Annotated in this window: 51 protein-coding genes, 1 other RNA gene and 1 pseudogene (2 of these 53 cut by a window edge); 7 read left to right on the forward strand and 46 right to left on the reverse strand. The window is 40.6% G+C overall.

Going from position 1 to position 57671, the window contains the following annotated elements:
- From BZG42_RS09045 to BZG42_RS09100, 12 genes and pseudogenes are all read right to left on the reverse strand, one after another.
- Positions 1-391: the beginning of an ATP-binding protein gene (locus BZG42_RS09045; protein ID WP_155996133.1), read on the reverse strand. 1604 nt of this gene lie to the left of the window's left edge; the window shows 391 of its 1995 coding nt (coding positions 1-391); it begins with the start codon at positions 389-391; the stop codon falls past the left edge of the window.
- Entirely contained in the window at positions 392-1441 is a 1050-nt protein-coding gene (locus tag BZG42_RS09050; RefSeq protein WP_155996136.1) for a DNA cytosine methyltransferase, read from the reverse strand.
- A gap of 124 nt (positions 1442-1565) precedes the next feature.
- A pseudogene (locus tag BZG42_RS09055) lies at positions 1566-1682 on the reverse strand (DNA mismatch repair protein MutT); the annotation flags it as partial.
- Between the two features lie 8 nt (positions 1683-1690).
- On the reverse strand, positions 1691-2053 hold the full coding sequence (locus BZG42_RS09060; protein ID WP_120172317.1) for a hypothetical protein: 363 nt from the start codon (positions 2051-2053) through the stop codon (positions 1691-1693).
- Positions 2046-2615: a ribonuclease M5 gene (gene rnmV / locus BZG42_RS09065; RefSeq protein ID WP_120172318.1), complete on the reverse strand. Its 570-nt coding sequence runs from the start codon at positions 2613-2615 to the stop codon at positions 2046-2048. The genes BZG42_RS09060 and rnmV overlap by 8 nt, the downstream gene beginning before the upstream one ends.
- Positions 2605-3381 (reverse strand): TatD family hydrolase, encoded by a 777-nt coding sequence (locus tag BZG42_RS09070; RefSeq protein ID WP_155996139.1) that lies wholly within the window; start codon positions 3379-3381, stop codon positions 2605-2607. The genes rnmV and BZG42_RS09070 overlap by 11 nt, the downstream gene beginning before the upstream one ends.
- A 107-nt stretch (positions 3382-3488) precedes the next feature.
- The gene (gene rpmH / locus BZG42_RS09075) at positions 3489-3626 is read right to left on the reverse strand and encodes a 50S ribosomal protein L34 (RefSeq protein ID WP_002939016.1); all 138 of its coding nucleotides are present in this window, start codon (positions 3624-3626) and stop codon (positions 3489-3491) included.
- A gap of 166 nt (positions 3627-3792) precedes the next feature.
- Positions 3793-4776 carry an RNA-binding cell elongation regulator Jag/EloR gene (gene jag, locus BZG42_RS09080; RefSeq protein WP_120172321.1) on the reverse strand — a complete coding sequence of 328 codons (984 nt, stop codon included), beginning with the start codon at positions 4774-4776 and terminating at the stop codon, positions 3793-3795.
- A gap of 19 nt (positions 4777-4795) precedes the next feature.
- On the reverse strand, positions 4796-5611 hold the full coding sequence (locus BZG42_RS09085; protein ID WP_024532050.1) for a YidC/Oxa1 family membrane protein insertase: 816 nt from the start codon (positions 5609-5611) through the stop codon (positions 4796-4798).
- Positions 5595-5954 (reverse strand): ribonuclease P protein component, encoded by a 360-nt coding sequence (gene rnpA / locus BZG42_RS09090; protein ID WP_024532051.1) that lies wholly within the window; start codon positions 5952-5954, stop codon positions 5595-5597. The genes BZG42_RS09085 and rnpA overlap by 17 nt, the downstream gene beginning before the upstream one ends.
- Positions 5955-6482: 528 nt before the next feature.
- A complete protein-coding gene (locus tag BZG42_RS09095; protein ID WP_024532052.1) occupies positions 6483-7028 on the reverse strand; it encodes a hypothetical protein in 546 nt (181 codons plus the stop codon).
- 80 nt (positions 7029-7108) lie between these two features.
- Positions 7109-7633: a transcription repressor NadR gene (locus BZG42_RS09100; protein WP_032537936.1), complete on the reverse strand. Its 525-nt coding sequence runs from the start codon at positions 7631-7633 to the stop codon at positions 7109-7111.
- Positions 7634-7806: 173 nt separating this feature from the next.
- On the opposite strand from BZG42_RS09100, the gene BZG42_RS09105 reads away from it, so the two are divergent.
- Complete coding sequence (locus BZG42_RS09105) at positions 7807-8301, forward strand: NUDIX hydrolase (protein ID WP_024532982.1); 495 nt, start codon at positions 7807-7809, stop codon at positions 8299-8301.
- 72 nt (positions 8302-8373) lie between these two features.
- Here BZG42_RS09105 and BZG42_RS09110 read toward each other — a convergent pair whose 3' ends face one another.
- From BZG42_RS09110 to BZG42_RS09160, 11 genes are all read right to left on the reverse strand, one after another.
- A complete protein-coding gene (locus BZG42_RS09110; protein WP_159780124.1) occupies positions 8374-10518 on the reverse strand; it encodes an ABC transporter ATP-binding protein/permease in 2145 nt (714 codons plus the stop codon).
- 211 nt (positions 10519-10729) lie between these two features.
- Entirely contained in the window at positions 10730-11053 is a 324-nt protein-coding gene (locus BZG42_RS09115) for a hypothetical protein (RefSeq protein WP_155996145.1), read from the reverse strand.
- 75 nt (positions 11054-11128) lie between these two features.
- A complete protein-coding gene (locus BZG42_RS09120) occupies positions 11129-11572 on the reverse strand; it encodes a hypothetical protein (protein ID WP_024532984.1) in 444 nt (147 codons plus the stop codon).
- A gap of 146 nt (positions 11573-11718) precedes the next feature.
- A complete protein-coding gene (gene gltX / locus BZG42_RS09125) occupies positions 11719-13173 on the reverse strand; it encodes a glutamate--tRNA ligase (protein ID WP_155996148.1) in 1455 nt (484 codons plus the stop codon).
- 155 nt (positions 13174-13328) lie between these two features.
- Positions 13329-14018: a LiaF transmembrane domain-containing protein gene (locus tag BZG42_RS09130; RefSeq protein ID WP_120172330.1), complete on the reverse strand. Its 690-nt coding sequence runs from the start codon at positions 14016-14018 to the stop codon at positions 13329-13331.
- A 5-nt stretch (positions 14019-14023) separates the two neighbouring features.
- Positions 14024-14470 carry a LytTR family DNA-binding domain-containing protein gene (locus BZG42_RS09135; RefSeq protein ID WP_120172332.1) on the reverse strand — a complete coding sequence of 149 codons (447 nt, stop codon included), beginning with the start codon at positions 14468-14470 and terminating at the stop codon, positions 14024-14026.
- Between the two features lie 406 nt (positions 14471-14876).
- Positions 14877-15596, reverse strand: coding sequence for a TIGR00266 family protein (locus BZG42_RS09140; protein ID WP_024532696.1), 720 nt, complete (start codon positions 15594-15596; stop codon positions 14877-14879).
- A 110-nt stretch (positions 15597-15706) separates the two neighbouring features.
- Positions 15707-16201 carry a beta-class carbonic anhydrase gene (locus tag BZG42_RS09145; protein ID WP_024532695.1) on the reverse strand — a complete coding sequence of 165 codons (495 nt, stop codon included), beginning with the start codon at positions 16199-16201 and terminating at the stop codon, positions 15707-15709.
- Positions 16202-16325: 124 nt separating this feature from the next.
- Positions 16326-17690, reverse strand: a complete 1365-nt coding sequence (radA, locus tag BZG42_RS09150) for a DNA repair protein RadA (RefSeq protein WP_155996151.1) — start codon at positions 17688-17690, stop codon at positions 16326-16328.
- 523 nt (positions 17691-18213) lie between these two features.
- On the reverse strand, positions 18214-18657 hold the full coding sequence (locus tag BZG42_RS09155; protein ID WP_024532693.1) for a dUTP diphosphatase: 444 nt from the start codon (positions 18655-18657) through the stop codon (positions 18214-18216).
- A 437-nt stretch (positions 18658-19094) separates the two neighbouring features.
- The gene (locus BZG42_RS09160; RefSeq protein ID WP_155996154.1) at positions 19095-19949 is read right to left on the reverse strand and encodes a helix-turn-helix domain-containing protein; all 855 of its coding nucleotides are present in this window, start codon (positions 19947-19949) and stop codon (positions 19095-19097) included.
- A gap of 340 nt (positions 19950-20289) precedes the next feature.
- Here BZG42_RS09160 and BZG42_RS10155 point away from each other — a divergent pair, with 340 nt between their 5' ends.
- Together BZG42_RS10155 and BZG42_RS09170 are read left to right on the forward strand one after the other, a co-directional pair.
- Positions 20290-20910 (forward strand): hypothetical protein, encoded by a 621-nt coding sequence (locus BZG42_RS10155; RefSeq protein WP_227985514.1) that lies wholly within the window; start codon positions 20290-20292, stop codon positions 20908-20910.
- Positions 20911-21278: 368 nt separating this feature from the next.
- Positions 21279-21572: a bacteriocin immunity protein gene (locus tag BZG42_RS09170; RefSeq protein ID WP_120172339.1), complete on the forward strand. Its 294-nt coding sequence runs from the start codon at positions 21279-21281 to the stop codon at positions 21570-21572.
- 148 nt (positions 21573-21720) lie between these two features.
- On the opposite strand, the gene BZG42_RS09175 is transcribed toward BZG42_RS09170, so the two are convergent.
- Complete coding sequence (locus BZG42_RS09175; protein WP_155996157.1) at positions 21721-23484, reverse strand: ABC transporter ATP-binding protein; 1764 nt, start codon at positions 23482-23484, stop codon at positions 21721-21723.
- Between the two features lie 136 nt (positions 23485-23620).
- Positions 23621-25330 (reverse strand): ABC transporter ATP-binding protein, encoded by a 1710-nt coding sequence (locus tag BZG42_RS09180; protein WP_155962044.1) that lies wholly within the window; start codon positions 25328-25330, stop codon positions 23621-23623.
- Positions 25331-25496: 166 nt separating this feature from the next.
- Here BZG42_RS09180 and BZG42_RS09185 point away from each other — a divergent pair, with 166 nt between their 5' ends.
- Together BZG42_RS09185 and galU are read left to right on the forward strand one after the other, a co-directional pair.
- Positions 25497-26513, forward strand: a complete 1017-nt coding sequence (locus BZG42_RS09185; protein ID WP_155969730.1) for an NAD(P)H-dependent glycerol-3-phosphate dehydrogenase — start codon at positions 25497-25499, stop codon at positions 26511-26513.
- 39 nt (positions 26514-26552) lie between these two features.
- The gene (gene galU, locus BZG42_RS09190) at positions 26553-27449 is read left to right on the forward strand and encodes a UTP--glucose-1-phosphate uridylyltransferase GalU (protein WP_155969732.1); all 897 of its coding nucleotides are present in this window, start codon (positions 26553-26555) and stop codon (positions 27447-27449) included.
- Between the two features lie 84 nt (positions 27450-27533).
- On the opposite strand, the gene BZG42_RS09195 is transcribed toward galU, so the two are convergent.
- The 10 genes from BZG42_RS09195 to tadA all read right to left on the reverse strand — a co-directional run bounded on the left by BZG42_RS09195 (position 27534) and on the right by tadA (position 36867).
- Positions 27534-28211 carry a rhomboid family intramembrane serine protease gene (locus tag BZG42_RS09195; protein WP_155996160.1) on the reverse strand — a complete coding sequence of 226 codons (678 nt, stop codon included), beginning with the start codon at positions 28209-28211 and terminating at the stop codon, positions 27534-27536.
- Positions 28195-28737 (reverse strand): 5-formyltetrahydrofolate cyclo-ligase, encoded by a 543-nt coding sequence (locus BZG42_RS09200; RefSeq protein WP_155964799.1) that lies wholly within the window; start codon positions 28735-28737, stop codon positions 28195-28197. Before BZG42_RS09200 ends, BZG42_RS09195 begins: the two co-directional genes overlap by 17 nt.
- 40 nt (positions 28738-28777) lie before the next feature.
- Positions 28778-29905, reverse strand: a complete 1128-nt coding sequence (locus tag BZG42_RS09205) for an N-acetyldiaminopimelate deacetylase (RefSeq protein WP_155962040.1) — start codon at positions 29903-29905, stop codon at positions 28778-28780.
- Between the two features lie 9 nt (positions 29906-29914).
- Positions 29915-30613 (reverse strand): 2,3,4,5-tetrahydropyridine-2,6-dicarboxylate N-acetyltransferase, encoded by a 699-nt coding sequence (gene dapD, locus BZG42_RS09210; protein ID WP_155996162.1) that lies wholly within the window; start codon positions 30611-30613, stop codon positions 29915-29917.
- Positions 30614-30723: 110 nt separating this feature from the next.
- Positions 30724-31353, reverse strand: a complete 630-nt coding sequence (locus tag BZG42_RS09215) for a DUF4352 domain-containing protein (protein WP_155996164.1) — start codon at positions 31351-31353, stop codon at positions 30724-30726.
- 97 nt (positions 31354-31450) lie between these two features.
- Positions 31451-32191: a metallophosphoesterase gene (locus BZG42_RS09220; RefSeq protein ID WP_155996167.1), complete on the reverse strand. Its 741-nt coding sequence runs from the start codon at positions 32189-32191 to the stop codon at positions 31451-31453.
- Between the two features lie 102 nt (positions 32192-32293).
- Positions 32294-33643 (reverse strand): glucose-6-phosphate isomerase, encoded by a 1350-nt coding sequence (locus BZG42_RS09225; RefSeq protein WP_120172351.1) that lies wholly within the window; start codon positions 33641-33643, stop codon positions 32294-32296.
- Positions 33644-33980: 337 nt separating this feature from the next.
- The gene (locus BZG42_RS09230; protein WP_155996171.1) at positions 33981-36035 is read right to left on the reverse strand and encodes an ABC transporter ATP-binding protein/permease; all 2055 of its coding nucleotides are present in this window, start codon (positions 36033-36035) and stop codon (positions 33981-33983) included.
- Positions 36036-36217: 182 nt separating this feature from the next.
- Positions 36218-36315: signal recognition particle sRNA small type (gene ffs / locus BZG42_RS09235), an RNA gene on the reverse strand.
- A 54-nt stretch (positions 36316-36369) separates the two neighbouring features.
- Entirely contained in the window at positions 36370-36867 is a 498-nt protein-coding gene (tadA, locus tag BZG42_RS09240; protein WP_155973287.1) for a tRNA adenosine(34) deaminase TadA, read from the reverse strand.
- Positions 36868-37051: 184 nt separating this feature from the next.
- On the opposite strand from tadA, the gene BZG42_RS09245 reads away from it, so the two are divergent.
- Complete coding sequence (locus BZG42_RS09245; RefSeq protein ID WP_155965014.1) at positions 37052-37192, forward strand: hypothetical protein; 141 nt, start codon at positions 37052-37054, stop codon at positions 37190-37192.
- Positions 37193-37415: 223 nt separating this feature from the next.
- Positions 37416-37574 carry a hypothetical protein gene (locus BZG42_RS10160; protein ID WP_227985515.1) on the forward strand — a complete coding sequence of 53 codons (159 nt, stop codon included), beginning with the start codon at positions 37416-37418 and terminating at the stop codon, positions 37572-37574.
- Positions 37575-38489: 915 nt separating this feature from the next.
- On the opposite strand, the gene tkt is transcribed toward BZG42_RS10160, so the two are convergent.
- The 11 genes from tkt to pgfM1 form a co-directional block, all read right to left on the reverse strand.
- Positions 38490-40460 carry a transketolase gene (gene tkt / locus BZG42_RS09255; RefSeq protein WP_155996174.1) on the reverse strand — a complete coding sequence of 657 codons (1971 nt, stop codon included), beginning with the start codon at positions 40458-40460 and terminating at the stop codon, positions 38490-38492.
- Positions 40461-40583: 123 nt separating this feature from the next.
- Positions 40584-41675, reverse strand: a complete 1092-nt coding sequence (gene ulaG, locus BZG42_RS09260; protein WP_155964417.1) for an L-ascorbate 6-phosphate lactonase — start codon at positions 41673-41675, stop codon at positions 40584-40586.
- A 218-nt stretch (positions 41676-41893) separates the two neighbouring features.
- A complete protein-coding gene (locus tag BZG42_RS09265; RefSeq protein WP_155965012.1) occupies positions 41894-43582 on the reverse strand; it encodes a BglG family transcription antiterminator in 1689 nt (562 codons plus the stop codon).
- 428 nt (positions 43583-44010) lie between these two features.
- A complete protein-coding gene (locus tag BZG42_RS09270) occupies positions 44011-44727 on the reverse strand; it encodes an L-ribulose-5-phosphate 4-epimerase (protein WP_155996177.1) in 717 nt (238 codons plus the stop codon).
- Complete coding sequence (locus BZG42_RS09275; RefSeq protein ID WP_120172357.1) at positions 44727-45590, reverse strand: L-ribulose-5-phosphate 3-epimerase; 864 nt, start codon at positions 45588-45590, stop codon at positions 44727-44729. Before BZG42_RS09275 ends, BZG42_RS09270 begins: the two co-directional genes overlap by 1 nt.
- Positions 45591-45592: 2 nt before the next feature.
- Positions 45593-46258 carry a 3-keto-L-gulonate-6-phosphate decarboxylase UlaD gene (locus BZG42_RS09280; protein ID WP_120172358.1) on the reverse strand — a complete coding sequence of 222 codons (666 nt, stop codon included), beginning with the start codon at positions 46256-46258 and terminating at the stop codon, positions 45593-45595.
- A gap of 300 nt (positions 46259-46558) precedes the next feature.
- Positions 46559-47044: a PTS sugar transporter subunit IIA gene (locus BZG42_RS09285; protein WP_024532668.1), complete on the reverse strand. Its 486-nt coding sequence runs from the start codon at positions 47042-47044 to the stop codon at positions 46559-46561.
- 61 nt (positions 47045-47105) lie between these two features.
- The gene (locus tag BZG42_RS09290; RefSeq protein WP_120172359.1) at positions 47106-47384 is read right to left on the reverse strand and encodes a PTS sugar transporter subunit IIB; all 279 of its coding nucleotides are present in this window, start codon (positions 47382-47384) and stop codon (positions 47106-47108) included.
- Positions 47385-47461: 77 nt separating this feature from the next.
- A complete protein-coding gene (locus tag BZG42_RS09295) occupies positions 47462-48910 on the reverse strand; it encodes a PTS ascorbate transporter subunit IIC (RefSeq protein WP_120172360.1) in 1449 nt (482 codons plus the stop codon).
- Positions 48911-49231: 321 nt separating this feature from the next.
- Entirely contained in the window at positions 49232-55297 is a 6066-nt protein-coding gene (locus BZG42_RS09300) for a pullulanase (protein ID WP_165437146.1), read from the reverse strand.
- Positions 55298-55632: 335 nt separating this feature from the next.
- Positions 55633-57671, reverse strand: the 3' portion of a protein-coding gene (gene pgfM1, locus BZG42_RS09305; RefSeq protein ID WP_155996180.1) for a glycosyltransferase PgfM1. The gene runs 949 nt beyond the window's last position; 2039 of the gene's 2988 nt are visible here — the last part of the coding sequence; its start codon lies beyond the right edge, outside the window — the gene reads right to left on this strand; it ends in the stop codon at positions 55633-55635.

Consider the following 57671-nt stretch of genomic DNA (forward strand, 5'->3'; position numbering starts at 1 on the left):
TATCATCAATACTTTTTGTATAAAGAATATAACTATTACCTAAACTAAACGCTGAAAATTTTCCAATACCTTTACGTCCCATATATGGCCTCAAAGTCATATCTTCAGGTTTTCGAACTAAATTAACATTTTTTTCAGTTCCAGAGACCGCATACCTTTTAACCAATTCCTCGTCTGTCATTCCTATGCCATTATCCAAGATTAATAATGATGTTTTTTTAGAAGTATCGGAATCTGTCTCACTATAAAAAATATCACATTTCGTACAATAGGCATCCCATGAATTTGCAATTAGCTCAGCAATAGCTGGAGGATTAGAAGTATATAAATTTCTTCCAAAATGCTTCACTGCACCGTATGCTATTTGTAAGTCAATTTTATCAATACTCATTTATATATTCTCCAAATGTTCTAAAATACTATTTCCAATAACTTCCCCTAATTTAGGCGGAACAGCATTCCCAATTTGTAGTGCAACCTGTGCAATAGGATAATTCCCTCCCAAATCCGGTTCTGTAAACAAATAATCCTTCGGAAAAGTTTGTAACATTGCACCTTCACGCAAACTCAATGCTCTATCTTGTTCTGGATGACCAAAACGACCATTCCCAATACCAGGAAACTGTGTTGTTATTGTATTAGAAGGTTTATCCCATTCTAAACGACCATAAACAGAACCAAATGATGCTCCACTCTTTTTCTTATAGGCTTCAAGTAAAAGCTCTTCATCCCAATCTTTCCAACTTCCACCTGGTTTTGATTGTTTTATCCTTCTCATATTTAATTCGGAAAGTTTGCGACTTCTATGTAGAGGGTCCTTCAAATTAGTCTCTCCCGCCTTTAGTTTTGGTAAATTTCCAATTGTCTCCCTCAGTGTTGGGTAACTATCTTTAGCAAATTGAGGAGGCAGTAATTTTATCTCTCCTAATTTTGAAGCTAAAAGTAATAGGCGTTTTCTTTTTTGTGGAACACCATACTCTGGGGCGTAAACTACTTTATAATCAATTGAATAATCATTATCTTTCAAAATTTGGATAAAGTTATCAAAGACCTTCTCTTTAACCATCTGAGGAACATTTTCCATAGAAACAATATCCGGCTGAACATATTCAATTTGTTGACCAAAGTAGTCTAAAAGATCCATTTTCTGAAGTGTATTTTCATTGTTCTTATACTTATGACTATATGTCGAAAAGGGTTGGCATGGAGCACAACCCATTAAAATTTTTATATCAGTACCATCTGGATAGAGATTACTGATTTCCTGGTCATCAATTTCTTTAACATCTTTTAATATGAATCTCGCCTTATTATTAAATTCATAAGCAAATTGACTACGAGGATCTATATCATAACCTGCAACAACGTTTATACCCGCTTGTTGAACACCACAGGTCAACCCTCCAACACCGCAAAATAAATCTACAGCATTAATTTTCATGGTAACATCCTCCACTTTAAATTATATCACTCTTTTGGATCTTTTTACAGTATTTATATTTTGTAGAACGCTCAAATCCTTGATTTATCAGCGTTTTAAGCACCTTCATTATTATGACACAATCCCCGCCAGGAAACGTAATCCCCGGCCATTTGGATGATTTTCTATCCTGCACCAAGACCTTATCACCATCGGTAATCATACACATATTGGTTAGGATAACTGATTCTTTCCGAGACATCTATCCTCCTATCTTCCCAAATCATCAAAATAATAGAGATTTAAAAATTCTTCTTCCGACACCAATCGCTCAAAAGTATAAAACCAGCGATAAACCTCCAATGCAGGTGAATCAAAATCAACCTCAGCGTCTACTTCTTGAAAACCTGCAATATAGAATAGACGATTTTGTTTCCAAACACCATCCGCATTGACATAACAATCTTCCACCACTGCTTGCAAGTGATTTGCCACTTTGGCCCTAACAATAGACTCATCTTCCGACTCCACATATGGTACCAAATAGGTGACTTCCTCATAGGATGAGTAGGACTCATAGGCAGGTTTAAACTCATTCTTTACTAAACACTTGACAGCATAAACCTTAGTCATTGTACTCTCTCATTGCCCCTTCTACTTCTGCTAGAGTCACCCCAAATAGTTCTAATCGTTTGAGGAGCTGTTTGCCATTACAATAGCCAATACGCAAGTGTTCACCCAGATACTCTCGCCGCTTACGACTTTCACTACTCAGGAGCAGACCGAGACGAATCAAATCTTTTTGACTGATGTCAAAATTGTTTTCGTCATCATAGTAACCGCGCACACAAGCCAAGGCCTTTTCCAAGTCCTCAAAACTAGCGTGCTCAATCCCCAAGGACCGCCCCTTTGTCTTGGACTTTGGTGTAGCCTCGTCCCGCTGTAAAAAAGCATGTCTGACCGTAGGAATAGCTTGCATAATGAGTTTACGGATCCGTTCTCCATTATAGTCTGGGTCTGTAAAAACGATAACCCCTCGCAGGTCATGGAGTTTCTCAATGCGCTCTAAATCATCATCTGAAATAGCCGAGCCTCGAGTTTCGTAAGTATCAACCTCATAAAATCGCTTTAGGTTGGCTGTATCATCTTTCCCCTCAACAACGAGGACTTCTTGTATCTTAATTTTATGAGTCAATTCTGAACAACCTCATTGCATTCTCGTAAGTTACAGCCGCCACTTCTTCAACCGATTGGTTACGAAGCTGAGCTAGCATATCTACCACATATCGAGTGTAGCCGGTACGATTTTCCCGTCCACGCTTGGGAACAGGTGCCAAGTAAGGTGCATCTGTTTCAACCAGAATTTTTTCCAAAGGCAATGCCTGCGCTGCGTCTTGCAGTTCAACAGCTTTTTTAAAGGTTACGACACCCGAAAAGGAGATAGACATTCCCAAGTCTATGAAGGCCTGAGCCTCCTCCAAGGTACCTGAAAAGGAATGCATGATCCCACCCCGGGGACCAACACCGACTTCCTTAATAATCTGATAGGTGTCTTTCAGCGCATCACGGGTATGGACAACAAATGGTAGATCCAATTGCTTAGACAACTCTATTTGTCGCTTGAAAACACGAGCCTGAGTCTCTTTTTCCGTTGTCATCCAGTAATAATCCAGACCAATCTCTCCCAAGGCAACCACTTTGGGATGCTGGAGAGCTTGCAGAAGAAAGCTTTCCACCTTTTCATCATAGCTCCCTGCTTCAGTTGGGTGCCAACCAAGTGTCAGATAGATTTCAGGATGCTGATCTGCCAAAATGATAGCCTTATCAATGGTTGGACGATCAAAACCGACCACATTATGGCATGTAACCCCCATTTCCTTTGCAAAATCTAGTTCTTCTTGGACTCTACCTTCAAACTGTTCAACGTTAAGGTGGGTATGCGTATCAAAAATGTTTATCATTGTTTCTTCACTTTCTTTCCTAACTATTGTAACACATTTCAAAAAATTCTTCCGCAATGAAAAAACCAGCAGACTCGAGTTTCTACTGGCTTTTCTTTTATTTTTTCTTATGCTACTGTAAGAACTTTGCGTCCCTTACGGCGACGAGCTGCTAACACGCGACGACCATTTTTAGTTGCCATACGGCTACGGAAACCATGTTTGCGTGCGCGACGGATTTTACTTGGTTGAAAAGTACGTTTCACAATGAATACCTCCTCTTAGATTCTTGTATTCGTTTAGCCGGCTAGTTTTGATCAGTTACTAAACATACCAAACTATTTTATATAAATTCCAATCATTTGTCAAGCCATTCTGACCTGTTTTCGGGAAGAATCAGAAAATCACTGAAAAAAGAGGACTAGCCTCTTTTTAATCGTGATTCCCTTCAATGTCTACAACCACATAACGATTTGGTTCGCTACCTTCTGAATAGCTAGTCAAACCATCCATTTTCGAGATAATTCGATGGATAATCTTACGCTCGCTACTTGACATCGGATCGGTATGATAAGCTTCTTGCTCCGCCAATACTCGTTCTGCCAATTTCTGCGCATAACCTTGAAGAACTTCCGCGCGGTGTTCAACATAGTCATTCACATTGATAGTAATATAGAAGTTGCGCTCATAGCGATTGTATAGGAAGTTTTGTGCCAGAAGCTGCATGGCTTTCAAAACCTTTCCATGGTAGCCGATTACTCGACCTGGCTCATTCGTATCCACTTGGATATTGATTGTACGTCGATTATGGTTCGTCTCAATGCTCGCCTCAACATCCATATCATCCAAAATTTCTTGTATATAGGCAGACACTTCTGAAACGACTTGCTCAATATCATACTGTGGTTCAAGTTTAATATCCAAGTCAGCAAAGCCATCCGTTCTTTCCGCAGAAACAGCTTCTTGCTCATTCCGTGTAGATAGGCTCGCTGTGTCAGATGCATCTTCAGACAAAATTTCCATACGACCAGTTTCTTCCAAGATTGCTGCCGCTTCTTTTTTATTTTTTAGAATCTGTTCCTTGATGCCATCATCTAACATTTGACCTGACTTTTCAAATTCCTTAACGGCCGCAACCACCTTCCCCAGATCAATAGTCGCTTCTGATACACTCTTAACCGGTTCATTGAGTTCGTTAATCTCACTTGGAACTCCACGAACCGCTTTTTGGTTGGCCTTGACGACCGTTGTTTTGTTAATGACATCAATATCTACAACAGCTGGCTTTTTACCAAAACCGAAAAAGCCTTTTTTCTCACGCGCTACTACGGTAATATGAGCTTTCTTTCGAGGAATATTCAGCTCCACCAAGCCATTCTGGATGGCTTCTTCAACAGTTGCTCCTGTAAATTTCATCTTCTCTCTCCTAGTTATCCTATTTCTTTTTCTGTGCTTTCTTTTGCGCCCGTCGAATCTTAGCCTGACGCTCTTTTTCTGCATTGATTTTAGCTTGGCGCTCTGCGATAATTTTGAAAGGATTATTGAACACCAAGGTCTGAGCTACTTGATAAGCATTCGATACCGTCCAATACAAGGACACCCCACTAGCTGCTGGAAGGGCAAAGAAAAATATCATGACAGGCATGGCATACGTCATAACAGTCATAGCCATATTTTTCTCAATAGCCGCTTTGTTGGTCAACCATGAACTGAGGAAAGTAAATCCCGCAGCAAGGATTGGTAAAATGAAGAATGCATCTGGCTCTCCGAGATTCAACCAGAGGAACTGCCCTACTTTCAAAGCCTCTACACGGGTGAGAGCTTGAAAGAGTGCCAGTAAGATTGGCATTTGAATGAAGAGCGGAATCAGGGAAGACTTCATGCTGACGCCATTCTCCTTATAGAGAGCTTGTGTCGCTTCATAAAGCTGCTGGCGACTTTCCATATCCTTCCCAGCATATTGCTCTTGCAATTTCTTGAGCTGAGGTTGGAGTTCCTGCATTTTCCGTGAGGAGTTCATCTGGATTTGGAATAATGGCAATAAAAGAGTTCGCATCAAAACCGTAAAAAGAACAATCCCAATTCCAATCTGACCGTTAATTGACAGGAATTGAATAACACTGGCAAACCAATAAATCAATCTGTCCCACGCATCTGTAGACTGACTCGTCACCGGTCCCGTTCCACCGCAGGCAGTTAAAACGAGTAAGGAGGCACAAAGCAAGCCCACCCACTTAATTTTCTTTTTCAATCACAACACCTTCCTGGTATAGTTTAGCTAGTTTCAAAACATGGATAAGGTTTTTTTTGATGTCTTGATAAGACAACTCCTCCACGCCCTTTCTGGCAATGATAACAAAGTCAGCCGCTACCAACTGATGCTGACACTCAATTAAGACATGGCGAAGTCTTCGTTTAATCCGATTTCGTATGACAGCGTTTCCTAATTTCTTACTGACAGACAATCCAACTCGGAAATGATCCTGCTTTTTAGATAAGCTATAGACCACAAACTTCCTATTTGCTATATTATTTCCTTTTGTGAAAATGTCGTTAAAATCTCGTTCACGCTTGACACGATAGCTTTTTTTCAAACTGCCACTCCATCTTTCAAAATTACTTCTATTATACCATAAAATTCAAAAAAGCCAATAAACATACCGTTTATAGACTTTTTAACCTTGATTTGTCCTTCAGCTCATTCCAACCGAATCAAGACAAATTCTAAATCAATTCTACTAAGTTCCTTTTTACAACAAACAACCAATCAAATGTTTGAACACCATAGATAGCTATAAAATGAAACTCTTTTAAAAAATGATTTCCTCTAATGTTAACTTTCCAATAATCCATGGCTTATAAACCCTAGTACAATCTAGTAATATTTATGTTGCACTAAATTCAGTGTTCTTACCACTCACTAGACAACAATAAGGAGTTCCCCCAGCCTCTACCTGTTTTCCACCTAGATCAACTCAGAATTTTACTTCTAAAATTGGACGGAAGAACCTGTTGACAAGAGATTAAGTTGGGGGAATTCACTTGCGCAAATAAAATAAATCAGATTGACCCATTTACAAAAATAAAGTGACTATGGGCATTTTATTAGTGTCTTAAAGTTACTAAGGTGTATAAATTTTTCGATTTTTTAACATTCCCCAAAAATAATAGGCCAAACCGAAATCCATCAGACCATGGAGAGCAGAACCAAACCCTACCAAAGCAAGCATAGTCAGCCAATACGAAAGATTGGTCTGCCCAGTCGCAGTCAGAGCCATGACCGCTACATACTCCCCTAGTCCATGAATAATATTGAGACCAAGTCCTAATAAAAGAAAATGGCTGGTATCCATCAAATTCGGAAATCGCTTGACTAATACGGCTCCCAAGCTAAGAAAAATAACATGGGTCAAGGCACGAAAAACAATGACGATCGGAAAACCTGCTAAAAAGAAACCTAAGGTGGATCCTAGAGCCACAAAAATGGCTGTAACAGGAGAAATAAACATCGCGATAAAAAGTGGAACGTGACTGGCAAGAGTGTAGGATGCTGGACCAATAATTACTTTAATTGGCATCATCAAGGGAATTAAAATAGCAAAAGCTGTTAAAAGAGCACTGAGGGACAGCTGCTTAACTGGACTTTTAGACTTTTTTCTTTTTGGCATAATAAAACCTCGCTTTCTATTTCCAATAAATGGATTATAAACGAAAAAACTACACGTGTCAAGACACTTGTAGTTTTTTCTTAATTTTCTAGCAAAATCCCTGCCTCTCTTAGCTCATTTAAAATATCTTGATAAGCTTGGACAGAAGGAAAGCAGACGGTGTGGGTATGCACACCATTTGTCAAATGACTCAGCAGAGCCTCCTCATGATGACTCAAAGCCTCTAAAAAACGGTCTCTATCTTTCAGACTTGTAATATTCAACTTACCAGTCAACAGACCATAAATAGGATGCTCAATTTCCACATCCAAAACCTGAGCTCCTCCCATCAGTAGAATAGTCAACTCCTTTTCAACATCTTCTGGACCATGCTGACAGGCTATCTTTCTAATATAGGTTCCCTCAGTAGCAACGAGGCAGGATTGCATTAGATAGCCCCTTGGAGTCGCTAAAATAGACTCCCCTTCTGCTCGTAATAAGGCTACATCTCCCACAATGACTTGACGGCTAACTTCAAGCCATTTTGCTAGGTAACTCGCAGAAATCGGATGACGATTTTCTTTTAAAACAGATAAAATTTTCTTTCGCCGATCAGTGGCTTTCATATACTCTTCCTTCCTTAAACTTTTTTCTATTATATCAAATTTCTGGATAATTGGTCACTGGTAAAATCTATTACTTACCCCTGCATATCCAAATAAATATACATCCTAAAAAGTTTGCCTCACTTTTTACATTTATGTTATACTGATACAGTCTATGTACAAAGGAGAAAAACATGGAAATTTGGAATGCCTACACAGCAGATGGTCGACTGACTGATCAGATTCTAACGCGTGGAAAAGCCATTCCCAAGAACATCTATCATCTGGTTGTCGAGTGTATCATCCGCCACACTGATGGTAGTATCCTCTTTATGAAACGCTCCAATCTCAAACTTTCTTATCCTGATTATTTTGAAGCAACAGCAGGAGGTTCAGCTTTAGCTGGAGAAATAGCAGAGCAGGCCATCCTGCGAGAGGTCTACGAAGAAACGGGAATTATTCTTACAATCAATCAGCTTCACCACCATACACATTTTGTTGCCCATGACGACCAGTGTCTCTTTCACTGCTATTGGGCTGAAACGGATGGGGACAAATCCACAATCCGCCTCCAAGCAGGAGAAACTAGTGATTTTGTCTGGGTCAACCAAAAAGATTTGAAAGATTTTCTAGAAAAAGAGCTTGTTATTCCTAGACAGAAAGTATATGTAGAAAAATTATTCTTATAAAGGTAAATATCCCAATACCTATACCATCATCCAGCATAGATGCAAAAAAAGTTTAATGTGATAGAGTAACTTTTATTCATTCAAGTATTTCCTAAGGTGTTCTTGCTTAACTGTTCTCAATCCCCAAAAATCAGAGATTAGCATCATTATAAATACCAAAACAAATAGAAAGGCCATATTAGAGAATGTCCATAAAGTCGTAAAATAAGAGAAATATGTCGTTTTACTCAAATAAAGCCAATGCGCTAAAAAGACCATTACAATCGCTCCAACAAAAGACAAAGAAAACAAAATCATGTTATCAAAGAAAATTATTGAGAATATATGAAACCTTTTGTATCCCAAGCTGTACAAAATAGCTAGTTCTTTCGACCTATTATTTATATGCCCCTTATTTAAAAAAGCTATTATCAACCCCATAACCAACGATATTACCGTAGAACCCATAATGAGATTTTTTACTAATTGATGGTATATATTACTTAATGACCCTGATTGAATTTCGTATTGAGAAGTAAGTTGATATTTTGGAAATATTTTTTCTAACTCTTTTGTTACTGTCTTCAAATTTCCTGATATTTTTATAACTACTCCATCCTTTCCGGTACCGACAGATTTTACATACTGCTCATAGCTACTGATAATCCCTTGGCTTGCCGCAGATGTTTCAGGGGTGAGTGACAATATTGTTTTATGATGTTCATATGATTCAGGCTTTAGAAAATGTTCGAGACTAGATTCTTCAAAATAGCTTGAGTAAATGACATATTCCGAACTCAGCGTATTTTGATATTTAGTCTGGTAAACACCACTAATTCTCATAACTTCTTTTTTTACATCATTGGAGTAAATATTTATAGTATTTAAGCTAACCTCTTTTCCAATCACGTTCTGAAAATCCTCATTGCTCATTTGTTGCAGTACAAAAGTATCCGGGACAAGGATTTCTTCAGTATTATCTTCAGGATACGAACCTGCTACTAAGACGATATTGGCATAATTATAGTCTTTCATGTAACTCTTTGGCACATTAAGTTTACGCATGCTAAACGAAACATTGGAGACTTTGTTCCATCCATAATTAAATTTTCTTAAAGTATTGGAAAAATCTTTCTCAGAGTAGGTTAAAGATAAGCTATTGAAACCTTTATTATAATTTGAGTTAACACCATGTCTATATAGAACCACATCATCAACTCCATCAATCTCTCTAATCGTTTTGATATCACTGTCTGAAAATCCTATCCTTGCCCCATCATAAGGACTTTGAATATTCTTTTTATTGTATTCTTCTATCGTCTCAGTATTAAGCTGTTGGGTTGACATTACAATTACTTTATCACTAATTCCATTAAAAATTTTTTCAAAATTAAGCGTTGAAGCAGATCTATATGCTGTGAACCCCATAATAAAAAGAAAAATGATAACCATCATAGGAATTCCAAGAAAAAGTTGTTTTTTGAGGGTTCGTAAAAATTTGCTTTTAACATACCGCATTACAAATTTAAATGGGATTCTACTTTTTTCAGTTTCCTCTTCATATTCTCCAGATATATCGCCACTGTCTTTTATTGTTTTCACAGCCTTTCCATCTAATTCATATATAACATCCGCTAAATTAGCCAGTTCTTTATCATGAGTTATATAAAAAATCAAGATACCTTTTTTACTTAATTTTTTCAAATATTCGAACACTCGGCTACTTGTTAGTCCATCCAGATTTCCAGTAGGCTCGTCTAATAGTAATATTCTCGGGTTCTTTATCGCGGCACGTGCTAACGCAACTCTTTGTTTTTGACCTCCACTCAATTCAGAAATGTAACTTGATCCGAGTTCGGAGATATCCAAATCATTCATTATGGATTCAATCTCCACTTCTTTAGCATTGCTCCCTAGCTGCAAATTTTCAAAAACTGTAAAATCCTCTAAGAGTTTGTAGTCCTGGAATACGAGACCTATTTCTGACTCTCTAAGAGTTGCCCATTCGTTTGCACTATACTCTTTTGCATTCGTGCCAAATAATATATACTCCCCTTCATAGTCTTGGTCTAATCCAAATAATATATTAAATAGAGTTGTTTTACCTGATCCACTTTCCCCGATCAAGGAAAAAATCTTATTTTTCCCCTCAATATCTAAGCTGAGGGAGTTAAAAATAGACTTATCCCTATATTTTTTACAAATATTTAAAAGTTTTATCATACTGTTTTTTCCCATTTCTAGCATCTTCTCAACAAAAATTACACTTTGGAAGACTAGCCCAAAATATGTTCAAGATTTATGTATTTACTATCTTTTTGAACCTCTAAAAAAGCTCAATAACACAAATTGAGGTACACTGGAAAATTGATGCACCTCAATTTTTTAGGTTGTAATAGTTTGGCATAGCTAATATCAATTGGAATTTTTATTCATTGTAACACGCTATTTAAGGCTTAAACCAAGGTGTGTGCCAATATCGAGAATTGATAATCACTTGCCCCTGTCTATCTCCCCAAAAGCTATTCGCAGCTGACTGATGAGGCCCCAAAGTGTGATTACTGTGCCCAATCCATTGCCCAGTAGCACGAACTACTCTCAAAGTAAAATGCCCAGTTTCACCAAAGGCGTTTGTCGTTCCTACTTCTGATACTCCATTAAAATCGAACTGAAAACTGGATGTCCAACTACCTTGTGCAACAAATATAGAGCCGCTACAAAATAAGAATACCACAGATAAAGATAGGATAGCGAGCAAACGAACTTTTTTCAACGTAACAATTATCCTCCTTTTTATAACCCAATTTTTTCTAAGTAATCAAATAAATGTCATCATTTAAAGGAATGACTACTCCGAACTAAATAACAATTTCTCCTTATCACGATTTTCGATATCAAGATAATCAGTGGAGCGAGAACTTGTTTTAACGATAATATTCTCACCGCTAATCAAATATATATTTTTTATCTTACTCCCAACATCACCAATTATGATTCTCGATAATTTCAAATCAACTGCATCGTCCTTAAAAATAGACTTGGTTTTCATAAAGTATAAGTAAACATCATTTCCTGTTTGTTTAGCTTGATAATTTGAAACTCGTTCAAAATTACTGATATTAGCTGTCCCTGAAATCGAAAAGTCTCCTTTGATCGGCGAAACAGTTATACCCTGTAGCTCTTCTAAGGGAATAATTACCCGAGTACTATCTTGGTATAGTTTCCATCCTACATAACTTCCAAATAACATTACAACCCCAAAAACGAATAAAAAAACTTTTTTTCTAGCCATGAAGCCCCCCTTTTTTCTGGTCTTTTGGAAATTATACCGCCCACATTTGTATCCGTTTACATTATAGCACTTCCCCCAAAAAAGTCAATTTCTACAGATTGTTACAGACGATAAATCCGCAGTCATTCGACAGCGGATTTTTTATACTATAAATTATTCAACATATTGTCAATATGTTGGATAGATTTTTCACGACCGAGTAGGTAAATCGTATTTGGTAATTCTGGACCGTGCATTTCACCTGAAACAGCAATACGGATTGGCATAAAGAGATTCTTTCCCTTGATACCTGTCTCTTTTTGAACGGCTTTGATTTGTGGGAAGATGTTATCTGGTTGGAACTCCTCATCTGTCATTGCCACTAATTTTTCTTTGAGTGCCTTCAGAACAGTCGGTACTGTTTCTGCTGACATCACCTCTTTTTCAGCTTCTGTCAGATTTGGAAAATCAGAGAAGAAAAGATTTGTCAAAGGAAGGATCTCATCTGCTGAGGACATCTGTGGCTTGTAGAGCTCCACCAATTTTTCTGCTTTATCCGTCAAACGATTCGCCGCTTCTAAGAATGGCTTAGTCAAACTGAAAATGGTCTCCAAGTCAGCCTTCTTCATGTACTCATTTCCCATCCAAGCTAACTTCTTCGGATCAAAGGAGGCTGGTGATTTGCTCAAGCGTTTTTCATCAAAGAGTTGAATAATCTCTTCTTTTGAGAAAATTTCTTCTTCACCACCGGGAGTCCAGCCCAAAAGTGTGATAAAGTTAAAGATGGCTTCTGGAAGGTAGCCTTTCTTGCGATAGTCTTCAATAAAAGCAAGAGTATTAGTGTCACGTTTAGACAATTTTTTACCTGTCGCAGAATTGATAATCAAGGTCATGTGTCCAAATTCTGGTGCTTCCCAGCCCAGCGCTTCATAGACCATGAGCTGTTTTGGTGTGTTGGCGATATGGTCATCCCCACGGATAACATGTGAGATTTCCATGAGATGGTCATCAACTACCACGGCAAAGTTATAAGTTGGATAACCATCGCGTTTCTGGATAACCCAATCACCACCGATGTTGCCACCTTCAAACTCAATCTCCCCTTTAACCATGTCATTCCACTTGTAGATACCAGTTTCATTGACTGCCAAACGAACAGTTGGAACAATCCCCGCTGCCTCACGCTCTGCAATGTAAGCCGCTTTCTCATCTGCTGACATACCTAAGTACTCATTAACATAGCGAGGAGTTTCACCGGCAGCTTCTTGGCGTTCGCGCTCTGCCGCTAACTCTTCTTCTGTCACATAAGACTTATAAGCTTTTCCTGAAGTCAATAGCTCATCAATGTATTGTTGGTAAATATCTAAACGCTCTGATTGACGATAGTTTTCATGCGTTTCTGGACTTTCATCCCAATCAATCCCCAACCAACGTAAATTGTCAAGCTGAGAACGCTCTCCGTCCTCTACGTGACGCTTACGGTCAGTATCTTCAATACGAATGATAAACGTACCACCATAATGACGGGCAAATAGGTAATTAAATAAGGCTGTACGGGCATTTCCTATGTGTAAAAGTCCTGTTGGACTAGGTGCGTAACGCACACGAATTGGTTTTAACATAACTTACTCCGTTATAAAAATTTTATATTGCTTCTATTATAGCACTAAATTAAAAAAAAGAAAGCCGACTATACTTTTTTAACCATAGAACGGCTATTCTTTCTGGTGGAGCTTTTTTGAAAACCAGCAGCTACAAAAATCAGGGCAGTGATAGGTCAGACATAGAAAATCTCTAACTGGCTAAAAACGTAATCCCCTGTAATGACCAAGGTTTTTTCTGCCGTATTTTCAACTGAATGATTCTTGATACTGCTGAAAACTTTATCCCCTCTAAATTCAATATTCCAGTTTTTGGGAACATATAACTTGACGTTGGAAAAAACAGCATCACCTGAGTAGGTTGCGACATCACCTAACATATTAGCATTAACAAAATAGATAGAAACTCCAGAAAAGACCGTATCACCACTGACATTGGTCAAATTACCTTCATTAATATAGCGAGTTGCATTGGTAAAGACAGTATCTGGTCCGTGATTCTGGAAAAAACATCCTTCAATAGTATTTCTCGTACTCTCACCAGATTCAAAACCATATATCTTGTGACGAGGCTTAAAGATCATGTTGAGACCAAGACCAGCTAAAACCGCTGCTATAACTATGGTTCCTGTACTAATATTGAGCCAGTTGTAATGCTTTTCCAAAAGAACAAAAGCAATGATACCGCAAACATAGGCACTGATATAGTTACGACGATAAATATTTTGAACAGTTCCATAGCCGAACCCCAAAACCAAGAGCAAGGTCCAAAGAGACATTCCCAAATCTGGCAGTAATAACCTATCCTTGAACAGAAGATAAAGAGCCAAAAGGATAAATCCTACCCCTAAAAACATTTTTCTCATGATACTTACCTCATTTCTCTGAGCTTTTCTTTTAATAATTGATAATAATGACGCGATACATGGATTTGTTTGACTGTATCATAAAAGTGAATAGTACTAGTTCCTGAAAAGGATTTTTCCAGCGAATAGATGGAACGTATATTGGCAATGCTTGATTTGGAAATTCGACAAAAATAAAACGGCAAACACTCTTCCAATTCATAGAGTTTCAACTTGACCTCGTAAGCATTGTCCCGACTATGAGCAAAAATCTTTGTCCCATCTGTTTCAAAAAAGAGGACATCCGTTAAATCGAGAAAATATTCACTCCCTCCCTTATAGAAAATCATTTTCGGGCGACTAACCTGAGCTAAAGCCTGCTGGATTTGTTCAACCTCAACAGATAAGTGACTAGCTCGAATGACAACCTCAAGATCATCCAAACCATCGTCCAACTCAATCTTAATTTTCATATCCCCTCCCTCAAGATACAAAGAGCGTAAAAATCCGTATAAAAATAGGAAACGGACAAAGTGGGCTAAGCACACTAGGACGGTTATCTTTTTTACTAGGATTTTAGCTCGTGTTCGATTAAACCAAGATACAAAGAGCGTAAAAATTCGTACAAAAATAAGAAATCAAACGCAGTATCCCAGATACAAGTGCGATTTAGCTTCCCATTCTCTGCTACGATTAGTATTAGTGTAACAAATCCTGAGAAATTGACAAGTTTTTTTCAGTAAGTGGTTCGTTTTAACCAGTAAGTGGTAAACAAAAAAACTCAAGTTGCCCTGAGTTTTCTAGCTTTTATCTCTCCACTTGGATACTAAAATCAGCACACTTATAGGAGTCCTATAGATTTCTTCTACTTCCTAGCAACTACGAACCCGAATTGGTTGAAATATGATGGCTAACAACACGCGCAAAGGTTTCAATATTCAGACTCTGTACATAGATCTCGCCATAACCAGTGAAGGTATTGACAATCCCTTCACCAGTACCGATAGAATGAAGGAAGCCATTTTCCATGTGAATATTGTAGTCTAAATCACGACTCCAAGCAACAACATGAGCATTATCAATTGTAATACTTCCACCATCCAGTGTCAGCTTTTTAATAGAACCAAATGCGTTGGCTAAAAGCGTACCACGACCTTCAGTTGTCATAACAAAGAGACCACCTTGACCACCAAAGAGGGCTTTCCCAACACTCTGGCGCTCCATTTTGTATTGAGCAGAACCATCTAGGGCAAGAAAGGCACCATCATTGAGTCTGTATTGCTCCGCACCAAGCTCCAAAGCAATTACTTGACCCGGAGTAGAGGGAGCAAGAGCAATCTTTCCATCATCACTATCAGACACAGCTTGTGTAATAAACATGGACTCACCAGATACCATAGAGCGACCAATCGCTCCCACAAGTTTACCAAAACCAGAACGTCCACGTGCATTGAGTTTCGTATTCAAGGTGACACTCGGTGTATGATAGACCATGCTTCCCTGTTGTATATAAGCTGATTCTCCAGCTTCCAAAGCAATTTCTACCAGAGGAAACTGCATATTGCTATCAATGGTATATCTCATGCGATTATCTGACATAAAAAATCTCCTTGCCTATCTGTATCATTCATTTCATACAATTGTATACTCAACGAAAAAAATTGTCAAGTATGTTTGTGTAAACAGCTATTATAAAACTCTAGAGAAAATTATTGAACCTCGGTCATGCGCCCTGTATCCACATCATAAATTGCTCCTGAAATTTCAATAGTATCTGGTATGAGAGGTGAGTTTTTCAGCAGAGCAATATCTTCTCTGACACTATCTTCAATATCTGTAAACGGGAGAAAATCTTGATTTCCCACATCCACTCCTAAGTCACGCTTGAGCTGGGCTGTAAACTCCTCATTCGTGAAGGTCTGAGCACCACAATCTGTATGGTGAAGCACTACAATTTCCCGTGTTCCTAACTGTTGTTGAGAAATAACTAGAGAACGGATCACATCCTCGGTCACTCGACCACCCGCATTCCGCAAAATATGGGCATCACCAAGAGCTAATCCCAAAGCCTGAGCAACATGGAGGCGCGAATCCATGCAAGTCACAATTGCTACCTTTGTCTTTGGTCGCAAAGGAAGATGATAAGTCCCGTGTAAATCAACATAGGCCTTATTAGCTTTCATAAAATTTTGAAAATAAGACATGGGCCCCCTAATCCTGATGAAAAAAGCTGAAATTTTCAGAAATGAAACTGACTTTAGCTTATCATATTCTCAACAATTTGTCGCAAAAAAGGGAACAACAATCTGTCACTCCCGAAAGTTTTTACTAATTAAATACTTTTTGCAAAACTTCACCAATTGTTGTCACTCCTATAGCCATAATTTCTTTAGGGACCTTGATACCTGTCAAGGAATTTTTGGGAGCATAGACTTTTGTAAATCCCAACTTAGCCGCTTCATTGATGCGCTGTTCGATCCGATTGACACGGCGTATTTCACCTGTCAGACCGATTTCCCCGATAAAACACTCCTGAGGATTGGTGGGCTTATCCTTGTAGCTGGAAGCGAGGGCAACTGCTACCGCAAGATCAATTGCCGGCTCATCTAACTTGACACCACCTGCTGATTTTAGGTAAGCATCTTGATTTTGTAAAAGTAGACCTGCCCTTTTTTCCAAAACTGCCATAATTAAGCTCGCCCGATTGAAGTCTAGTCCTGTTGTCGTCCGCTTGGCATTACCAAACATGGTCGGAGTCACCAAGGCTTGTACTTCTGCTAAGATAGGTCTGGTTCCCTCCATGGTAACAACAATGGCAGAACCTGTCGCTCCATCCAAACGTTCTTCCAAAAAGACTTCGCTAGGATTGAGAACCTCTACCAAACCCTGAGACTGCATTTCAAAAATTCCGATCTCATTGGTTGATCCAAAACGATTTTTGACCGCTCGCAAGATGCGGAAGGTATGCTGGCGCTCTCCCTCAAAATAAAGCACCGTATCTACCATGTGTTCTAGAGTACGCGGTCCTGCAAGAGTTCCTTCCTTGGTCATGTGACCGACAATAAAGGTTGCGATATTATTGGTCTTGGCAATCTGCATGAGCTCATTGGTCACTTCACGCACCTGACTGACTGATCCCTGCACGCTAGAAATATCCGGACTCATAATCGTCTGAATAGAATCAATAATCAAAAAATCCGGCTTGATTTTTTCAATCTCCTTGCGGATACTCTGCATATTGGTCTCTGCATAGAGATAAAACTCGCTGTCAATATCGCCTAAGCGCTCTGCTCGTAGCTTGATTTGTTGGGCAGACTCTTCTCCTGATACATAAAGAACAGTACCAATAGTTGATAGCTGAGTTGAAACCTGCAAGAGCAAGGTGGACTTGCCTATACCCGGATCTCCACCAATAAGAACCAAACTCCCTGGCACTACACCTCCTCCCAGAACGCGATTGAACTCTTCCATACTAGTCTTGGTGCGAGACACTTGGATAGAGGAAACTTCATTTAGCTTCATTGGTCGGGTCTTCTCGCCTGTCAAACTGACTCGCTCATTCTTAACTTCTGTAACTGCCACTTCCTCTACAAAGGACGACCAAGAACCACAGTTGGGACAGCGCCCTAGGTATTTGGGCGAGTGGTATTCGCAGGACTGACAGACAAAGGTTGTTTTTTTCTTAGCGATGATGTTTTCCTCCTATTAACTCGTATTCCAATATCTCACTGTAGGCACTCTTTTCTTTTGGTACAGACTGATATATCAGCATATCATGACAAGCTAGCGGGGGTTTGTCATGCGTTTGGTATTTTTTGAGTGCCTGTAAAATCGATTTGTCATCCCCACCATAGTTTCGTAGCAGACAGGTGAAGGCTCAGACACCCCTCTATGTTCCATAAATAATCTATGAACAAACACAACCTGTTCTTGCCTAAAGTTTTGTCCCGTTATATCCGGTCGCCATTCATGGAAAGTAGCTCTACCAGATCGGAGCAAATCAGGCTGTGAGCGAGGTAAGCGTAGTTCCTAAGACTCGGTCACACAACTTGTACTCGGACAAATACAGGATTTTCCGCCTTTTCTTGAGCCAAAAATCTCCCCAAGCAAAGACACATCCAAAACCAGCAATAGAGGCTGGGATTTTCAAGGCTAGTATAAGACACAGTGTAGTCCGGTTCAGAATGCTGGACCAAAATAATGTACATGCGCCCTTCTACTTCCCTGTAGAACCAAAACCACCCGTACGAACTCCATCTGCTTCATCACCATCGGCTAGCAAGAAAGGAGCAAAGACAGCCTGTACAATTCGCTCACCAGCCTCTATCACAACTGTTTCATCGGTGATATTGCGCATTTGAGCAAAGATATGACCTTCATTGGCAGCATTGCCATAATAATCACCGTCAATAACTCCAACTGAGTTGATTAAGACCAAGCCCTTCTTACGAGGATTAGACGAACGGTCATAAAGGTAAAGAACCTCGTTTTCCTGCATATAAGCTTTAACTCCCGTTGGTACCAACTTAATCTCGCCTGGTTCCAAACAGATGGTCTCGGCTGCTTTCAGGTCATAGCCTGCTGCATGAGCTGTTTCTCGTTTTGGCAATAAGTTTTCATCTGTAAACTGACTGACCAGTTCAAAACCACGAATTTTCATCATATTTATCTTTTGATCCTCTCAAGTATTGATTTTGCGAGGTTTTTATCCTCTCTTTAATATTATAATATACATTTGCACGCTCTTTTGTGAACTTACAAGCTATTGGGAGCTTTTTCTTCAAAAGCTAAACCACTAGCAATTTCTTGTAATTTATCTTTTGAATAATGACAAAGCCCTCAGATTTATTGAGAATAATCTTATTTTAGCTTGTTCTGGACAGATTCTTGATTTGGTCAAGACTTGCAATACAAATATAAACGTGTCAGGATGTGAACCATGCCCTCACCATTTTTCCTTATCAATGACACAGATTATTTCTTGAACATGCCCAACTTGATAGATTAAAATGATAACTCCTATGTATTTTAACCATTCCCATTATACACTAATTCGCAAAAGCCTGCGATTTTCAAAGATAAAAAACTGACCAGTTGTCAGGCAAACCTACCCCAATATTCATTTACTTCTTGCTCCATTTTTTCCGCCATATCCACCATTTCTGCTGCTTGAAGAATAGCAAGTCCCTTGTCCACCATCTTTTTGTCGTGTCGCAAAATTCCCATACGAACATTGGCAAAGCCTATATAGTCGATTCGCATGCTTTCCTGAGCAATCTGGTAGGCAATTTCAATTATTCGCTTACAGTCTATAATATGGTCATTTTTGATAAGCACTGTAGATAAATTTGCTAAAAGTACAAACTGACTTGTTTGTATTTCCTTAAAATCTTTATATTTTTTCAAGGATGACAAGACCTTATTAACAAACCCTTCTAGCTGTTTAAGTGGAAGAAAAGGAAGAACTAGATTTAATTTCCGAAAGTCCGCTAGATACCATGTATCGCATTTTTCTAGCTCTTGCCACAGTTCTTGAGACAGTTTTCTAGTTGTTTCGCTATCGCCATACTGACAGATGGATAAGGTTAGTCGAAGCTGTTGATTCATTCGTTGTAGACGAATATCATCATATTTTTTTAGATAGGCCTGGATGGCTATCAAAAATTCTTCCAACACTCCATTTGTCATATATTTGCCACCTAGCTTTTCAAATTTGTTTATCAGACTGGATCGCTCGGAAGGCTGATAGGCATGACAGATATAATCAAACTCTGCATAAGTCATATCCAATTGACGAAGGATATGGGCAAAGTGAGCAATCGTGGGATATTCCTTGTTATTTTCAATCTTTGAAAGAGTTGTTCTTGATAAAGCATCTCCGCAAACCTCTCGCTGACTCAAACCTTTTGACTTCCTGATTTCTTTTAAAACCGTACCAAAATCCCACTTCATAGCAACCTCCCTATAAGTGTGTGAGAATTGTTTACACTTTTTTATTTTTCCGCAAATACATGATACCATAAGGCTAAGGAAAAATAAAAACGAATAGAGGTAAAAGATGATGAGAAACTGGAGAAACCACCTTCTCCTATTGACCTACTTAGCAGTCATTACCATTCCTCGTCTCCTAGGAGACGGTTGGGGCGGTTGGTGGTTACTGCCTATCCAAAAGTAAACAAAATCCACTAAAACTTCACCACCTTGGAAGGGAGGAAAAGCGGAAACAACAATTTTGGGTGGGGGAGACAGTTTAAATCTTTACTATTACTCTAAACAGAAAAGAAGTATCATCATGAAAAAGGCAATGAAATACATAAACACCTCATTAGCAGCTATAACTCTTTGTGTATCAATTTTACCGAGTACAGCATCAGTTTATGCAAATACCAAAGGAAATCCAACACCGAAAACAATATCAACAACTGATTTCCCCGATGTTCATTTGAATGACCTTACATCTGAACAAAGGCGAAAATTAACAGTAATATTCACCATTGGTGAAGAACTCGCTTTAACAGATAACAATGAATTATATCTCAAACACGATACTGGATTCATCAAAAACAAGTACAACCTTAGTGGCGAAGACATCGCCTTTATCATCGGATCAATCGCAAATTACAATACGAAAATCACAACACCAGTTATGATACCAAGAGCTAGCTTTAGTGGCGGATATATCCATTTATCCTACGGTGAAGTTCTTAATATTGTCAATTTATCAGCTAGTTACGGACCAGGAGTTATCGCTGGAGCAATGTCCGCTTTACTATCATTTTATCCTGGTATCGGAACAGTTATTGGAGGTATTATTGGATGGTTCGGAGCAGCAGCTATTTTACAAGCTTTAAATGATGCAGCGTTCCAGAAAAAAGGAATAAAAATTGGCATTGGTGGAATAGTGGCGGAATAAAATATGAAAGATTTCAAAGAATTTATTATTATTTTTTTACTATTCTGCCTATTTTCGATCACCAACCATTATTCTCCAGCGCTTTACAATTCGATACAAACGGCTATATTTGTTCCCATATCAATATTTTTAATATATAAATTGACAATGTGGGTCATACGCTATCTCTATATCAGAATTAACTCCACAAAAGAATGAGTTATTTTCAGCTCATTCTTCTCTTTATTACCCTTGTTCGATACAACAATCCTCCTAAATCAATCTTGAACAATCCACTTTTTTCCAGCTTGATACGCACCATCAATATACAATCTCATCAGACCCAATTTAGGTGTTATAATTTTATAAAAAAGGGGTGAAACGAACTAATGACAAAATTTACTACTGTTACTCTGCAATCTCACATTGAGACACTCATTGGCACACATCCTCTATTGGTCCAAGAGTTAGCTGTGCTGAAGCAGGCTCAAAACAGGCTGCAAAATGATGAGTACTTTTTAAAGGTGATTGCATATCTGAAGAAAGAACTATCTTCTTTGGCAGTAAAAAATTTACTCTCTCCTCCGGTGATGGAATTATTTACTGAAATAAGCAGACAAAATCCAGCAACTGGAGCTGCTGCCATATGGAATTTTCTTATTCCAGACAAAAAGAAACTCTAGGTTCTCTAAATAAGTCAAAAATCAGACAACGCTAGTCCACTACTTTATAAGGACTAATTTTATTCCCCGTCTCATAAGAATGGTCAAAAATAGTAAAAAACAGTCAACCAGATAAACATGGATTGACTGTTTTTTACTGTTTACATATTTATTCAAACACAAACTGATTGTGATAGAGTTCGGCATAGAAGCCGTTTAGCTTAAGCAACTCGCTGTGGTTGCCACGCTCGATCACCTCTCCATCTTTCAGAACAATGATTTGATCTGCGTTTAGAATAGTCTTGAGACGGTGAGCGATGACGAAACTGGTCCGTCCTGCAACGATCGTCTCCATGGCAGATTGAATCTTGCTTTCCGTTACCGTATCAACATTTGAAGTCGCCTCGTCCAAAATGAGAACCTGCGGATCAGTCAAAAGAGTACGGGCGATAGAAATCAGCTGCTTCTGACCGGTTGAAAAGACATTATTTTCATCATCAACATAGGTATCGTAGCCATCTGGCAAGCTCATGATAAACTCGTGAATATGAGTAGCACGAGCCGCCGTCTCCACCAATTCCTGCGAAACGTCACCTGCACCAAAGGCGATATTATCTCGGATAGTTCCTGAGAAGAGGACGGACTCCTGCAAGACGATACCGACCTTCTGTCGTAAGCTATCCAGATCAAATGATCGAATGTCTGTTCCATCAAAACGTATCGCTCCGCTATTGACATCATAAAAACGGTTAATGAGGTTCATAATAGTCGTCTTTCCTGAACCTGTCGGACCAACGACTGCGGTCATTTGCCCTTTGGGAGCTGTGATTGTCACGTTTTTGAGAATCGGCTTGCCTTCGACATAGCTAAAATCAACCTGTTCAATCTCTACCTTATCCTTCAACTCGGTAAAGACTGGAGCATGAGTCGGGCGGACTTCTTCTGGCTCATCAAACATTTCTTGTATACGGTGAGCCCCTGTGAAAGCTAATTGCATTTCAGCCCAGCTGGAAGCGACTTGCATCATAGGCTGATAATATTGCTGCGAATATTGGACGAAGGTCACGACTAGACCCAAGGCTGCTGCTGTGGACAGGTTGGTATTGGATAGAACTAGATTAGAGCCGACAAAAATAACAATAGCTGTGTTAATCAAGCTCAAACCATTCATAACAGGAAAGAGAAGACCTGAGAAAATTCTTCCCTTAAAAGTCGCTTGTCGGACATCCTTATTGAGTTCCATAAAACCATCTACGACCTGAGACTGCAAACCTTGGACAATAATAGCTTTTTGTCCTGAGATATTCTCATCCATGTAGGCATTGAGTTTCCCAACTGCCTTTTGTTGCAAATCTGAATACTTACGCGACATCCGGATAATAAAAAATAAGAAAATGAGGGCAACTGGTGTTGTCGCAACGACCACTAGAGCCATCTGAACACTTTGGACAAACATCATCACGACGATTCCAATATACAAGATAGACTGGGTGACAACATTGATGAGTGACATATTAAAAGCATTTTGAATATTGTCCAAATCTGATGTAAAGCGTGAAAGAATCTCCCCATCCTGATGGCGGTCAAAAAAGCTGACTGTCAACTTCTCTAATTTGCCAAACAATCCCTTTCGCATCTGGTTCGTTGATTGAGAAATAATACGTGTAAAAAGCAAGGAATAGGTCACCGATGAGGCAGCCATCAGCAAAACTGCAAACAATAAACTCATCAAGGTTGAAAAGAAAAGACTCGTATCCATCTGCTTACCAGTCGCCATAGCCTGAGCCAGACTGGTTAGTTCTGTTACTGCTCGCCCCATAAAAACAGGCGATAAAACCTGCATGAATGTCGAAAGGAGAATAGCTACAAAAATGACTGCAAAAGCTAACTTAAATTGTTTAAAATAAGTCCAAAAAAATCGTGCTGTTTTCATAATCATCATACCAAGATAATTGGAAAGCATTTAAAAAAGGAAATAAGCACCGCATAAGCATACGTAAAATATTTTATCCTTTTTGAGCTTTCCAGACGAGTTCAAATGAGTATAAGCCCAAGATGAACCCGTTACCTTAGTTTTCCTCCCTCCCTTTCTGCGTTTCAAATATTTCTCGATAAACCTCGTTGGTTGCCACCAATTCCTGATGAGTCCCCTGACCAATCAAGCGTCCCTCATCCAGAACCAAAATGGTATCTGCCTTGACCACAGATGAAATTTTCTGAGCAATAATGATAGTTGTTGTATCTTTCAAGTCATGGTTGAGGGCCTCCTGCACTAGCTTCTCAGACTTTGCATCCAAAGCAGATGTAGAATCATCTAAAATCAAAATTTTAGGATTGGATACTAGACCACGCGCAATGGACATCCGTTGCTTCTGCCCACCAGAAAAATTATTTCCACGCTCCTCCACACCTGACTGATAACTATCTGGCATCCGTTCGATAAATTCCATAGCTTGAGCAATTCGTGCAGCACGTTCCAACTCAATTTGACTAGCACCTGCCTTCCCCTGACGGATATTGGATGCAATGGTCCCCGTAAACAAGATGGCCTTCTGCAAAACGATAGACACTGTATTTCTGAGTGTTTCTTGGCTAAGTGTCTTGATGTCTCTGCCACCGATTTCAATCGTCCCCTCTTGCGGGTCAAAAAGCCGGGGAATGAGTTGAGCCAGCGTAGATTTTCCAGCTCCTGTCGCACCAACGACACCAACCATCTGACCAGCCTGAATATCAAAGCTAATATTTTTCAGCATTGCCTGTTCGTCTTTTGGATATGTAAATGTTACATTTTTAAAGGAGATTGTTGCATCTAGTTCCTCTACAGGCTTGTCTTCAAACGTCATAGCAGGATTGGTCGCTAACACTTCATTTATCCGCTTGATAGAAATAGCTGCACGGCTAGCATTGCTTCCCATGAATCCAACCATGATGATAGTAAACATAATTTGTGTGAGATAGGTGTTGAAAGAAGCCAACTTGTTGACCGCCTCTGGATTGGTTCCCAACAGATTGTAAACAGAAAAAATAGCCGCATAGATTGCCAAATAAGAAATCAAAATGAACATCGGTTCCAAAAAGGAGAAGCCCGACCCAATAAAGCGGTTTAATTTGAACAAGTCATCTGATACTTTTTCAAACTTCTCAGCTTGATTTTTTTCCTGAACAAAAGATTTAACAACACGAACCCCACGCAGGTTTTCCTTGGCAATAGCATTGATGCCATCTACCAATTTTTGGAATTTTCCAAAACGAGGTCCCATAATGCTCATAATAACCGCCATGGTTGCACCTATCAGAACAATCATCAAGACTACAATCCACCACAGCTCCGGCATGGTACTCACAGCAAAGACAATCGCACCGATAAAGAGCAGGGGTAGGCGCAAAAGAACTTGAAAGGTCATCATGAGTAAATTTTGCACTTGAGACAGGTCGTTGGTCATACGAACAACTAGATTCCCAGCATTGAACTCCTCAATATTGGCATAAGAGAAAGTTTGAATTTTCTTAAACATTTGCTCCCGTAAATCTGCGGAAACAGCTTGTGCAATATACGCTGCCAAAATAGTATTGGTCGCTCCTGCTACCAAGCCAAGGGCAGCTACTCCCAGTAGCCAGCCTCCCATTTGGAAGATAGTCGCTTGGTCATTAGCTGCCACAGCTGCCAATACATTCTGCAAAAAACGCGGTTGCAAAAGACTAGACAAAACATAGAACAGAACCATGAATACCGAGCACAGCGCCTGCCATTTGTATTTCATAATTGCTTTTATTAACATATTTCCTCCCCTTATACATACGTACATTTTAATATGCGTATTTTTTATTCTAACATAATTAAAAAAGACTTTCAAACTTCTAAAACCATCTCGTCCAAAAACTGTTTTTTTCCCACAATATATGATAAAATAAGGTCAATACTACAATTCCTAGAAAGGGAAGACTATGAGCAAACAAACCATTGCTATCTTGGGCCCCGGTTCTTGGGGAACAGCCCTTGCTCAGGTTCTAAATGATAATGGGCATGCTATCCGAATTTGGGGAAATGCTCCTGAACAGATTGATGAGATCAATGAGCGGCATACCAATACCCGTTATTTTAAAGATATTGTTCTTGATAAAAATATCAAGGGATACAAGGATCTATCCGAAGCCTTAGACGGTGTGGATGCTATCCTTTTTGTGGTTCCAACCAAAGTAACACGACTCGTTGCCAAACAAGTAGCTCAAGTGCTCAAGCATAAGGTTGTCATCATGCATGCTTCTAAAGGATTGGAGCCTGATAGCCATAAACGCTTGTCTGAAGTCTTAGAAGAGGAAATTCCAGCTAAATACCGGTCGGAAATCGTTGTTGTGTCCGGTCCTAGCCATGCTGAAGAAACCATCGTTCGCGATTTGACCTTGATATCTGCTGCTTCAAAAAATATGGAGGTAGCAACCTACGCCCAAAATCTTTTCAGCAATCATTATTTCCGTCTTTACACCAATAATGATGTGATCGGAGTAGAGACTGCCGGAGCACTTAAAAACATCATCGCAGTTGGTGCAGGTGCCCTTCATGGTCTTGGTTATGGTGACAATGCCAAAGCTGCGATTATTGCCCGAGGCTTGACAGAGATTACCCGTTTGGGGGTCGCTATGGGAGCCAATCCTTTGACCTACAGCGGTCTTTCTGGAGTAGGTGACTTGATTGTTACCGGTACATCTATCCATTCTCGCAACTGGCGGGCCGGAGATCAACTGGGGCGTGGAGAAAAATTAGAAGATGTTGAGCGCAATATGGGAATGGTGATTGAAGGAATATCAACAACCAAGGCTGCCTACGAATTGGCTCAAGAACTTGGTGTCTACATGCCGATTACCCAGGCCATCTACAAGGTAATTTATCAAGACGCTACTATTAAAGATGCGATTAAGGAGATTATGACTGGTGAATTCCGTCATGAAAACGAATGGCATTGATTTTTCAGCTACATAAAACATAAAAGGAAAGAACAATCTATGAAAAAAGTTAGAAAAGCTGTCATCCCAGCGGCAGGCCTGGGAACTCGCTTCCTCCCAGCAACCAAGGCACTCGCCAAAGAAATGCTTCCAATTGTGGACAAACCAACTCTGCAATTTATCTTTGAAGAAGCTCTTCGTTCAGGTATCGAAGATATTCTTGTCGTTACGAACAAGGCAAAACGCTCCATTGAAGACCATTTTGATTCAAATTTCGAGTTGGAGTATAACCTAAAGGAAAAAGGGAAAAATGACCTCTTAAAATTGGTTGACGAAGCAACCGCCATCCGTCTCCACTTCATCCGTCAAAGCTATCCAAAAGGACTCGGAGATGCCGTTTTACAGGCCAAGGCATTCGTTGGCAACGAACCATTTGTAGTCATGTTGGGTGATGACCTCATGGATATTACAGACACCACTGCAACACCTATTACAAAACAATTGATTGATGACTATGAAGCAACTCATGCATCAACCATTGCAGTTATGCCTGTCCCACATGAGGAAGTTTCTGCCTACGGAGTTATCGCCCCACAGGGCGAAGGAATTAACGGACTCTACAGTGTAGAAACATTTGTAGAAAAACCTAAGCCTGAAGAAGCACCATCTGACTTAGCCATCATTGGTCGTTACCTATTAACCCCTGAAATTTTTGATATTTTAGAAAAACAAGAACCAGGCGCTGGCAATGAAATTCAACTGACAGACGCAATTGATACTCTCAACAAAACGCAACGTGTTTTTGCGCGTGAGTTCACCGGCAAACGCTACGATGTGGGAGACAAATTTGGCTTCATGAAAACATCAATTGATTATGCTCTCCAGCATCCTCACATCAAAGACGATGTGAAACAATACATCATTGAGCTTAACAAGCAATTTTCAGAAGAACAATAAAAAAACTAGCAAATGCTAGTTGAGATTGAAGAAAAAGTCCATTACGACTGATTTTCTTCAATCTTTTTTTCTTCTTCTGATGACTCAGCTAAGATAAAACACTCCAAGCAATAAAGCAAGCAAACCTAGATAACCGATAAAACTATAAAAGATCTGCTTGCCGCTAAAAAGATCTTTTTCCACAAGGGGGGGAAGAAAAACCACAACCAAGCACCCTCCAACAGCTCCTCCAATATGCCCAGCCATGCTAATTGCCGGATTGAACAGTCCCAAAACCAAGTTGAAGACCAAAAGAACCACGTACCGCTGACCTAACATCCTCAAATAAGGACTTCGACTAAATTTCCTTAGAAGAGCTATGGCTGCAAAAAGACCAAAAAGTGAAGTTGAAGCACCTGCACCGATTACACCAGGTGTGAAAAATAGAACAAATGCATTCCCCATTATCCCAGATAAGAGATAGAGGAGAAAAAAACGTCTTGGGCCAAATAACCCCTCTAACTGATAACCAAGCCCAAGTAGAGTGACACTGTTAAATAGGAAATGTTCCCAGCCAATATGGACAAAAATGGGAGAAACCAAGCGCCACAACTGAGTCGGATCATGGCGAACAATCTCACCATACATACCACCAAATTCAAAAATAGTATAAGCTGCTGTCGTCTGTCCAAAACGCAGCACCTGTATTAAAAGGAAAACAAAAGCCGTTACAGCCAACAACCCATTGGTAATCGGGTAACGTGTATCAAATACATCCTTCAAAGATCAACATCTCCTTTACTGCTATATCAAACGATTCTTGTACAAAGTCATATAGCTGAAAATCAAGTAGGGTCGAAAAGGTTTTCCCCTGAAAATCCATCAGATAGCGATCGTAAAAACCCCCACCATAGCCAATCCGAAAACCCGCTTGATTCCAAGCCAAACCCGGTACATGAATCAAGTTTATCACAGACTTATCCACAGGTTGTGAATAAGTAGCTGGTTCCCAAATACCAAAACTAGATTTCACTAAATCATCAGGATTATATTCTACAAAATCCATCCGTCCTTGAGAATAAGTCTTAGGAATGAAAAGCCTTTTCCCATCCTTCTGGGCCTGCTCCAATAGGTAAGCTGTATCAAACTCATGTGGCATGGAAATATAGGTCCCAAGCGACTTTGAAGCTTTATAGGCTTGGGTTTGCAAAAGATTTTCTGTTAGGCGCCGACTCCATCTGGCTCGTTGACTATTCGATAATTCCTTCATTCTCGTTAGCATCAGGTTACGTATTTCTTTTTTATCCACAGTTTATGCTCCTTTTCGGAAAAAGGCTGGAAATACCAACCTAGCTTGCTTTTATTTTCAGAAATTCACTCAACTTATCCACAGCAAAGGAAAGAACTTCCTCTCTTGGATTAAGACGAGGATTGTGCAAGGGATAGGGCGTATCTACCCCCAACCAGAACATAACACCCGGCACTTTGTTGAGTAGGTAACCAAAATCTTCCCCTGTCATAGCCGGTGGACAGTCCATCATTTCCACATCCTCCACGCTTTCAAAATACCTCATGAACTCGTCTGCTAATTGAGGATTGTTCTCCACAGGTAGATATCCGCTCGGATTGAACTCTATCTCCAGCTCCACGCCAAAGGACTGGGCAATTCCTTCCGCCACTTCTCGGACTCGTTTTTGCACTAGAAGGCTCATGCTCTGGGTCAAAGCTCGAATTGTTCCGTGTAAAAAGGCTGTTTCCGCAATAATATTATTAGTTGCCCCTGCATGCATAGAGCCAAAGGTAACCACAGCTCCCTCAATCGGATCCACATTTCGGCTAATAACTGATTGCACCTGAGTTACAAAATAACTGGCTGCTACAAGCGCATCATTTGCGGTATGGGGAAATGCTGCGTGCCCCCCTTTTCCTGTCAACCGAATCTTAACTTCACAAGTCCCAGCAAAGAGGGTCGCACGGTTAGTGGCCATCTGCCCGACTTTGAGATCTGGTCGGATATGAAGGGCATAAAATTCATCTGGTAGCCAATCACCAAAGGCTCCCGCTTCATACATCAACATGCCGCCAGCTAGACTTTCCTCCGCAGGCTGAAATAGAAAGAGAAGATTGTTCCTTGGTTGCTGCTCCGCCATTTTTTCCAGTAGTCCTAAAGCAATCGTCATATGAAAATCATGCCCGCAGGCATGCATACGCTCGGGATGGAGAGAGGTGAAGTCCAAGCCTGTTTCCTCCTCAATAGGAAGCCCATCCATATCAGCCCGCCAGCCGATTGTCTTTTCAGGCGCAAAACCAGTCAGATAGACTAAAATCCCTGTCTTCCATGTACGAATCTGAGCAAAGTCACAACCCTCAAGTAGGTTCTCAATCGTTTCTATAAGAAAGGCTTGGGTTTTAAATTCTTCCATCCCCAATTCTGGTATCTGATGGAGAAAACGGCGTATTGCAATTACATCTAGCATAGCTACCTCTTAGAGCGTGCGCAAAGCCTCTTCCAAGGCTGTTTTTTGTTGGGTTTGAGCATCAATTTCCTTGATGATTCGAGCTGGTACTCCTGCTACCACTACATTTTCAGGAACATCTTGGGTAACAATAGCACCCGCTGCGACAACGGATCCACTACCGATTTGCACTCCTTCGATGACAACCGCATTCGCACCGACAAGAACATTATCACCGACACGAACCGGATCTGCTGAAGCTGGCTCGATAACACCTGCAAGAACTGCACCTGCACCGATATGGCTATTTTTACCAACCGTTGCACGTCCTCCTAAGATAGCTCCCATATCAATCATGGTTCCTATACCAATTTCTGCACCGATATTGATAACAGCTCCCATCATGATGACTGCATTGTCACCGATTACCACTTGGTCGCGGATAATAGCACCTGGCTCAATTCGAGCATTGATAGACCGTTTGTCAAGAAGAGGGACTGCTGAATTACGAGCATCATTTTCAACGACATAATCCTTATTTTCTGTCAAGTTTGTCAAGAGAGGCTCTACATCTTTCCAATCACCAAAAAGGACATTGCCCAGCTTGACAACTGAATCAGGAACTTCTCCAGTCAAAACACCTTCAAAGGTTACCTTGACACTTGTTTTCTTCTCAGCATTGGCGATAAATTGGATAATTTCTTGAGCAGTCATTTGTGTTGCAGTCATAAGTTCATCCTCTACTAAATACTATTTTTACCATTATACCAAATTTTCTGAATATTTGGGGGAATTCAAAAAAATAAAAAAGAGGCTTATTGCGCGAGCCTCTCATTGATTTATTGAAGATTGATTAAACCAGTTTCTGTACCCCAAAAACCTGTTTGAACTCTAAGTTGGATACTTGGGTCATTAGCTGTTTCTTCTGTAATATCAAAAACAACATTACCGGTAACAGAATTTTCAGGGTTTACTTTTGTCAAGAAAAACTTAGTATCTTGATTGGCATATATACCTGCTGATGAATCTGATTTATATTTTACATCACCTTTTAATAAAGTAAAGAAGTCATCTATCACTGTAATGGCTTCCTTACTATTATTTTTTACGGTTACGTTTAACAATAGAAGGACGCCATTGGCATTTTTACCAAATTCTCCACCTACATTTGTAGTGATTTCTTTTAAATTTACAAGATAAATAACATTTCCGACTGGGACCTCCTGCCCAATACTATAAGTAACTTCTTGTTGTTTTTCCGAACTACTAGATGAGGTTGCTGTTGTGACTTGATTAGTTGATGAAGTAGTTTGGTTCGTAGAAGTTGATGAAGGATTACCTCCTCCAAGTACACTCTGCAAGCTACCAATTATAACCAATCCCACTAGAACAATAAACCAAATCCGTTTATAGAACGGTTTCTTTTGCACATAAACATTGCCATGCTCATCTCTCATTTTCTTTGCCATAAAATAGCCTCCTTAATTTCAATAAATCCATTATATATATTGTCAAGTGTTAAAATAAAAAATTAGAAGCCATCACTCCTAATTTTCATAATATTTTTTACTCTTCAATTTCTTTTCTTGGATTGATGGCACCAACAATGTAATCCCGCACTAAACCTATACTATCTAATACAACTCCATGCAGTACACCACCATAAACAGCGCCACCATCTATCCCCATCTTACCATCTGGACTAGTCCAAATTTGACTGATACGGAGGTTGGTCTGATAAAGATTATAGACAGGTGTGTGTCCAAAAATAATTAGTTTCCCTGTGGTGTTTTCAGCTTCATGGAATGGTTTGCGTAGCCATACCTTATCATGATTGTTGGTTTCCCGCCAGTCTGACAGGGTCAAATCTACACCAGCATGAACAAAAATATAGCGTTCTGTTTCAAGATGATAGGGACAAGATTTGATAAAATCAATCAAGTCTCCGTATTGCTCCATAACCTGATGAACAGCAATCACCCCATCAACCGGTGCATCTAAGGCTCGACCAAGGAGGGAATTGATAGTTGTATCTCCTCCATTACGACGATAATGATCATAGCGGCTAATAGGATCTCGCAACCAAGCCAACAGCATTCGCTCATGGTTACCCACTAGACAGATAGCGCCTTTTTCACGAACCAACTGCCAAGCAAGTTCCAAGCAAGCTTTAGAATTTTCCCCTCGGTCGATCAAATCTCCCAGAAAGATTAGTTGTTGCTTGCCTTGATCCCATTTTTTAAGGATATCACAGAGAAGTTCATATTTTCCATGTACATCTCCTACCACAAAATATTCTTTTTTCATACCTTCTCCATAAACAAGACTCTGTTTATATTGTACCACAACTTGACAGAGAAAAAGAAAAACCGACCAAGGTCAGTTTTCAAGGTCGATTTTAAATCCGTATTAGAGACGAGCATTCAATTCTGCACTTAATTCTTCATAACCAGGCTTGCCAAGAAGAGCAAACATGTTCGCCTTGTACGCTTCTACACCCGGTTGATCGAATGGATTGATACCATTGAGATAGCCAGATACAGCGATTGCCAATTCAAAGAAGTAAATGGTATAACCGAGGGTAAATTCATCTTGTTGTGGAAGAGTAACAAACATGTTTGGTACGCCACCATCTGTGTGAGCAAGAAGAACACCGTCAGTTGCTTTTTTGTTAACAAAATCAACATCTTTTCCTTGGAGGTAGCCAAGACCATCCAAGTCTTCTGCCATTTCAGGAATCAAGATATTTTTTCTTGGTTTATCCACACGAACAACTGTTTCAAAGATGTTGCGGTTACCTTCTTGGATGAATTGACCAAGAGAATGCAAGTCTGTTGAGAAGTTGGCAGAGGTTGGGTAGATACCTTTTTGATCTTTCCCTTCTGACTCACCAGCCAGTTGTTTCCACCATTCGCTGAAGTATTGGAGTGATGGCTCGTAGTTTGCTAAGATTTCTGTCACATAACCTTTTCTGTAAAGGATGTTACGAACTGCTGCGTACTGATAGGCAGCATTTTCAGCAATCTTGTCAGAAGCATAATCTTTACGAGCTGCATTTGCACCTTCCATGAGCGCATCAATATCTGCACCTGCTGCTGCAATCGGCAAAAGACCTACTGCAGTCAAGACTGAGAAGCGTCCACCGACATCATCTGGCACAACAAATGTTTCCCAGCCATTGGCATCTGCTTCAACCTTAACAGCACCTCGTGCCTTATCCGTTGTAGCATAAATGCGTTTGTTAGCCTCTTCTTGGCCATATTTCTTCACGAGCAATTCCTTGAAAACACGGAAGGCGATGGCTGGCTCAGTCGTTGTACCTGATTTGGAAATCACGTTGACTGAGAAGTCTTTATCTGCGACATACTCTACCAAATCAGCAAGGTAGCTAGATGAGATAGAGTTTCCTGCATAAAGAATCTGTGGAGCTTTGCGTTCTTCACGAGTTTGCAAGTTCACAAAAGCATTGCTCAAAAAGTCAATAGCTGCTTTGGCACCAAGATAAGAACCACCAATGCCGATAACCACCAAAACTTCACTCTCTTTTTGGATCTTAGCTGCTGCTTCTTTAATACGAGCAAATTCTTCTTTATCATAGTTTTCTGGCAAATCCAGCCAGCCGATATAGTCACTACCTGCACCGGTACCCTTGCGTAGTAGTTCATCTGCAAGTGTCACTTGTGGCTGCATATAATCAACTTCATGTGTGCCCACGAATTGGCCTAACACTTTTGAATAATCAAATGTAATATGTGTCATGTTTTTCCTCCATTTATGTACCATAATATGATAACGCTTTATCATATTTTTTTCAAGAAATTTATCGATTTTCATTTATTTTCATAAAATGAACTGCGTTAGTTTTATTTTTTCTGAAAAAGGTGAAAGCACAGACCCTATTATCCCTCTAAGGTCTCCTTCGTTTTGCCATGTGAACTGAGAAAATCTTGGAAGAAATGATGACTACTCAACGTCAAATTAAATATGAAAAAGTGCAATACTTGTCCCAACCTCAATCGACATAGTGACAATAAAAGAAAGCGAACAATATTGAGATTTAAATAATAGAATCTCAATATTATTCACTTCTTAACACCTACCTATTCAATCGAATACAATCTACTGGAGATGTTTGGCATGCCTTGTAAATTGGTACAAGTCCACTAGTGACGATTGCACCAAAAGCCACTAAAGGTAAAGTAAGAAAATTCCTCATTACAACAGCTAGAACATCCTGTTGTTTCAGTTGCAGAGATACAGCTAATGCAGCCACCAATACAACGGACATTACTAGGCTCATAACACAAACGGATCTTGTATATATGGTTAACTCTTTATAATAAAAACGACGAACCGCTGCCGAACTAAAACCGAGAGCCTTTAGAATACCAACTTCTTCTTTGCGAGTGTTGCTAATCTGGAAGAAGACAAAGAACAGGCAGAGTATCATCAGAGATAATATAAGGACCGCAACACTGGTTGAAACGGTTCTGACATAAGACAGCATGTGCTTCAGACTCTGATAATCTTCTGAGGAAGATACCGTTGTCACATGCGGCATCTTTTTCAAACGACTCAGCTCACCCGGAACGTCCGTACTATTGGCAACAGTAATATGATAGGCACTTGACCGCCACTCTGCGACTGGTAAACCTCCTAATTCGTCTGGTAATACCACTCCCTTTTTGGCTTCTTCTTGTAAAGACAGCATTTCATTGACCCTCATAAAGAAACTGTTGGGGTGAACCGAGTACTGGAAAGGATAGGAATCTTTCAATATCCCGATAATCGGGAATTCTCTTCGTTGCTTGACGAAAATATCACCATCACTATCCACTATCTCTCCTGTACTCTTGGTGACCTGCCCCTTATAAAGGGCGATTGGAACATAATAGTCTAGCGTCAACTTGGTCTGTCCACTGATTTCATTTCCTAAATTTTGACTGGCAAGAAAACTTTCTGAGACAATCAAACCTTGTGTTGCTGTGCGATCTATGTACTCGATATTTCGCTCCGTCATATTGGTTGGAAAGAGGGGTTGAATGCTGTAAGGAGACTTCAAGGCAACCGTCTTACCATTGATGGTCACCTCTGGTTGCGCATCAATCCCTCCAGCTTGAGTAGTATCTAGCGTTATGCCTTTGTAAGGAAATTCAAGATAAGGATTAACCTGCGAAATAACATCCGATTGTTTTAAGTTGCTAATTTCTTCATCTGTAAAGGAAAGAAAATCATCATATACCTGTTTGCCCTTAATATCTAGAGTATCCTTGATGGCGAGAAGACCGTTTTCCAAAGAATGATCTAATAATGTTTGGTAATGCGATTGGAACAGGCCTGTAATGTTAAACAATAAGGTACTGATAGCTATGAAACACACAAGTAGACCTGTAACAATCTTGGGAATTGGGAACTTTCTTTTTGGTAAATCAATCTTCTGTAAGATTCCTGCCTCTTTATCTAGGTTCTGATCCTGTTTTTCCACTTCCTTTGTGAAAACTTTCTCGATGGTTTGATTGGAAAGCCTTAAATGGACATCACCTCGATCAATCACCTCATCATCATGGGAAACAATCACGACGATTTTTTGGTAACGATGAGCTAAATCAACTAGCAAATCAGTGATTTTTTTCCTGTTGTCCTTGTCAAGAGAATTCGTCGGCTCGTCTGCTAAAATAATATCTTTATCAGCGATGAGCGCCCGTGCAATGGCTACTCGCTGCTCCTCTCCACCTGATAGATCATAGGGGAAGGCATATTTTTTATCGGATAGTCCCAGTTCTTCTAAATAATGGTCTATCCTGTCGTCCTTTCCGACAATCTGCTGTGCGTTGTTCAGCAACAAAGCGATATTATCATACACATTGACATGTCGAAGGAGATTTTTTTCCTGAAAGATGAAACCGATATGGGTGGCTATAAAATCAGAAACCTGCTTTTCATCTGAAAGATTGAGACACCTGCCGTCATAAGAATAGATCATCTGACCTAAATCAGTGGCAATCAGGCCAATCTTATTGAGCAGTGAGGATTTCCCAACACCAGAGACTCCTGAAATCGTATAGACTTTTCCTTTCTCAAGTTGTAAAGATATTTCTTTTAACAGGAGCTTTTGTCCGTATCTAATATCCAATTTTCTTATCTCTAACATAGAACAACCTCCCTTTGTAACCGCTTTCTATATTTGATTATGTCCTTTTCTTTCCAAATTGTCAAATGTAACATGCTACTTTCAGTATAAAAAAATAGCATATAAGATGCTGATTCTCATTTATTTTTTATTTGTCCCTATTTCCGGAAAACCCTCTGAAAGCTTGATTTCAAAGGGTTTTTAAAGTGTACGCAAAAAGAGCACACATCCGACCTCGCTTAGGGCTGCTGGATTCCTCCCCTGACCCGCTTCACGCACGAATGTTGCTCCATCTATAATTATAACACAATTTGGCTAGGGTTACAAGCTTTACGTGATTTTCATGGTTTAGCAGTTATTTCTCGGTCATCAACTTTTCAAACTTTTGTTTCTCCCGACGCTGTCTGAAAAAATCTTGCATAACCTGTGCACATTCATCTTCCAAAATACCTCTCTCCACTTCTACTCGATGATTGAGACGGGTATCCGTCAATATATCGTAGAGACTTCCCGCAGCACCAAATTTCTGATTGTTTGCACCGTAGACGACATGAGGAATGCGAGCTAGACCGATAGCTCCGCTACACATAACACAAGGCTCGATTGTGACAAAGAGACTCGTATCTAGCAAACGCCAGTTCCCCTCAACTTGATTGGCCTCTTGAATAGCCATCACTTCTGCGTGCATGATTGCCTGATTGAGTTCCTCACGCGCATTGTGCCCCCGACCGATAATCTGTCCGTCTTTCACAATGACACAACCAATTGGAATCTCTTCCTTCTCAAGTGACTTTCTTGCCTCTTTCAAGGCTTGGAACATAAAATATTCTTTTTCTTCTTCTGTATAGTTCATACTACTATTATACACCTACTAGGACTATATAGCGATCACTAAACGATGTTTATTCTGAAGAATTATTTAGCCACTATTTGTCCTTATTGTTTTACCGTTCCAATATTTTTCCCTCCAGGTCCGTTTCATTGATGGAAAGGATGAGTTCTCAGCGTTCAAAAGATTCTATCAAACTAGTAAGATTGTGTTTAAAGTCAAGGACATTTTAGGGTTGATTAAGAGCCGTCAGCAGATTATCGCAGATGAGAGCCAAAAACGGCAGAAAATCCGCCAACAATTCAGTACCAAAATCTTGCTTGGGTCTGTCAATGGCGACACTCAATGAATGGCATCCGGTAAGATGGCAAGGACTTTCGAGGATTCTACACTTACGACGGTTTGACTATTCAGCCAATGAAATTCTATGTTTGTGACTTGTACTCGCATGGTTTCATGAACTTGGAGCGTTCAAAAAGGCTTATGAAATGGGATTAAGAAGTGTAATTAGTTGTGTTATGTGTATTATATCTTTGTATTATAATTGTATTGTAGAATTTTTGGAGTTTTTTATGTCTGAGAAAGTGACGATTTTGAATATTAACCATGAGAAAAAGGAATTAAGAGAGAGGGCTGATTCTCAGAATGAAACTCTAAGTTCTTATTCAAGAAAATTACTATTTTCAGAAGATAATACAAAGGTTGAAAAAATCAATACAGATATAATTTAGGAAAAAGATGATCAAATTACTGACCTAAAGTCTTAAATTGATAACTACAAGCGACAGATTGACCAACTTCATACCATCATCTCATCTTGGAAAGTCAGCAGGATAATCAGCTATTACTTGAGCAGAAAGCTCGCAGGTGGTGGCAATTTCATAAGTTGTCGTAATATTCAGAAAAAAGAATTGACAAATACTTCTTGAATTGTTATAATTTCACAAAAAAATTTAAAGGAGATATAGAGATGGCAGCTTTTATCCAATATTTGTTATATATGCGTTATTGGTAATGCATATAATAAAAAGGGGCGCCCCTTTTTATTATACTATGTTGTGATAAAAATATTTTTAAGTTATCTTTATATTTTGAGTATGAATTTTAAAAAATATTATTTAGATCTTAAAAATGAATATATTGAAACTAAGAGTTATCCTAATGAGGATTTTTTAGAATGGTTAATTCAAAGAAAGATGACATGGGGTATGAGATGGACCCTTGTAATTATTTTAATGTTCGTCATACAACCACTTACTTATCATCCTATGCTTCTCTTATGGTGTTTTTATATTGGTCTAGTTCTTTTTGTTATTTATATTTTGGGGCAAATTTTGTTTTTAGTGAGGGATGTTTATAAAAAATATCATTAGGCGATAATATAAGATTTATATAAAAAACAGGTTTGGAAACTTGTTTCAAAATGGAGACAAACCCTATCGACAATAGAAAAAATTCTTTTGAGATTGATTACTACGTAATGAAAACTCTGAGAAATACTGTTATGCCAGCATTTCTCAGAGTTTTTAATTTTCTAAGTAAAAAAAGATTGAAGAAAATCCTCCAACATGGACTTTTTCTTCAATCTGACAGCCCTAGGGACTGTTATATGTTTCATAATTTGAGAAGTAGTTTGTCAGGCAATTCTACAATTCGCCAACTAATTTCACCACATTCTCTACGGTAAAGCCATAATGGTCGATAACCGTTTGAGCTGGGGCTGATGCACCAAAAGTATCAATGCCAAGGACTTTTCCATCAAGACCGACATACTTGTACCAGCTTTGGGTTGCACCCATCTCAATCGCCAGACGGCGGCGGATAGCATTTGGAAGGATGTCTTCCTTGTAAGCGGCATCTTGTGCATCAAAGAGCTCTGTAGATGGTACAGAAACTACACGAACCTTAGTACCTGCTGCCTCTAGTTCTTTAGCTGCTTTGACAGCCAGATTGACCTCTGAACCTGAGGCAAGAAGGATGGTGTCAAAACCTTCTGTTTCGTAGACGACATAGGCACCTTTAGCAACCTTGTCAAAGTCTGTTCCCTCTTCCACTATCAAGTTTTGACGAGTGAGAACGAGAGCAGACGGTGTAGACTTGCTTGTTAAAGCCAAGTACCAAGCAGCCTGTGTTTCACGTGCATCCGCAGGGCGGAAAACAGTAAGGTTTGGCATAGCGCGAAGTCCTGCCAAATGCTCAATTGGCTCATGGGTTGGACCATCTTCACCAACTGCAATAGAGTCGTGAGTGAAGACATAAGTGACTGGCAATCCTTGAAGAGCTGATAGACGAACCGCAGCCTTAACATAATCTGAGAAGACAAAGAAAGTACCGCCGTAGACACGAAGACCACCATGTGCTGCCATACCATTCAAGATAGTACCCATTGCAAATTCACGTACACCAAACTGGATGTTGCGGTTAAGGGGATTGACTGAATCTTGCAGGCCATCTTCCTTGATATAGGTCATGTTTGAATGTGCCAAATCTGCTGAACCACCGAGGAAGGTTGGCAAGACCTTAGCTGCTGCATTGAGAGCATCTTGTGATGAATTACGAGTTGCTTGGGAGAAGCCATTTTCATAGACTGGGAAGTCTTCTGGTTTGATTTCTATTACATCACGACCTTCCAAGATCGCAGTCACTTCTGCTGCTAAATCTGGATAGGCTACCTTGTAGTCTTCTACCAACTTCACCCAGGTATTGTAAGCTGCTGTACCCCGATCAGCTACATTTTCCTTAAAATCAGCATAGACTTCTGTTGGGATTTCAAATGGTCCATAATTCCAGTCAAGTGCCTTACGAGTTGCTTCTACTTCTTCAGCACCAAGGGGAGCACCGTGAACAGCATTTGTGCCTTGTTTATTTGGTGAGCCATGACCGATTACTGTCTTAACTTCGATAAGAGATGGTTTGCCAGCTTCCTTGGCTCTTTCAATAGCAGCGAAAATCGCCTCTACATCCGTACCGTCTGTTACTAAGTCTGTGTGCCAACCATAGGCATTGTAACGAGCACGAACATCCTCTGTGAAGGAATCTTTTGTTTCGCCATCCAAGTTAATATCATTTGAATCATAGAGAACAATCAATTTTTCTAATTTTTGAAGACCTGCGTAAGAAGCTGCTTCAGCAGATACACCCTCCATAAGATCTCCATCACCACAAATGACATAAGTATAGTGGTCAAAAATTGGAAAACCGTCACGGTTGTATTTGGCAGCAAGGAAACGTTCAGCCTGAGCAAAACCTGTCGCTGTTGAAATTCCTTGACCAAGAGGCCCTGTCGTAGCATCAACACCTGCTGTATGACCGTATTCTGGGTGACCAGGTGTTTTTGAACCCCATTGACGGAAGTTCTTGATTTCATCCATAGTCACTTCTTCAAAGCCTGAAAGATGCAACAGTCCATAAAGGAGCATAGAGCCATGACCCGCTGACAAGATGAAGCGATCACGATTTATCCAGTTTGGCTGAGCTGGATTGATGCGAAGTTCTTTTGTGAAGAGACTATAAGCCATAGGAGCCGCACCCATGACAACACCTGGGTGACCTGATTTTGATTGTTCAATGGCATCAATACCAAGGAAACGAATCGCATTGACTGAAAGATTTGACATGTTTTTCTCCTTTTTTAAAGTCATAACTTTATTATACCATAAAGCGTTTTCTCTGTCTGTTTACAATGAAGTATGGCATAGAAATAGGCAGGACCCTTGTCCTGCCCCTCGGTACACACTGTATCACAGCAAGGCCTTAAACTGGATGTTGGAATCTTCTAAGAAGCAATCATCAAAGCCTCGTGGGTGATGGTACTCAATCCTGTCCTTATCAAGTGGATAGGTGTACTTACCGCCTACTTCCCAGATGAATGGATGGAAGTCATATTGTAGACGTTCTTTACGCATCTTCCAAAGCTGCAAAATCTCGTCCGTTGAAGCCATAAAATTGGACCAGATATCATAGTGGACAGGAATAATCACCTTGGCACGTAGGTTTTCTGCCATACGCAGAAGATCGATAGAAGTCATCTTATCTTGAATACCGATTGGGTTGTCTCCGTAGTTATTGATTGCAACATCAATATTAAAATCACGACCATGTTTTGCAAAGTAGTTTGAGAAGTGAGAGTCTGCGCCATGATAGATCGTTCCGCCTGGTGTTTCAAAAATATAGTTAACAGCTTTACGCGCCATCAATTCATCCGTTACAGGAAGACCTGCTAAATTGCCACCATTTTCTTCGTAACCATCAATAGGGAGGGTTACTAAGCAAGTACGGTCAAAGGATTCAACTGCATGGATTTTAATATCTTTAAACTCAAAGCTATCACCCGGTGCAATGCGGACAATACGATCTGTTGGCACGCCCCATTTTTCCCAAATATCGCCGCTCTCAACTGGACCGACAAATTTCACGTGATCCAATTCAGGGTTGTTAAGGATAGCTGCTGCGGTGTTAATATCCATGTGGTCGCTGTGGACATGTGATACGAGATAGTAGTCCAATTCATTGATAGCAAATGGGTCGATGACCATCGGTTGCACACGCAAGTTTGGTTGCAATTTACGAACACCAGCCATGTTGGCCATCTGGTGTCCCCAAACCATATCTTTTACTTTTTTTGTAGACTTACCACGAGAAGACCAAAGATCCATCACAACATTGGCTCCACCCGGGGTCTTAATCCATATACCGCAGTTCCCTAGCCACCACATGGCAACGTTGCCTTCTGGTACGACTTCCTCTTCGATTTCTTCATTCAGCCAAGTTCCCCACTCTGGGAAGGTTGACAGAATCCATGATTCTCTTGTAATATCTTGAACTTTAGCCATCATTTGTTCCTCCTAAACACTCAGTGAAAATCAAATGGAACTCACCCAAACCCTCAGATAGCAAACTAAAAATTTTCACATGTGTTGTCCGCTCATCAGACTTTTGATGAATTTGAGTTTCAAAGAGCGTGTATTTCTATGTTTCTAGTATATGCTCAATAGCCCACAAAAAAAAGACCAAATAAAACACAGGTTTGTGTTCACACTTGGACTTTACCCTAATATAGGTCCGTTTCAATATCTTGATTGGATAAATTGGTAAAGAGTTCATTAGTAATCAGCTTTTGTAAGCGTTGTTTGAGTTCCTGAGCTGCCTTGCCATCAGCAATATAGCCTGACAAGAGCTTATCCAGTTCTACCGCAAAGCCCTGCCTTTCATCAGATAAACTGCGGTATTTTGCGAAATGGGTCACATTGAGTACATCATCAAAGTCCATGATGGGATGAATCTGAACCAATGGAAAATCTGTTTCCAAACCTTCACTGGTTGTAATCAAAAAATCCACTTCTAGGAGGTCTTCTACACTTTTAAACTGCTCAGTTGTAAAGACTGCACCGATCTTCTTATCTGGCAAATGATGTTGACACTGTTTGTAGAGAAGTCGCTGAACTGATACCCCCTCATCGCATATCAGATAAACAAGCTGAGTCGGTGCCTTGCGTGTCCCGCTTCTATGGACAGCTCCACCGAGATGGACAGTCAGATAAGCAATGTCCTCATCAGACAGTTCAATCTGCCACTCCTCTTCCAAAATTTTTCCAGATACCCGAGTCATGGCAAACAAGCTGCTATACTTGTATTGAATCTGCTGCACCATTGGATTTTTTGTAAGAATACCGTAGGTTTTTCTAAACAGCAAGGCCTTGCAATGGGCTAGGAGGTGTTTGGCTAACTCCTCTGGATTTTCTAACTCGAAGGTTGAGTGAACTTCAAAATGATGGATAAAACGCTCAATAACTTGCTTCAGGTCAATAAAATCTTGACTAAATACATGAACATCGCTATCCTTTCGATAGGATAAAAGCAAAATAGCAATTAGAGAAACTTCGATTTCATCCAGCCCCAAGTCAAAGGTCTTCAGCAGAGCATCTTTCAAATCTTGAGCGACATGGTATTCTATTCTCTCCCGCACCTGCCCAAATTCTTTAAGAGTGGCTCGCTTTTCCAAGTTATCCACTTCCATATTGCGATAACTGAGAAGCACAAAGGGCAGGACTTTCAGCATGAACTCAATTTCATAGCGATTGATTTTCTTACCTAGTTTTTTCTCTAACTGCGAAACCTGTCCCTGTAAAAACTGCGCCATCTCTTCCGAAAAGAGAAGCTGGCAACCCGTCAGATCAAATAACTTGTCTTCCAAAACTTGCAAAAAGCCCTTGTTCGCATCTAAGAAAATCGTGTATAGAAGAGAGTGGACATATTGGATCTTATTCAAAGGATGACAGGCTAGACTATAGCCTTGGCTTTTGGAGACGTAGAGTGTCATCTTGTACTGCTCCTGAGCCAGTTGAGAGCGGATTTCATTTAAGTCATTCAAGACGGTATTACGAGAAACCTCTGTCAACTCCATCAGTCTTTCAATCGTCACTCGTTCCGGTGTAATACAGATATAGACCATCATCAACTGGATGCGCTCAGACATGTTCATGACATAGGTGTAAGAATCAATCGAGTCCAGCAGATCACGACAAGCCTGTTTCTGTTCCTCTGAAAGACGAAGGCCAACACGTGGAAGACTCTCGATTGGCTCTACACTTGCTGGCAAGGCATCATTTATCTTTTCTAGATGGTAATAGATTTTTCGGCGTGATTGCTGCAGCTCTTTAGAGATAGCCATGATGGTCTCTGGCTCCTGCAATCCAATTAAATACCTCAATAAAGCACAACTGCTCTTATCTAATAACAAGATTTTCCTCCTCCCCACTCTATTACTATCTTAACACATTTACACACGATATTCTAATCGTTTTAGTAATTAAGATTGGCTTTTCTGTTTGTTGTGATTTGTACAGGTTTATGCCTTCTAAGCTGACATGTCAAATGAAGATGAGATACTAGGATAATAATCTTTTCTTCATGGAAGCACTACTTTTATCGGAAGCCTCATTAGACCCATGTTTCATGCGATAGAGAGCGTTAGAATGAACTTGCAAGGTGTCTGAAGGAGTTTCATGCTAAATGGCACAATCAATACCAATCATCAATGATCCCTGACAATCTCCTTGCAACACCATGCATACTATTATCTCCCATCAAAAAGGGAAAAGTGCTCTTTTTTTGCAAAAGACCACCTTCTTTTCCCTATGGTTTTATATATTTTCTGTAAATAGTGAACTAGTGACTGTCACCTTTTTGCCCATAATAAGCATTTGGTCCATGCTTACGGAGATAGTGTTTATCCATGATGTACTGAGGAGCTGGCTCAACCCGTGGATTGATCTGCTCGGTGTAACGGTTCATACGTGCCACTTCTTCAAGGACAACACTGTGATAAACAGCCTGAGAAGGGTCTTTTCCCCACGTGAACGGCCCATGGTTTCGGACGACGATGCCAGGGACAGAGACAGGATCCAGACCTCGCTCTGCGAAAGTTTCGATAATCACTGATCCCGTTTCTTTTTCGTAAGCCTGATCAACCTCCTCTGCTGTCAGGGAACGAGCACAGGGAATGGAACCGTAAAAATAATCTGCATGTGTAGTTCCGTAGAAAGGAATGTCGCGCCCAGCCTGCGCCCAGCCAACAGCCTCTGTCGAATGGGTGTGGACAACCGCATGGACATTGGGCCAAGCCTTATAGAGGGCTACATGAGTTGCTAGGTCTGAAGAAGGATTGAGATCTCCTTCAATAACTTGACCATCCAAATCTGTCACGACCATGTTTTCAGGTGTCAACTTATCATAGTCAACGCCTGAAGGTTTGATAATAATACGACCAAGCTCACGACAGACCTCGGAGACATTCCCCCAGGTAAATTTGACTAAACCATGAGCAGGTAGAGCGACATTGGCCTCGTAGACCCGTTGCCGCATAGCCTGTAAATCTTTCGGCATTAGTTCAACCCCGCTTTCTCAATCAATGGGTAAAGGAAATCCTGAGCTGCCTTGATAGCTGCTCGTGTTTCTTCTACAGTTTCACAATTTTCTGACCACATTTCAATCAAGAATGGTCCTTGGTAGTTGGTTTTTTTCAAGACTGCAAACATCTCCTCCCAGGCTACACAGCCCTGACCGAATGGAACATCACGGAATTGCCCCTTAGATGTTTCAGTCACAGCGTAAGTATCCTTGAGATGGAGGGCTGCTATGGAGCGATGCCCCAGATAAAATTCGCTCCAAATATCATTGTGCCAGGCGGAAACATTGCCCGTATCAGGATAGACAAAGAGATATGGTGAATCAATTTCTTTCTCAACAGCTAGGTATTTCTCAATGGAGTTGATGAAAGGGTCGTCCATAATCTCAATCGCCAATATAACCTGAGCCTGCTCCGCCCAGTTACATGCCTTGCGAAGGTTTTTAATGAAGCGAGTTCGTGTTTCTGGAGATTTTTCTTCGTAGTAGACATCGTAGCCAGCGAGTTGGATGACCCGAACACCCAAATCTTGAGCCAATTCGATGCATTGTTTCATCGTTTCGAGCGACTTAGCTTCAAGATCAGGATCGTTGGAGCCGAGTGGATAGCGACGATGACCAGAAAAGCAGATGGTCGGAATCCGTACACCTGTTTCGTAGATGGCCTTTACCACCTCCAAGCGCTCCTCTTTACTCCATTCTAAGCGAGCCAAGCGAGCTTCACTTTCGTCTACCGACATTTCGACAAAATCAAAACCAAGCTCTTTAGCAAACTCCAAACGGTCCTTCCATGTAAAATGCTTGGGGGTCGCTTTTTCATAAATGCCAATTGGACGTGCCATACCTACCCCCAAATACGACGGATTTCGTCTTTGAACTCACGTGCTGCCGCTGCTGGATTTTCTGCTTCGGTAATGCCACGACCTGCGATAAAGGTAAAAACATCAACTCCTTCAAACAGTTTGAGCGTATCAACATCCAGACCACCTGTTACTGACACACGAAAGCCCATCTCTACCAGTTTCTTCACCTTATTGAGATCTTTTTCACCCCATGTTTCACCTGCCAGAAGGGCATCGCGTGATTGATGGTAGATAGCTTGAGAAATGCCTGCATCTAGCCAAAGCTGAGCCTGCTCGTAAGTCCAGTCACCATAGAGTTCAACTTGAATTTCTCCCTTGTCGCCACGCACTTCTTTAATTGCCTTCAATGCCGCTTCCATCGTTGGAATGGTAGCTGAGCAGATACAGGTCATCCAATCTGCACCACGGACAGCATTATTTTTGGCAACTGTACCGCCAGCATCTGCACACTTGGTGTCAGCAACAATGATTTTATCAGGAAAAAGGTTGCGTAACACCTCAACCAGCTCACTACCGACTTGCAACAAGCAAACAGTCCCTGCTTCGATGATGTCTACCTCGTGGCCGACAGCCACCGCTGCCTTTATAGCTCCCTTGAGATCAGAATGATCCAATGCGACCTGTAAATTTGGAATATGTTTTGTCATAGTTAGGATACCAAGAGCGAACAGAAAACGACTAAAATCAGGAGAGATACGCAGTTGAGTCTATACACAAGTAACCCTATCCAAATTCTGAGTTTTCTGCTCGAATTTCTTCCCTTTCGTTCTTATTTGTACTTATCATTTCATCTCGGCAAATAGAGATGATGAAAGCTGATTAAATTTTAATAAAAGCATATAGCTAAATTGGTAAACAAAGGGCTTTATTAACATTCTAAACATTGCCTTGAAACCTAAATGCTCTATGTTTTTGTATTGTTATTCAAGTAAAATGCAATGGAATCATTAACCTTCTAAATCCAGACCTTCTAAGTAGGGGCTGTTTTTTGATTCTTCTACCATAGCCAGTACTTCTTCTGGTGTTTGACAAGCAACTAAACGCTCGATGGAATTTTCCAATTCAAAGAGGGCAACAATCTGCGGAATAGCTACAGAGGTGTGAATTTTGGGATCTGTAGCTGCAAGAGTGAGAAGAACAGATACTTCCTTACCATCTGAAAATGTCACCGGTTTTGTCAAAGTAATCAGGGCAAAGGAGTCTTTCAGAACCCCTACTCCTGCTTGAGCATGTGGCATCGCCATACCCGGCATGAGAACATAGTAGGGGCCATATTCTTCCGTTGAAGCAATGATGGCATCATAGTATTCTTCTGTAGCTGCACCACTGTCAATCAAGGGTTCAACTGCCAAATGGACTGCCTCCTGCCAAGTTTCAGCTGTCAATCCTAGGCGGATGGAATTATTTTCAGTAAATGATTTTTGTAAATTCATGACTTCCTCTTCTACGTACTATATGAAAGGGGGAGGGAAAGTCCCTACCCCTACTGACAATCTATAGTACGGCTTGTAATTTCGTTTTGATTTCGTTGTCATCCATCAAGTTATCAAGACCAACCAAGTGCCCCTTGGTACGTCCTTCCAACTCAGCAATCAAGTGGTTGGAGGCTACCACAATATCGTATCCTGCTGCCAAGCCTTTTGCCTCACCGACAGAACAAGACGCTGATTGAAAGTCTGTTACACCCAATTGACGAAGGGCATTTTCCACCTTCATCTTAATAACCATGGATGAACCCATACCATTTCCGCAGGCTGTTAATACTTTAATCATAATTTCACTTCCATTTCTATACAGTTTGTTGTTTTTAGTAAGATAGGTGAATGTTCCTTTAAATACTAAAGGCTATATTACTCTGCTGGCGCTTCACCACGATAATAGGCTTCTTTATCTTTAGCTTTTGCAAATTGAAGCTGTGGAATGGCCAACAAGAAGAGGCAAACGAGGACATAACCAGCAATACCTAGATACTTGAAGGCATATCCGAATGGCAACCATGGTACTTCAAAGTCAATATTTCCATGGTAACCACCGCTCAATTCAAGCAAACCTACACAGACCGCCCCAAGTGCTACTTGAATCACACCTGAGAGGAAGGATAGGATAGCTGCCGCTTTCCATCCGCCACGTTTATCAGCATAGACCGCAATTGCTGCGTTATCAAAGAATACAGGCACAAAACCAGTAATGATAAGAATTGGACTCTTGAAAACGACCAAGAGAACGATAGTAATTAGTTGACCAACCAAACCAAAAGCAAAACCTGAGAGAACTGCGTTAGATGACCCGAAACCATAAGAAGCTGCAACGTCCACCGCTGGGAATGAACCCGGAAGCAACTTGCTTGAGATACCTTGGAAGGCATTGGTCAACTCCGCTACGAACATGCGGACACCCTGCATCAGGATGAAAAGATAAACTGAGAAGGTGAATGCTGTCTGAATAACATACATGAAGAAAGCTTGTTTAGCTGGGTTATAAGGAGTACCTGAAGTGATGACTTCTGGATTTGCCATAATTTCTGGCCCCAAAATAAACAGGATAGCTCCGAAGAAGACAAGCATCAAGGTTGCTGAGGCAACAACTGTATCATGGAAAATGGAGAGAAATTGTGGCAACTTCAAATTGTCTAAGTTTTCTTCTTTTTTACCAAGTTTTGGAGCAATCTTATCAACAAACCAGATAGCAAACTGTTGCTGGTGACCAATAGCGAAGCCACCGCCGCCTGTCAGGCGCTGCGTTGCTTCAACAGTCATATTTGAGCTGACCGCCCAATAAATACCACAGATGATACCGATAGCCGCTGTACCAAATTGGTTGCGCAGGGCTGGAATGAGAAAGAGTACCATCAAGGAAATCGTTGCTGCTTGCTGCACCATGATGTGACCGGTGATAAACAAAGTACGAACTTTTGTTACCTTACGAAAAGCCACTAAAAGAATATTGACACCAAAACCAATCAAGAGGGCTGTGGTCGCTGCTGATACAAAATCAGGGAAGGCTTCCGCAATCTTGCCATTAGCTGCTGCAAGACCAAAGTAAGGGTCAATGACTGCTGCATCAATTTGAAACTTATGGTTCAAGGCAGCCAAGATTGGACGGAAAGTTGTCACCAGGCCACTTGCAGCTACGTTTAAAATCATGTAGCCAACCGTCGCTTTGATAAACCCTGCAAAAACATCATGAGGTCGTTTTTTCAAGAGGGCATAGCCCACCAACACTAATAGACCTACAAAGAAGGCTGGATTCTGCAAGATATTCTGTGAGAACCAGTTTAATGGGGTTTGAAGGAAATCCATTTTTCATTCTCCTTTTTGAAATGATTTGTATGGTCTTATTATAGATTATGTAAGCGGAAACAAAAAGACCAAATAAAACACAGGCTTGTGTTCACTATTGGACTATTTTCCAATCGTATGAATCTGTCAACCCGTCCGTGTCCGTTTTCTCTTCTACTGCCGCCTGTGAAACGACTCTAGAGTACCTCTCTTTTTTCACAATAAAAAGAGGCTGGATAAACCAACCTCTTTCAGAGGGAAGTGATACTCAAAATATGACGGATTGATAGCCTAGGCCTACAATCATTTGAGTATATGCTCCACTTAATAAGAGCCAATTATTTATTCGTCTTCCAATTTCTTTCTACCTTTTGTAGCGCCAATCAGTCCGAGACCTGCAAAACCAAGACCAAGAAGAGCTAGGCCATTTCTGGACTCACCTGTAGCTGGCAAGGTTTTTTCGCTTGCAGAACTTGCTGTTTGAACTGGAGAGACTACAGAAGGAGATTCTTTTTCACTAGGAAGCGCTGCTTGAGTTGTTCCTAGATCAACTATTGGTTTTTCCTCCGCTGTCGGAGCTGTATCTGGCACCTGTGAAACACGGTGCGGTAGACGAATCACTGTTGCGGTCAATGGCGCAAGGACAACTGCATCGTCTGTCAAGGTCACTCCATCCAGATTCGTCAGAGCTTCTACTCCAGCCTGCTTGCCATCTACGAGAACTTGCCCCTTGAGCAGATCCTTATAGATGTCTGCGAGAACAAAGCGCCGCTCCTTGCTATCTGCATTGACAAAGACAGCATAACGATCACCATTGCTTGCAATGGTCTGGTAGGCAATCACAACATCATTTTTAGCGATGCCATTTTGTCCTGGTATAGAGATTAAGCTGACTCTCTGATCCACTTCTTCTTTTGTCCCTAAACGGAAGGCATCCGTTGACTTCCGTAAGGCAATCAATCCCTTGGTAAAGGCTTGGGTTTGCGTATTTTCTGGATAACGTTCTGAATCTGTCGCCTTGGTCCAATCAAACTTGTTGACTGCATCAGATGAATCATAGGAATCATGGATGTAATATGGATAGTCAAACGGTGTGCCATCTGCGTTTGTTAACAGATGAGCCTTGTTTGGTACCTTATCATCAGATACAGGGTATTTATAATCTGGATGGCGGAATTGTTTGGTCCGTCCGTACTCTTGTCCAGAATGGATGAATGGTGTTCCTTGAGAGGTCAAGACCAGCAAATTACCCAAGCGTTGGCGGCGATGAATTTCCCGATTATTTTCAGCCACTGATGGATCTTTCTTGATAGATTGGGCAATAATATCAAAGAGGGTCAGATTATCATGAGCTGCGATATACTGAATCACATCACCCGGATCGTCAGCTTGGAAATTGCTTGGTTGAGCCTTGATATTGTTGAAAACTGCTTCAATGCTCTTAGCGCCGCCTGTGATAAAGGCCGGTTGCCCTTCATTTGGATAACCTGACTTGAGGGTATTACGAATATCATCCGAGAAGACCGCCACCGTATCCGTTGAACTCATCCAATCTTGGTCTGCTGGTTTGACAGGTTGGTTGGCATCTCCTGTAAAGGTTCTCCAGCCTTCTCCTAGCATGATGATGTTTGGATTGATCTTCTTGGCTTCCTTGAAAGCTGTTTCAATTGCCTCTGCATCATGATCTCCCATCATATCGAAGCGGAAACCATCCACTTTAAACTCATCAACAAGATACTTAATAGAATCCACCAAGACACGACGACTCATGTGGTGAGTTGTCCCCAAACGACCACCACCAAAGCTGGACTTGGCAGTGCCATCTGCTTCCATGAAATGGTAGTAATTCGGCTCTAAATCTTCAAACAAGAAGGTCCTAGCAGTGTGGTTGTAGACCACATCCAAAATGACTCCCATGCCATGTTTATGAATTTCATTTACGAGGTTTTTAAATTCCTCAATTCGTTTCAATGGATTTGTCGGATCAGTTGAGTACATACCGGTAAAGGCAAAATAGCTCTGTGGGTCATAGCCCCAGTTATAGTTGCTATTGCTAGAAGCGTACTCACCAAGGCGCTCTGCATTTTTCAATTCATTGACATAATAATAACTCATAACTGGCAACAATTGGATATGGGTCACGCCTAGTTCTTTCAAATATTTGAGACGCTCTGCAAAAGCCGCAAAGGTACCAAACTGAGCTTTCAATTCGCTTGAGATAGCAGGGTCAGATGTAAAATCGCGGACATGTGTTTCATAGATGATCGCATCTTCACGTTTCACAAAGTTTGGAATGGTCGCATGAGTAAGGTCACTTGGTCCAACTTCTTTTGGATCGACAATTGCTGCCTTGGCAACGCGGTAAGACGGATCTGTCTCCGCCAAATCACTATTCCACTCTGCCAATGATTTGGCGTACGGATCAAGAACGAGAACGGACTGGCCATTTCGAGTAATTTCGTAGTGGTAGTAGTAGCCGCGATAATCAGTAATGCCAAGGCCAGATTGATCATTGAGCTTAAGATCCCATTGCCCCTTATCCCCCTTGGTCATAGCCAATTTTCCGACCACTTTAGACTGGTCGTCCTTATCATAAAGAACTACGGAAACACTGTCTGCACTTGGGGACCAGAGGGTCATATCCACCACAGCACCCGCTTGATGAACACGCGCACCAAGTTCGCCATCATAGGCGTAGAGCTCGTCTTTCAACTGCCAGCTCATCTTAGTCGTAAAGCTATCATTGCCATACTTGAGGGTATAGCCAGCGTTTTCTTGATTGAAATCCCCAAGGACTCGCACTTTATTGTTTGTAGTATCCAGTACAAGGTCCGTCACAGTGACAGGTTGACCATTTTTATCTGTTACGGATAGTTTTTCCATTATGCTCTGCTTGTCTGCTCCTTCAAGTGTTGTGAAAGCTGCTTCTAGGGCTGTCAGGCTAACATGTGATACCCCTGTGACACGAATATTGTTTACAAAATATGGATTGGTATAGATGGTCGCATCATCGTCTTTAAGGAAAATTTGTGTATGGTTTTTCAAATCAGTAAAGTTGTAGTCTTTTGGCTGAATTTTTGCATCATCTCCCGACTTGCTTTCGTCCAATAAAAGGAATCCAATCGAATTTGGTAGGTCTGTCAATTTCACATCAATATAAGCACCATACTTGCCACGATTTTCAAAGTCAATACCATCTGGCCAGTCTCCCAATTTGACATCCTTCACATCTCCCCAGACCCATAAGCCTTTTTGGTCATAATTGCCATCTGTACGGAAGTAGTTGATGCGGATATAGCCTTTCTTGAGCGGTGGATAATGACTCAACTGGTAGTTTTCGTCAAACCAGGCCTCGTTCATCTTAGGACTGATTCGCTCGATTGTCTTATCACCTGTGAGGTTTTCACCCGACGTATTGTTAATCAAAAGGCTGATCTTACTTGCCGCTTCGTCCTTCATCTTAATGTCTAGGTAGTAACCGTAATCATCTTGCTTTGCAGTGCTAAAATTGGTCGCACCAGTCGGCCAAGCACCTATGCTAGAAGATGGCTTTTCGACATCGTCCCATGTCCAAAGACCGAGACTTGATAGATTATCGGATGGTAATTTTTTAAAGTGAACCCGGAAGTGACCTGCTGGAATCGGCTCTTCTGTCGCTCCTTTCACACTGGCATTAACAATATCGCCTGCCTGAGCTTGAAGAAGCATCGTTCCCCCTTGCGCAATCGTTGGAAGTTCTACTTGAACCACAAACTTACCATCTTTTTCAAGAGCTTGGTAGCTCTTACCCGTATAAGCATCCTTTAGTACGACATCTTTTCCGGAAACTTCAATATCCATTTCCTTCTTGTCCGTATTGGTCGAAAAGAGTAGGTAGGCTGATTGGTTTTGATAGCTACGCTTGGTTAATAACCAACCTTGGCTATCATTTGCAGCAACTGTCGCTGTATCTCCACGGGAAAGAAGCTCAGAATTAGCATTACGGAAGGCTAACAATTTTTGGTAGTGTGTTTGTAAATCGCTGTTTCCTACCCGACTCCAGTCAAAATCATAGCGATTATCGTAAACAGGCCAGTTATTTTTTCCTGACTGCCCCAACTCTTCTCCATAGTAGATGACCGGTTGACCTTTTGCTGTTATCAAAAGGCTGGCAGCTAGTTTCAATTTGTCCAGATTGCCTTCTTTTTCGACTCCGCCAAGACTGTATAGGAAACCATCTTCATCATGACTACCTAAAAATTGACCCAGACTAGCAGCGCTATTCAAGACCTTACTACGCTCTTCCAACTCTTTTCCAGCCGCCTTGAGCTGACCGTTGACTAGGTACTTGGCAATATCCTTGAAACCAAAGTCCAGCAAACTATCCATGGTTCCAATACCTAGATCACCCTTCGTATCCTTGTAATTGGCACCCCAAGTCTCCCCAATCAGGTGGAAGTCAGGATCACGATCCACCAATTCATTTTTGAAATGCTGCCAGGTGGTATCATCCACGTGTTTCACCGTATCTACACGGAAGCCATAGATGGAGTTGCCTTTGGCTGTGGTAGATCGTTGTAACCAAGAAGCTTGCCAGTCTACTAATTTCTTGCGAATATCGGCTTCCTCTGTCTTAAAATCAGGTAGACCAGCGAGAGAGCCCAGTTGATCATCTCCTTGCTTGTCCTCTTCCTTGGTTCGTACCATGCCTGAAAATGTATTTTCTGTTCCGTAACCTGCATGGTTGAGCACGACATCCACGATGATCTTGATACCTCTTTCTGCTGCGGCATCAATCAATTCATGGAAATCAGCCAAACTACCTAGATGTGGATTGAGTTTTTCAAAGTTAGCTGCCCAATAGCCATGATAAGCGTAATAGTCACCATCTTTTTCACCACCAGCATTTTGTGGGATATTTTCTACAATCGGTGTCAACCAGATGGAATTGACCCCCAATTCCTTCAAGTAATCTAATTTGGCTGTTACTCCTTTGAAGTCTCCTCCTTGATAGAGACCACGAGGATTGGTAATCTTCCCTTCAACTCGTTTATCATTGCTGGTGTCTCCATTGTAGAAACGGTCAGTCAACATAAAATAGATGACCTGCTCATCCCAGTCCTTTTCACCAGCAGCCTTTTGACGTTTGGTAATCGTCACATCCAACTTGGTTTCATAGTAACCATTGTCCTTGTCATAAACCTTCACAGGCAAGCTATAGGTTCCCGGTACTGTATCCGATGTCGCCTTGATTGTCACACGGTTGAGTTCTGTTGAAATCGGGACAATCCCGCCTCCAATAGCTGTTGTATCTACTTCCATTTTGACAATTTCAACCTGTTCAGGATTGGTCACAGTGAGTGATACTAGGCCGCTTTCGTTGTAATTAAATGGTGCTTTTATACTAGCTGCAACGGTCACATTTTTCGTTCCAGGAGTTGCCTTACTCGTGTCTAACTCAAGCTTTTCTTCGACAAAATAAGGGTTAGTATAGATCTTTGCCTCATCGTTGCGGAGGAAAATCTGGCTATGACGCTTACGATCGGCGAAGGCTAAATCAATCGTTTTATTACCAGGAAGATCCGGATTATTTTTATTGACTAGAAGAAAATTCAATTTAGAATCCAGAGCCTTAGATAAAGGAATATCTACATAAGCACCGTATTTCCCTAATTTAAAATCGACTGCACCGGCGGGCCAACCGTCGCTAGCTTTGGTCGTATCACCCCAAGTCCAAACACCCCAACCTTCATAGTTGTTATCATCTCGTTTGTAATTGATGCGAAGAAGCTTCTCATCCTTAATAGGCTCATAACTAGAAACACTGTAGTCACTAGCAATCCAAGCTTCATTTTGCTCAGGAACCAGCAGTTCAACTTTCTGGTCTGACTCGGTTACCTTTTCCCCATTCTTGAGCAATAAGTAGCCGATGGTTGCTGGAGTTTCTGACTTTTTAATATCTACATAGTGACCGTAGTTGTCAACTTGGCTACTAGAAAAATTCGCTGTATCATTCGGCCATTTGTTGCCATCTGATGGTTTTTCTACACCGCCCCAGGTCCATAGTCCCTGTTTTTCAGGCTCTTTTTTGTCTACATTTTCAAAGTGAAGACGGATGTTGCCAGCTTCAATCGGCGCTTCTGCTACAGGTGTTTCTACAACTGGTTGAGCCTTAGCAGCTTCTTCTGTGTTGGTTGCCGGGGTTGCTAGAGTCGCAGCATCCGATACAGTCTCTTCTGTCTTTCCTGAGAGAGTCGTTGCAGGTGCGACTGCTTCCTCAGCTTGTACCACCTGTCCCACACCACTTAAAAAGAGAGCCGTCGCAATACCGACTGAGGCAATTCCTACATTTAGCTTTCGGATGCCAAAGATTTGCTTCTCCTTGAACATTCCTATTCGCTTCACATCCTGAGCGGATTTCTTTTTCATATAACTCCTCCATGTATATTCGTTTGATAGGTATATTACCAGTATATACAATTTAACAGAGGTTTTGCAAACGTTTTCTCAGATGTTATCGTTAACAGATTTCCAACTATTTTCAAAATAAAAGCTTCCTAAATCCCATAACTAAAAAAGTATCTTATGGAATTTCTGAAGCATTTTATCATTCTTTTTGTAATGTTGGAGCCACTCTATTACAGAAGTCTCGGTAGATTATCAGGCATACAAACATTATTTTTACGATTTATAACATAAAATTCCCTTGCGGAATGTAATCAACAATCATCAACACAGTCAAAATGGATAGTGAATAGTTTCTGTTAGCAAACAATTTGATCAAGAGAATCCTTCCCTATTATTTTTCTTTCATCCCTCTGACTATTCTCATTGTTTGAACAATTTTTATCAGCATAGTATAAGCTGACGACAATCATCAAAGAGACCAAACTGAACACAGCTCCGACAATCAGTCCTTGCGGGAAAAAGTACATTTCGATGGTATGCCTTCCTGCGGTTATTGGAAATGATAGTAAGCTATTCCACGCTTTTTTAGCCACTACCATTCTTCCATCAACCTTCACCGTCCACCCTTCACTGTAGGGAATGGTGGTCATCATGATGTTACTATCATCAGTAATATCAACAGTCCCCTTAACAGTGGTGTTTGTCCATTCCGTAACTACCATATTTTGTTTTAAACGCTCTCTTAATACCCTCCTAATAGCATCATTATCTGCGCGCACAAGACCTGCTCCTTCTAAGTTGACACCATCCATTGAGTACCGTAATTCAAGCACCGTCTCCTCTCCTTCTGTATTTGAGGTCAATTGCCAAAGCTGTCTTTGAGAAAAACTTTTTTGGTTCGTCAACCATTTATTGTTTAGGAGAATTGAGAGACGACCTTCTGCTTTGTTTAAAAAATATGGCGTTAGAAAATAATAAGTATAGCTACTTTTAGGAATGATTTTATAGCGAACGATTCCCGGTCGATTGCTATCAATGCGATCATAGACCTTCTCACCTTTATCGTTGGTTGACTCTTTCATATTTTCTGTCTCCACTCTTGAAAAACCGAAGGTCTGAAAATAATGAATATCATTCTTAGAATTCCCCACCATCGAATTAAGGATAATATTTTGGTTTGCTACAGGATTATTGAATCCAAATTGTATATTTCGCACAAGCGTATTTGTTCCAAAAGCAATGGAGAGGACATTGGGATTTTCATAAACAACATACCGGTCGTCATCGTATACCTTGTTTATATAGTATTCTGGAAGATCAAATCGTTTGGAGTAACGCGTAAAATACATCTTTTTAGGATTCATTTCGACCTCTTTTTGGGTGAAGTCTTTCACATCCATATAATAACGCACCCCGTAGAGCGCATCTGTTAAAGCTGTTCCATTTGCATATTGGGTTGCAGCATTCACTCCTACATCTCCCAGATATGCAAACAAATTCATGGTAGACCGCTCCAAACTTGAACTAAAACTGCTCAGTCCCGGATAAGACAACAAAGTTGGTGCTGTTTTTGAGTAAGAAAAGCTAGAACCGATACGATAGAATTTTGTTTTAGCATTATCCTGAAGACTATCTGTTACATGCTTAACCGAAATTGTTGCATCACTAAATTTATAAGCATTGGCATAATGTAGGGTCACTTGGGACAAATATGCATTATATCCCAGCTCAAGTATTGTGATGAAAGCTAGCATCACCCACCCCAAACGACCTGGACCCAAATAGAAAACCAGCAAAACACTTAACCAGACCATAATAGTCAAGGCTACCTGCGAAAGAAGATAACCCTGCTGTAATAAAAATAGACCTAGTACCATCGCACTTACTAGAACAACAGAGAAGATCAGTCTATTCTTTTTAGAGTATTGCCATTTTTTCCAGTAGCAATAAAAAATCCCCGTAACAAATAGACCTGTAAAAAGAAAAATCAATAAATAGTTTTGCTTGACAAAATCCGTCACCATCTGAGGTTGTTCTTTAGAAATATAACTGTATTTTTGACTCAAGACGTAGGTTGCAGAAGCAATGAGTATAACACAGCCAATTCCAAAACCCTTGTTCGAAATCTTCGGCGATTCTTTGAAGGCTTGAAAAGCCAGCAAAACCATGTAGAAAGATAAAATCCAAGAAAAGCGGAAAAAGAACCCTGCTGGATTCTGCCCCATGTGCCAAATTTTACTAGAAAACTCATTAACAAATGAAATGAAAAAGATTACCGTTATAATACTAGCACTGATTTTTTGGTTGCGATGCACTTTTGCGAACTTAAAATAGAGAATAAAGCCAAATAAAGCTAGTGCCCCTACATAAATATTTGGTAAATTAGGACCTGCTG

The sequence above is a fragment of the Streptococcus sp. DAT741 genome, from assembly GCF_009866825.1.
GTDB classification, from domain to species: domain Bacteria; phylum Bacillota; class Bacilli; order Lactobacillales; family Streptococcaceae; genus Streptococcus; species Streptococcus ruminantium.

What these genes read in the sequence shown, in the direction of transcription:
- BZG42_RS09275 (WP_120172357.1), bottom strand. Translation starts at nt 45,590, where the DNA reads ATGGCACGTCCAATTGGCATTTATGAAAAAGCGACCCCCAAGCATTTT.
- BZG42_RS09300 (WP_165437146.1), bottom strand. Translation starts at nt 55,297, where the DNA reads ATGAAAAAGAAATCCGCTCAGGATGTGAAGCGAATAGGAATGTTCAAG.
- BZG42_RS09170 (WP_120172339.1), top strand. Translation starts at nt 21,279, where the DNA reads ATGACAAAATTTACTACTGTTACTCTGCAATCTCACATTGAGACACTC.
- BZG42_RS09290 (WP_120172359.1), bottom strand. Translation starts at nt 47,384, where the DNA reads ATGATTAAAGTATTAACAGCCTGCGGAAATGGTATGGGTTCATCCATG.
- BZG42_RS09145 (WP_024532695.1), bottom strand. Translation starts at nt 16,201, where the DNA reads ATGTCTTATTTTCAAAATTTTATGAAAGCTAATAAGGCCTATGTTGAT.
- gltX (WP_155996148.1), bottom strand. Translation starts at nt 13,173, where the DNA reads ATGTTAAAACCAATTCGTGTGCGTTACGCACCTAGTCCAACAGGACTT.
- BZG42_RS09180 (WP_155962044.1), bottom strand. Translation starts at nt 25,330, where the DNA reads ATGTTAATAAAAGCAATTATGAAATACAAATGGCAGGCGCTGTGCTCG.
- BZG42_RS09100 (WP_032537936.1), bottom strand. Translation starts at nt 7,633, where the DNA reads ATGAAAGCCACTGATCGGCGAAAGAAAATTTTATCTGTTTTAAAAGAA.
- BZG42_RS09225 (WP_120172351.1), bottom strand. Translation starts at nt 33,643, where the DNA reads ATGACACATATTACATTTGATTATTCAAAAGTGTTAGGCCAATTCGTG.
- BZG42_RS09285 (WP_024532668.1), bottom strand. Translation starts at nt 47,044, where the DNA reads ATGAATTTACAAAAATCATTTACTGAAAATAATTCCATCCGCCTAGGA.
- dapD (WP_155996162.1), bottom strand. Translation starts at nt 30,613, where the DNA reads ATGACTGCAACACAAATGACTGCTCAAGAAATTATCCAATTTATCGCC.
- ulaG (WP_155964417.1), bottom strand. Translation starts at nt 41,675, where the DNA reads ATGGCTAAAGTTCAAGATATTACAAGAGAATCATGGATTCTGTCAACC.
- BZG42_RS09220 (WP_155996167.1), bottom strand. Translation starts at nt 32,191, where the DNA reads ATGAAAAAAGAATATTTTGTGGTAGGAGATGTACATGGAAAATATGAA.
- jag (WP_120172321.1), bottom strand. Translation starts at nt 4,776, where the DNA reads ATGAAATTTACAGGAGCAACTGTTGAAGAAGCCATCCAGAATGGCTTG.
- BZG42_RS09230 (WP_155996171.1), bottom strand. Translation starts at nt 36,035, where the DNA reads ATGTTAGAGATAAGAAAATTGGATATTAGATACGGACAAAAGCTCCTG.
- BZG42_RS09060 (WP_120172317.1), bottom strand. Translation starts at nt 2,053, where the DNA reads ATGACTAAGGTTTATGCTGTCAAGTGTTTAGTAAAGAATGAGTTTAAA.
- BZG42_RS10160 (WP_227985515.1), top strand. Translation starts at nt 37,416, where the DNA reads ATGTCTGAGAAAGTGACGATTTTGAATATTAACCATGAGAAAAAGGAA.
- BZG42_RS09280 (WP_120172358.1), bottom strand. Translation starts at nt 46,258, where the DNA reads ATGACAAAACATATTCCAAATTTACAGGTCGCATTGGATCATTCTGAT.
- BZG42_RS09050 (WP_155996136.1), bottom strand. Translation starts at nt 1,441, where the DNA reads ATGAAAATTAATGCTGTAGATTTATTTTGCGGTGTTGGAGGGTTGACC.
- BZG42_RS09135 (WP_120172332.1), bottom strand. Translation starts at nt 14,470, where the DNA reads ATGAAAATTAAGATTGAGTTGGACGATGGTTTGGATGATCTTGAGGTT.
- BZG42_RS09095 (WP_024532052.1), bottom strand. Translation starts at nt 7,028, where the DNA reads ATGCCAAAAAGAAAAAAGTCTAAAAGTCCAGTTAAGCAGCTGTCCCTC.
- tkt (WP_155996174.1), bottom strand. Translation starts at nt 40,460, where the DNA reads ATGTCAAATCTTTCAGTCAATGCGATTCGTTTCCTTGGTATTGATGCC.
- BZG42_RS09105 (WP_024532982.1), top strand. Translation starts at nt 7,807, where the DNA reads ATGGAAATTTGGAATGCCTACACAGCAGATGGTCGACTGACTGATCAG.
- BZG42_RS09270 (WP_155996177.1), bottom strand. Translation starts at nt 44,727, where the DNA reads ATGCCGAAAGATTTACAGGCTATGCGGCAACGGGTCTACGAGGCCAAT.
- BZG42_RS09140 (WP_024532696.1), bottom strand. Translation starts at nt 15,596, where the DNA reads ATGTCAGATAATCGCATGAGATATACCATTGATAGCAATATGCAGTTT.
- BZG42_RS09215 (WP_155996164.1), bottom strand. Translation starts at nt 31,353, where the DNA reads ATGGCAAAGAAAATGAGAGATGAGCATGGCAATGTTTATGTGCAAAAG.
- galU (WP_155969732.1), top strand. Translation starts at nt 26,553, where the DNA reads ATGAAAAAAGTTAGAAAAGCTGTCATCCCAGCGGCAGGCCTGGGAACT.
- BZG42_RS09160 (WP_155996154.1), bottom strand. Translation starts at nt 19,949, where the DNA reads ATGAAGTGGGATTTTGGTACGGTTTTAAAAGAAATCAGGAAGTCAAAA.
- tadA (WP_155973287.1), bottom strand. Translation starts at nt 36,867, where the DNA reads ATGAACTATACAGAAGAAGAAAAAGAATATTTTATGTTCCAAGCCTTG.
- BZG42_RS09070 (WP_155996139.1), bottom strand. Translation starts at nt 3,381, where the DNA reads ATGATAAACATTTTTGATACGCATACCCACCTTAACGTTGAACAGTTT.
- BZG42_RS09130 (WP_120172330.1), bottom strand. Translation starts at nt 14,018, where the DNA reads ATGAGAAAAATGTTTTTAGGGGTAGGATTTATCCTTTTGGCTCTTTAT.
- BZG42_RS09175 (WP_155996157.1), bottom strand. Translation starts at nt 23,484, where the DNA reads ATGAAAACAGCACGATTTTTTTGGACTTATTTTAAACAATTTAAGTTA.
- BZG42_RS09205 (WP_155962040.1), bottom strand. Translation starts at nt 29,905, where the DNA reads ATGCTAGATGTAATTGCAATACGCCGTTTTCTCCATCAGATACCAGAA.
- BZG42_RS09120 (WP_024532984.1), bottom strand. Translation starts at nt 11,572, where the DNA reads ATGGCTAGAAAAAAAGTTTTTTTATTCGTTTTTGGGGTTGTAATGTTA.
- BZG42_RS09295 (WP_120172360.1), bottom strand. Translation starts at nt 48,910, where the DNA reads ATGGATTTCCTTCAAACCCCATTAAACTGGTTCTCACAGAATATCTTG.
- BZG42_RS09155 (WP_024532693.1), bottom strand. Translation starts at nt 18,657, where the DNA reads ATGAAAATTCGTGGTTTTGAACTGGTCAGTCAGTTTACAGATGAAAAC.
- BZG42_RS10155 (WP_227985514.1), top strand. Translation starts at nt 20,290, where the DNA reads ATGAAAAAGGCAATGAAATACATAAACACCTCATTAGCAGCTATAACT.
- BZG42_RS09185 (WP_155969730.1), top strand. Translation starts at nt 25,497, where the DNA reads ATGAGCAAACAAACCATTGCTATCTTGGGCCCCGGTTCTTGGGGAACA.
- BZG42_RS09110 (WP_159780124.1), bottom strand. Translation starts at nt 10,518, where the DNA reads ATGGGAAAAAACAGTATGATAAAACTTTTAAATATTTGTAAAAAATAT.